Below are 49,147 nucleotides of genomic sequence, written 5' to 3' on the forward strand. Positions count from 1 at the left end.
GCGTTTCGGGCTTTTCGGGCGCCTGGCAATTCATCCTTTAGAGCCATGATCGACTATTATTGTGCGATAAAATGGAGGCATGACCCTCGATATCACTGATGCGAAAGTCAAGGCAACCTTCACCGGCATCGGTACAGCAGTCGTTGCATTTCTGGTGGCGTTGATGGAGTACGTCGCTCAGCTCCGGCCCGCTGAACGTGAGTACGCCGAAGAGCTACTGATGCCACTGTTGCGGATCTCGAAGGAGAAAGCATCCCGACTGCTGGCCAAAGCCGCTGATCTCACCGCGCGCCCCGTGGTTCTCCGGGCGCTGGCCGAAGGCCGCGTCGACGAGGGCAAAGCGTTGATGATCGTCGAACTGCTTCAGCCTCTCTCGGCGGTGCAGGCGGCGACGGCTGAGCAGGTTCTGTTGGCGCATGCGGAGAGGAACGCCTACTCCGCGACCCGTCAGTACGCGCGCCGCTACATCGACCGGCTCGACCCGAAGGCCGTCGAACGCCGCCACCAGGAGGGACGCAAGCAGCGCAGAGTGGAGAAGACCAACCTTGAGGACGGCATGGCATCACTGCGGTTGATCATGCCCGCGCTGGACACCGCCCTAGCCTTCGACCACATCGACGCCATCGCACGCGGCCTACCGAAGGACGGCCGCACCCTGGACCAGAAGCGCGTCGATGTGGCCCTGGACTTGTTGCTGGGCAAGAAAACCGGTGCCCCGCAAGGCAAGGTGACGGTCAACCTCACCATGGCCATCAGCTCACTCATCGGCATGGACGACGACCCCGCCATCCTCCAAGGCCACGGACCCCTGCCGATCAACATCGCACGCGATGTCGCAGCGAACGGGATCTGGAAGCGCATCCTCACCGACCCCGCCACCGGCATCGCCGAAGACGTCACCACCTACCGACCCACCACCAAGCAGCGAGAACTCATCGCCGCCCGCTACCCCCACTGCACCATGATCGGATGCCGCCAGCCCGTCCACCGCTGCGACTTGGACCACTGCTGCCCGTTCGACGGAACGAACACGACAGTCGACAACCTTCGGCCGAAGTGTCGGCGGCACCACCGGATGAAGCACGAAACCAGCTGGCAGTGCCAGAACCTCGAAGACGGACGGCATGTGTGGATCACGCCGGAGGGCAAGACCTACGAATCGGAAGTCGAGCCGATCGCCGAACCGGCCCCGTTCTAGGGAGCGACGGTGATCATCCAGGCGTGACCGTCCGGGTCGGCGAAAACGGCCGTGTAGCCCCAAGGCTGGTGCTCGGGCTTGGAGATCAGTTCCGCGCCCGCTTCCTGCGCGCGGCGCACCAGGTCTTGCAGGGCCTCCTCGGAAGTGGCACTGAGGCTCAGGAGGCACTCGGTACTGCCGCGCGGCGCGAGAGGTCGGCCGCCGGTCACCCAGCCGAAACCACCCTGCGGGATCAGCATCAGGCGGGCGCCCTCGGCGAGGTCGAACTGGAGCGGCTCCGGCAAACCGTCCTCGGCCAGCGGGCCCACGGGGTGGAGGCCGATGGCGCGGTAGAAACCGTGCGAGCGGGCGCGGTCCTCGATCGGGAGGCTGACGATGAACATGACCATCTCCTTAGATTGTGCGGCCGCAGACGAAAAGCAACAGGTCCTGGGCTGGCGCCGACTTCGGGGTGCCAGAACCGAGCGTCCAGTCCATGTCGGTCGCGCGGAGCTGGACGCCGTCGAGGTTGACACCGAAGTACTTCACGTTCTTCTCGGTCATCCCGTCGAGCACCATCCGCAGCCGATCGAGCGGTACGCGGCGGTCGACGCCGAGGGGCACGGTGATGTCGAGGCCGTGGATGACGTCGTGCGACAGCGCGCCCTCGTAGCCGCCGCCCGGGGGCTTCCACGGGTGGTTCACGTTGTCCCGCAACGAAACCAGCAAGTCCTCTGTGGACAGAACTGCGGCGTCGCGTTTGGCGCAGCGGTCGGACATGCGGTTGAAGTTCCCGCCGGACCTCGCCAGGTTGCCGAGGAAGCGCGGGAGCGAGTAGCGGTAGGCCATGGTGATGTGCGCGACCACCTCGCGGACCCGCCAGCCCTCGCAGAGGGAGGGCGGATCCCATTGGGGCGCGGGCAGATCCGTCAACAGCGAAGCGAGCTCGGCGCGCTCGGCGGCGATGGCGGCGCGGACGTCGGTCACCGGGAACCCCCTACTTCTTCGAGCCGCCGCGCGAGGTAGCGGCGTTCGGTGTCGGTTGTGGTCAGCTCCAGGGCTTCGCGGTAGGCGACGGCCGCCTCGGCGTGGCGGTTCAGGCGGCGGAGCAGATCCGCGCGGGTCGCGGGAAGCAGGTGGTACCCGGCGAGCTCTCCCTTGGCCTGCAACGCTTCCACCAGGCGGAGCCCGACGGCGGGACCATCGGCCATGCCGACGGCGACGGCGCGGTTGAGCTCCACCACCGCCGAAGGCGTCAGCAGGGCGAGGCGCCCGTACAGCGCGGCGATCTGCGGCCAGTCGGTGTCCCCGGCCGAAGCGGCGGTCCCGTGGCAGGCGGCGATCGCGGCCTGGACCTGGTACGGGCCGGGACTGCGGCGCCGCAGCGCGGAGTCGAGCAGCGCGACGCCTTCCCCGATCGCCGCCCGGTCCCACCGCGTGCGGTCCTGCTCCTCCAAGGTGATCAGCTCGCCGTCCGGGCCGACACGGGCATCCCGGCGGGCGTGGTGCAGCAGCATCAAAGCCAGCAGCCCCACCGCCTCCGGCTCGTCCGGCATCAGCTCGGCGAGCACCCTGGCCAGCCGGATCGCCTCGCCCGCCAGGTCGGGCCGCAGCAGGTCGGCACCCGCGCTCGCCGAATAGCCCTCGTTGAACAGCAGGTAGAGCACCGCGAGCACGGCGGGCGTGCGCTCCGGGAGCAGGTGCGCCGGTGGCACCCGGTACGGGATACCGGCATTCTTGATCTTCTGCTTCGCCCTGGTCAGGCGCTTGGACATGGCCTGCTCGCCGACCAGGAACGCCCTGGCGATCTCCGTGGTACTCAGTCCCGCCAGGGTGCGCAGCGTCAGCGCGACCCGCGCGTCCGGTGCCAGCGCCGGGTGGCAGCAGGTGAACATCAGCCGCAGCCGGTCGTCGGGGATCTCCTCGTCATCGAGCAAATCAGGCTCGTGCGCCATCGCGGCTACCTCCCGCAGTTTCAGGGCGCCGACCGCGTCGCGGCGGAGCCGGTCGGTTGCCCGGTTGCGCGCGGCCGTGGTCAGCCACGCGCCGGGTTTGCGCGGTACTCCGTCCCGCGGCCAGCGTTGCAGCGCGAGGGCGAACGCGTCCTGCGCGCACTCCTCGGCCAGGTCCCAGTCCCCCGTCACGCGGATCAGGGTCGCCACGACCTGGCCCCACTCGTCGCGGAACGCCCGCGCGAGGACAGCCGAGATCGCTGAGTTCTCCGAGTTCTCCGGGTTCGGCACGGTCACGGGAACTGGAGCAGCGGCCGGATCTCGATCGTGCCGTAGCTCGCCGCCGGGTGCTTCGAGGCGATCTCGATGGCCTCGTCCAGATCGGCGCACTCGATCAGGCAGAAGCCGCCGATCTGCTCCTTGGTCTCGGCGAACGGCCCGTCGGAGAGCAGCAGCCGCTCGTCCCGCACCCGCACGGTGGTCGCGTCGCTCGGTGGGTGCAGCCCACCACCACCCCGGATGACGTCCCTTGCCACCATCTCCTCCGACCAGCCGCCGCAGCCGTCCTGGGCGTGCTCGGCCGCCGACTCGTCCCCGCAGATCAACAACATGTAGTGCACGCGTCCTCCTCGTCACGGGTGTCCGACCTACCGACGAATGGGATCACCCAGGACGGACACCTGCTGGGGAACCGGAACCGTAGTCCGGCCGTAGCGGGCCCCGATGATCTCGCGAATGGGGCTCTGAGCAGCGAAAACAGCAACCCGAAAGAACCTTGTGTTGTCAGCGCCGTGCCAGTCGCCGCTGCCATCCTGGTCGGGCAAGTCAGTGCGAACCCCAGGAGTGAAGATGGACCGCATCGCTGTCCCGAACGCGCAGGAACTGGCGGGCGAACTCGCCCAGCGCCAGGAGGTGCGCGAGTACTCGGCCGTCACGTGGACCGTGCGGAACGAGTCCGCGGCCTCCGAGTACCTGGGTTGGTGAACACCGAGGGGCGGGCCGGTGGCGTCACCGGCCCGCTTCGCAGCACCACCGCGACCACGGGTCCGGTCGAGCAGCGGCTGCGCTCCCCAGAGCAGACGCTGGCCTGGCTCGCCCCCAGGCTGCGCACGGTCGGCATCACCCGTCTCGCCGACCTGACCTGGCTCGACGAGATCGGCATTCCCGTCTACCAGGCCGTTCGCCCGAACGCCTGGTTGTTGTCGGTCTCCCAGGGCAAGGGTCTCACCAGGGCGGCGGCCAAGGTGGGCGCGGCGATGGAGGCCATCGAGCTGTGGCACGCCGAGCGCGTCGAACCGGACCTCCCCGAGGCCGAGGCCGGGGCCGCCGCCCCCGGCCTCGGCTACCGCATGCGCGACCTGGACCGCTCCCCGCGCACCTGCCTCAACCCGGCGCTGCGGCTGCGCTGGAACCGCGCGCGGCGGCTGGACGGCTCCGGCGAGACCCGGGTGCCCACCGCCTGCCTGCGCCTGGACGGGCGGGTCCGCCCGGAGTGGACGCCACCGGTGTTCGCGGGCACCACCAACGGGTTGGCCAGTGGCAACACCCTCGACGAGGCGATCAGGCACGGGCTCACCGAGGTGATCGAGCGCGACGCCGTCGCCCGGCACCAGCGCTCCGGGCTGCGCCCGCCGCGGCTGCGACTGGACACTGTGGACGGTCCGGCGGCCGGGCTGCTGGCGCGCTTCGCCGACGCCGAGGTCGAGGTCCTCGTCGAGGTCCTGGACGGCCCGTGCGGCGTCCCGTGCTTCGGCGCCCGGATCTTCAGCGAGGCGTTCCCGGTGTACAGCCGCGGTTACGGCTGCCACCTCGACCCGCAGACCGCGCTGTGCCGCGCGCTCACCGAGGCGGCGCAGTCCCGGGTCACCTACATCGCGGGCACCCGCGACGACGTCGGCAAGCCCGCCTACCGGCAGACCGGACCCTTCGCCGTGCTGCGCGACCGGGAGTCCGCCGCCGCCGAGGCCGCCTCCGGTGATGAACGGGATTTCGGTTCTGTGAAGCCACTTCCGGTGCGCAGCCCGACCGAGGACAACGCACTGATGGTGGAGCGGGTGCTGGCCGCGACCGGGGTCTGCCCGTTCGTCGTCGACCTCACCAGGGCCGACCTGGAGGTCCCGGTCGCCAGGGTGGTCGCGCCCAGATTGCTGTTCCCCCAACACCTTTGAGCCCACATCCGATCAAGGGAGACAGCCGTGCCCGAGCGTTTCCTGTTCGTCGGCCCGACCTTGCCGGACGCCGCGAAGTTGTTGGCGGACAGCAATGTCCAGGTGCTGCCGCCGATCGCCGCGTACGACCTCCTCCGGCTCGACCCCGGTCCCGGTGACGTCATCGGCATCGTGGACGGCTACTTCCACCACTCGCGGTCGATCACCCACAAGGAGATCCTGGTGATGATCAACCGGGGTGTGCGCGTGCTGGGGGCCGCCAGCATGGGCGCGCTGCGCGCCGCGGAGCTGGACACCCTCGGCATGACCGGGATCGGCGAGATCTACGCCGACTACACGGCGGGCCTGCTGGAGGCCGACGACGAGGTGACGTTGCTGCACGGCCTGCCGGAGCACGACTACCGGCCGCTGTCGGAGCCGCTGGTGAACATGCGCGCCACCCTGGCCGCCGCCGAACGGCAGGGCTACTGCTCCCCCGCCACCCGCGAGCTGCTGATCGGCGCGATGGCCGAGCGGCCCTATGCCGCGCGCTGCTACCGGGCGATGTGGGCGGTGGGCCGCGACCTCGGCGTCAACGAGGAGGAGCTGCTCCAGCTGGCCAGCTTCGTCGACGGCGGCGCGGTGGACCAGAAGCGCGAGGACGCGTTGCTGCTGCTCGACGCGCTGCGCGAACCGGACCTGCCGCGCCAGCAGCTCCCGTCGCTGCGGCTGAGCCGGACGCTGTTCGTGCACGGGTGGGAGCTGGAGAACCGGGGCGAGGTGGAGGCCAGCACCTCGACCTGGATCAGCGACCTCGCGGCGCTGCGGGTCTGCCAGCTGCTGGCCACCGACTACCCGCTGCTGCACCGGAACCTGGTGCTGGACTGGCTGGCCGATCAGTGCCGCCAGGAATGCCGCTTGCCGCAGGCGGGTCGTTCATCGGCTGAAGTGGCGGTAGACCACGGTGAGCACTGGGGTCTCTACCGAGTCGACTCGGCGGTGCACGAGGTGTTCCTCGACGAATGGCTCACGGAGGCCGAGCGCGGGTTGACGCCGCGCCAGCAACTGGCCCTGTTCCTGGTGCGCAGCTTCCGCATCGCTCCATCGCTGACCTGGGACGAGCTGGCGTTGAACGCGCTGCGGGGCACTCCGGCGTTCGCGCGGGCCAGGAGGCTCGCCGCCTACGCCACCGCCGTCAACACGAAGCTGGCCGAGCGGGACCACTCCTTCCACGTCGACCTGATCGCGGAGAAGCGGATCACCGAGGACACCGCTCGGCGTTGGGGAGTGCCTGTGCGGCAGCTGGAGTTGGCCGCGCTGGACCGCGGGCTCGGCTCCGCCGAGAACGTGGTCGCCGCGGGCCGCTACGTGCACCTGCTGGCCAAGTACAACCCGGAAGAGGTGCGGTTCGAGGCGAGCCCGGAGCCCGCTCGCGCGTGCTGATGCCTCTACGCTGTGCGAGTGGATCGGGCTGCGCGGAGTTCGTTGGGCCCCAGGATCAGGCTCTGGAGAACACGAGCGGGATTCACGCAGACCGAGGCGGCGACCGCGGCGGGGATCAGCGTCGCCGGGCTGCGCGACCTGGAGCAGGGCCGCATCGTCCGGCCCCGGCCCGCCACGCTGCGCAGGCTCGCCGACGCGTTCGGCCTCTCCGCCGCCGAGACCGCGGAGTTGGTGCGGGACAACGGCACCGCCACCGGGATCAGCGTCGGCGTCCTCGGCCCGCTCGTGCTCCGCACCGGCGATGAGGTGATCGACCTCGGGTCCGCGCCGCAGCGGACCCTGCTCGGCGCGCTCGCGCTGAGCCCCAACGCACCCGTCTCCCGCGACGCGCTGATCGAGGCGGTCTGGGGGCACCGCCCGCCCACGAACGTCGTGGAGATCCTGCAAACGCACATCTCCCGGCTGCGGCGGCGGCTCACCCCGGAGGGCCCGCAGCTCACCGCCACCGCCACCGGCTACCAGCTCAACGCCACCGCGGATCAGCTCGACCTGCTCGCCTTCCGCGGGTTGGCCGCCGAGGCCCGCGCCGCGCGGGAGCGGGTCGACCTGGCGGACGCGGCCCAGGCGTGCCTGCGGGCGCTGGCGCTGTGGCGGGACGCGCCGCTGTCCGATCTCCCGGCCTTCCACGACCACGCGGGCGTCGCGGAGATCAGGCAGGACTGGCAGGCGCTCGTGCTGGAGTTCGCCGAGCTGGCCGCCGAACTGGGCGAGGACGAGCGCGCGCTGGCGCCGCTGCGCAGGCTGGCCGCGGCCGAGCCGCTGGACGAGGCGGTGCAGGCGCGGCTGGTGCTCACCCTCGCCGCGAGCGGGCGGCAGGCGGCGGCGCTGACCGCCTTCGACGAGGTCCGCCGCAGGTTCGCCGACGAGCTCGGCGTCGACCCCGGGCCCAAACTGGCCGACGCGCACCAGCGGGTGCTGCACAACCGGGTGAGCCTGCCGATCTCGGCGTCGGCGAGCGCGCACCGGCAGCTGCCGCCCGACATCGGCGACTTCACCGGTCGCGGCGCGGAACTGCGGTGGCTGGCCCAACTGCGGCATTCCAGGACCGCGCTGCCGATCGTGGCGATCGAGGGCATGGCCGGGCTGGGCAAGACGCGGCTGGCCGTGCACTTCGCGCACCAGCTGGTGGCGGCCGGGCGCTACGGCGACATCCAGCTCTACGTCGACCTGCGCGCGCATTCCGACCAGCCGCCCGCCGATCCGGCGGTGGTGCTCGCCTCGTTCCTGAGCCTGCTCGGTGTCCCGGGCGCGCAGGTGCCGAGGGACCTGGATTCGCGGGCCGCGCTGTACCGGGACCGGCTGCACGGCAAGCGGGCGCTGGTGATCCTGGACAACGCCGCCGACGAGCGCCAGGTGCAGCCGTTGCTCCCGGCCAGCCCCGACAACCTCGTGCTGGTCACCAGCAGGCGGCACCTCGCGCTCGACGGAGCGAACACCCTCGCGCTGGACCTGTTCGCTCCCGAGGACGCCGCGGCGCTGCTGGCCACGATCGCGGGCGGCCACCGCGTCGACGCCGCGGGCGCCGACCAGGTCACCGCGCTGTGCGGGCGGTTGCCGCTCGCCGTCGCCCTCGCCGCGCGCAGGCTCCAGAACCGTCCTTTGTGGACACTCGGCGATCTGGCCGACCGGTTGCGGACCTCCAGCGGCAGGCTCGGGGAACTGAGTTCCGGAACGCGGGGGCTGCGCGCCGTCTTCGACCTGTCCTACCGCGCGCTCGCACCGGAGGCGCAGCGGTTCTTCCGTTTGCTGGGCGTGCATCCCGGCGACGACGCGACGGCCGAGTCCGCCGCCGCGCTCACCGGGACCGATCCGGCGACCGCGCGGCGGCGGCTCGACGAGCTCGTCGACGAGCACCTGCTCACGATGGTGACCGCGCGGCGCTACCGGCTGCACGACCTGCTCCGCGAGTACGCCGCCGAGCACGCCGGGGAACAGGAGCGGCACGCGGCCGTCGAGCGGGTGCTGACCTGGTACCTCTACGCGGCGGATGCCGCGCGGGAGCGGCTTTTCCCGCACTTCGTCGACATCGAGCTGGACCCGGTGGCGCGGCCGGAGCACCTGCCAGAGCACGCCAGCGACGAGGACGCGTTCCAGTGGCTGGCCGACGAACACGCCACGCTCGTCGCGGCCGTCGGCGTGGCTCTGACGACGGAGGGCATGCACCCCCTCGCGTGGCAGTTGCCGTTGGTGCTCAAGCACTATTTCGAACGGCTGAGCAACTACAAGGACTGGATCACCACCGGCCGCGACGCGCTGAAGGCCGCGCAGCGGATCGGTGACCGGCAGGCCGAGGCGATGGTCCGCAGCCTGCTCGGCGTGGCGCACGGCCAGCTCGGCGAGATCGACGTCTGCATCGAGTACTTCACCGACTCGCTCGCGCTCCGCCGTGCCGTCGGTGACGTGACGGGAGAGGCGCGCACGCTCGGCAACCTCGGTGTCGCGCACACCAACCGCGGCGATTTCGAGGACGCGACCGGCTTCCTGAAGCAGGCGTTGGAGCTGAGCAGGCGCATGGGCAACCACCACCTGGAGATCCGCACGCTGAGCAACCTCGGCCGGGCGCAGATGAAGAGCGGCGACGTGGACGACGCGATCCTGTCGCTGGAGACGGCGCTGGTCCCGGCGCGGTCGCTCGGCGACGTGGTCGGCCTGGTCGCCGTGCTGCACAACCTCGGCGAGGCCCTGCTGCGCGTCGGCAGGCACGGCGAGGCGCGGCCGCTGCTGGTGGAGTGCCTGGAGGTCTACCGCGACAAGCACTTCCGGCTCTACGAGGCCGAGGTGCTCGAACTGCTGGCGCAGGTCCACGACGAGACCGGCGAGGCCGGGCGCGCCCAGGACCACTGGCGGGAGGCCGTGGCGATCCTGGAGGAGCTCGGCCACCCCCGCTTGGAGGAAGTCCGCCGACACATCCTCGGGTAGGGGCGTCTTCAAGTACCCCGAACCCCCGCTGAAACCGTCTCCAACCGCACCCAACCCCCCGCGCGTGGCTAGCGCAGGCGGTCGTAGGTGGTGTGCATCGAGTAGTCCTTCTTCGGGCCGCGCACGCGCATCTCGACGGTGAAGCGGTCGGGCCCCTCGAACCGGTAGCGGCCGGTGTAGAGGTCCTGGTCGCACAGGTGCTCGTCGGTGGCCTCGGCACCGTCCAGCCGCAGGACGTGCATCGTGCGGCCGAACTCCGGCGGCTCCACGAAACAGACCCGGATCTGGTTGTCCTCCAACAGGTAGTGGTACTCGCGGCTCACGTCGTGGGTCTGTCCGGTACCGAGTTCCAGTGTGCCCTCCTCGCGGTAGAGCAACAGGTCCGGCCGCAGCGGGCGGAACTCGGCGACCCCGGACACCGAGCCGGTACCGGGAATCGCCCGCGCCAAACCCCATTTCCCGGGCAGGGAAAGGAAAAGGCGGCCCTCAGCCGTGTCGGTAGCGGTACTCGACCCCGCAAGCGGATCTTGGGTCATGGCTGGCTCCCGGCGGTTCGTCGCGCCACGAATGCTATCTCGGCCGCCGCCACGTCCGGGGCGCTGCCGGGACCGCGCAGCCGGTAGTGCGCGGGCAGCAGCGGCCCGTCCGGCGGCGGATCGGGGAGGACGCCGATCTCGGCCGCGAGGCGATCGGCCATGTCGACGTAGTCGCCGTGCGGGAACTGCGGACGCGGGTCCAGCTCGCGGATCTCCCGCTGCCGCCCGAGTCCGGCGCTCATCCCGGTCGGCGTGGGCAAAGCTCCGGTCAGCACGGCCGCCGCCCACCGCGCTTGCAGCTCCAGCACGCCGAAGTACGGCCCGCGGTAGAGGCCGACGAACGCCGCGTCCGGGAAGTCCGGGTGGAAGGTGCACTCGTGCAGCAGCAGCGGCTGCAGCAGGTCCGCCGGGTCGTGGCCGAGCGCGGCGCGCTGGTCCTGGCTCAGGTAGGGCAGTTCGAGGCGGTGACCGGTGCACTCGACGACCTCGTCGCAGGGCAGGCGGACACCCGAGTCCAGGACGACCGCGCCCGGCTCGCGCCGCACGGCTCGGCCCGGCTCCATCCGGAGGGCGCCCGCACGCAGCACCTCCGGAACGAGATCGGATACCACCAGGTACGGTGGCCCATCACCGTCCGGCTCCAGGCGCAGCCGCTCGTCGAACTCCCCCGGGTTCACCGCGATGCGCGAGAAGCGGCGGTTCGACTCCACCCGGGACAGCCTCGGCCGACCGCGCCGGTAGCTGGCGAGATCCCATGGCACGCCGTCGAGATAGCGCGGCAGCAACCACATCGGCCTGCTCGCCACGGCCGTGACCGCGACCCCGGCCGCGGCGAGTTCGGCGGCGATCTCGGCACCGGAGAACGCGGCGCCCACCACCACGACACGCTTGCCCCGATAGCACTCCGGCCCGTGGTACCCAGTACCAGTTGGGCCGAAGACCCCGGACGCGAAGACCACGCCGTCGAACGGCTCGCCGTTGACGATCTTGCCTCGCACGGTGGTCACGGCCTCGCCGAGCCGCAGACGCGGCGTCAGCCCGAACCGCTCCGCGTACCGGTGCAGGTAGGCGCGCATGTCGTCGCGGCGGGGAAAGTCGGGCGCGTCGTGCGGCCACGGGAAGTCGGAGAAGCAGCAGCTGTGCTTGGACAGGTTCGTCGACATCCCGGGCCACGCCAGACCGCCCGCGCGCCAGACGCCGCCGATCTCCGCCGCGCGTTCGAAGATCACCGGCTCCGCGCCGAGGGCCAGCAGCTCCTTGGCCGCGACGAGCCCGCCGGGGCCCGCGCCGATCACCGCGTACCGCCGCACCTCAGCGCCGCCCGAGCGCCACGGAACTCAGTACCTCGCGGAACGCTGTCGCATCGTCGGCGGACTGTTTGACCTGGACCCAGACCTGCTGCCCGGACAGCTCCAGCAGCGCGTCCGCGACGAAGGCGACGCCGCACCGCCGGGTGTGCGCCGCGCGCAGGCCGGTGACGGCGGGAGGAGCCGCCGGGACGGCGACGCAGCCCGGTTTGCCGGTCCTGGCCTCGAAGTCCTTCGGTGACAGCGCCGACATCGGTGGCAGCACCCCGGCGAACACGCCTGCCCGCGGATCGGCGGGCGCGGGGAAGGCCGCCACCGACTCCGCCACGACCAGGCCAGGCCAGCGCCCGGGAGTGAGACCGAGTACCACCGGGTCCCAGCCGGCCCCGGCCAGCTCGCCCGCCCAGGCCCTCGGTACGCGCAGGCTCACCGTTCTGGTGCCGTCGCCGACCTCCACCTGTTCGGGGCGGCTGACGTACCAGGCCCCCGCCGCGATGCCCGCGAGTGCAAGCAGGGCAACGGGAATCGGCCACCGGCGCCGCTTGGGAACGAGCAGCTTCCGGAGGTCCGCGACGAACTCGGCGATGTCGCCGTACCTGTCCGCGGGTTTGGGTGCCAGTGCCCGCAGCAGTGCCGCGTCCAGCCCGGCGGGCACGTCTCGCACTCGCGGCGGCGCGTCGCGCTCCGCGATATCGGTGATCTCGTTGTTCTCGTAGGGCTGGCGGCCTGTCACCGTCCGGTAGAGCAGCGCGCCGAGTCCGTAGACGTCCGTGCGGACGCTGACCGGCTCGTCCGCGCCCGCCTGCTCCGGTGCCATGTAGGCCGGAGTTCCACCGATCATGGTCAGCGTCGAGGCTTCGCTGAGGAGCTTGCCGAGACCGAGGTCGCCCAGCAGTACCCGGTCTTTCCCGTCCGGTCCGGAGCGGAACAGCACGTTCGATGGTTTCACGTCCCGGTGCAGCACGCCGTCCGCGTGCAGCGATTGCAGGGCCAGCCCGATCTCCACGGCGATGTCGACCGCTTCGCGCCACGGCAGCGGCCCCGCCGCGATCCGCTCTTCGAGCGTGCCCCGATCCCCGTAGGTCATCACCAGGTAGGGCCGCCCGTCCGGCAGTTCGCCGATGTCGTGCACCCGGACCACCCGGTCCGACTCCGCGCGCCGCAGCATTCGCGCTTCGGCGAGGAACCGCGAGTGCACGTCGGCCGAGTCGAGCCAGTCCGCGGACAGCACCTTGATCGCCACCGTGGAGTCGAGGGCGTCGTCCTTGGCCCGCCACACCGAGGCGAACGCACCGCCTCCGATGCGCTCGACCACCTCGAATCGGCCTATCCGTCCGGGCACCGGCATGGCCCGTATCATGCCGGTTCATGGTCGGGGGCGTCTCGCGCGGAGCGGTGTTCGCCGTCTTCGCGCTGGCGTTGACCGGCTGCGGCGGCCCCGTCGAGGTCGGCGGCCCCGCGGTTCCGATGCTCCCCGCTCCCACCCCGGGCGTCACGTCCTCCCCCGCGCCCGGCTACGCCCAGCGGAACTGGGTCGCCGAGGCCACCCCGTCCACCCTCGTGATGGCCGTGCCCGCCGGGTGGCCCGAGCGGGTCGGTGGCGCGTTCTGGTCCGATTTCACCGACCCGTCGAAGCGGATCCGCCTGCGCGTCGACATCACCGGTGTCTTCGGCCGCGCCCCGCTGCTCGGCGCCCGCGCCATGGCCGACCGCCACCTGGGGCGGGTTCGCGGCAATCCGGGCTACCGCCTGCTCTCCGAGCGCCCCTTGCCGAGGAGTTCGTTCGGCGACGCCAACCTGGAGGTCGTCTACCGCTATCTCCGCGATGGTGAGGAGATCGAGGCGACCTACCACTTCACCGGCACGTCCGCTGTCACCAACCTGGAGCTGAGCGTCCACTACCCGATGTCCGACCGCGACACCGCGCTCCGGATGCTGGAGACGGCGGAGAAGTCAGCCGCCTGGTTGGGCCGCTGATTCCACCATTCGTCAACGGTCGTCATGATCTCCGGGTGGGCGGACGTATGGGTCACTCGGTGGTGTCGGAGTGCAGCGAGATCACTCCCTTACCGGTGAGGGCTTCGGCGAGGCGGTGGCTATCGCCCTTGGTGGCGAAGGTGAGCGTGGCGCAGGAGCCGATCGACCGCCGCTCGTATGCGGCATCGGCAACCCGGCAGAGAGCTTCGGCGGACTCGGCTGCGACCGGGAGCAGCCCGATATCATCGACCACGATGAGGTCGATGCCGCAGATGCGGGCGATGGTCCGGGCGATCGATCCGTCCACTTTGGATTTCATAATGGCCGCGGTGAGGTCCCGAGCGTGAGTGAGCGCAGCGTGTGAGGTCGAACGCTTCGCAAGCCAGAGCCAACCCGCCGGGCAGGGCCCTTCCCCGCATTGATCAACAAGGGCGTGTCGCGCCCAACAACCAAGTCCGTCAACCCGGAGCGCGATGTCCGCCTATCCGGATCTTCGCGCGTCCGCCGACACCATTCGTCCACAATGGACAACTTGATGAGATGTGTCGGTGCCGACCGCTAGAAGGGGACGGGGTCGGCGATGGGTTGGATCTCGGTTTCGTAGGTCCTGCCTCTGGGTGTGGTCCACATGTGTCGTCCGTCGTCCAGGTTTTCGCAGTGCCAGGTGGATTCGTGCTTCATACGGTGGTGGTGGCGGCATTTCGGCCGGAGGTTGTCGAGGATGGTGTTGGTGCCGTCGAAGGGACAGCAGTGGTCGATGTCGCAGCGGTGTGACGGCTGGTTGCAGCCGATAGCCGTGCAGGTGGGATACCTCGCCTGGAGTAGTTCGCGCATCTGTGCGGAGGGGCGGTAGGTGGTCTTGCCGATCTGTTCGGCGATGCCGGTCGCCGGGTCGGTTTTGATCCATTTCCAGATGCCGTTGGCGGCGGCGGTGCGTGCGGTTTCGGCGGGGATGGGTCCGTATCCGGCGAGTTCAGCGGGGTCGTTGGTCAAACCCAGGACGGTGGTGAGGGGCATGGCGATGTGGACCCGCACCTCACCTTGCGGTGCGCTGGTTTCCTTGCCCAGGAACAGGTCTCCGGCGACGTCCGCCCGCTTCTGATCCAGAGTACGGTCGTCTTTCGGCAACGCCCGCGCGATCCGGTCGATGCGATCGAAGGCCAACGCTGCGTCGACGGCGGACATGACCAGACGCAGACTGCACATGCCGTCATCCAGAACGAATTTCTCGACCAGTCGCTGTTTGCGTTTCTCGTGGTGGCGGCGCAACGCCGCTTCGGCGTCGAGTTTGGCGATGTAGCGTTTGGCATACCGCTGGGTGGCGGGGTGGTTGTTGACGGCGGCGTGGGCGATCAGGGCGGGTTCGGCGGTGGTGGCGTCGACTGCGGTGAGGACGCTGAGTTGGTCGACGATCATCAACGCCTTGCCCTCATCGAGGCGTCCATCGGCCAAGGCTTCCAGCACGGCCGGGCGGGCGACGAGGTCCAGGGCCCTGCCGAGCAGGCGGTTGCCTTTCACCTGCGTGATGCGCAACAGCGGCATCAGGATGTCAGCGGCGTACTGCTGATCATGTGGGCTGAGTTGGTGGAAGAAGGCGGCCACGAGTTCGTCGAATTTTGCGATCGCGGCCCCGATTCCGATGTAGGAGGTGAGGATTTGGTCTTCGATGTCGGCAGGGGGCATGTCTCTATTTTAGCTGGTCAGGATAGGTGATCATGGCTCTAAGGAGTGAATTTCCCAGGCGCACCAACGGTTTCACTGACCACAAGACAAGAAAAGCAAGCCCCAGCAAGGGTAAGTCGCGAACGAAACCGGTCGGCTTTACCTGGGGTGCGCGTGCCATACGCTCCCCCGCGAGGGCCGGGGTTTCATCCCGTGCCCCTGAAAGGCCCAAGGGCACGCGCAAGGGGCCCCAGGTCAAGCCGACCCACGCTGGTACCGGTGCGAGCTGGAAGTCCAGCCGTTCCCCCGCTGGAAGCCCCAGCCCGCGAACGCTGGAAGCCCAGCCCACACAAGCTGGAAGTTCAGCCGCCCCCCGCCGGAAGCCCACCCCCGCTGGAAGCCCCAGCCAAGCTAGAAGCCCAACCAAGCTCAACCACCAACCGCATAAGCCCGAATCACAGTCTGCACAACGGTATTCCCCTCCCCATCCCCCACCCGAGCCCGCAACGACACAAACCCACCAGCGGGATTCACCACCGACACCGCCCCATCAACGACCCGAGCAGGTTCCCACCGCCCACCATCATCGAACGACACCTCAACCGAAGGCACGGCAACCACCGAACCACCCCCATTCCGGTGCACAGAAACAGAAATCGAGACCGCCCCGGCACGCGCGACGTTGTGAACATCGACGTCAGGCGCGAACCGCACGCCCAGCAGCGGCAGGTCGCAAGAACCGTGCCCAGACCGGAACGTCCACTGTGCACTAACCCGAGGAGACGAAACCTCAAGCCGGTAAGCAGAAGGAGAAGCGGGCACCGAGAACTCGGCCCAGCCGGGATGCGGACTCGAAGCGAGCAACACATCGTCACGGAAGAGCTTCGTTGTGCCCGGAGTGTCCTCGATGAAGCCGAACTGGTGCTCGTTCTGCCCGCTGAACAAGGGAATGCGCATCTCGATCACATCGCCTTCGCGCCCGGCGTGCTGGCCGGGCTGGTCTTTCGGGAAGGCGGGGCCGAGGACGGCGGTGTTCCAGCGCTCCACGGTGGGCTTCGTGAAGACCCGGGGAACCGCCGAGATCTTCGTTGTCCCAGCTTCGAATGAACTGGTCCACGGGATACCAGGGGTGTAGAACTCGTTCAAGGTGAAGGGCAACGGAGTCTTGATGACGCCCTCGCGGACGCCGACCTGACCTGATCCTGTCGCGGCGTGCGAACCCTGGACGGCGACGAGGGAACTGTCGGTGACCCGGCGGGTCAGGTCCGAAGGGACCACGCCGTCGCGAACGATGCGCACGTTGTACAGGTAGGGGCTACCGGCGAATCCGCCCTTCCCGTCCGGTTCCGCGAGGCGTTGCTCGGCGGCGAAGGTGAACTCGCCTGGCGAGGCGGTTGTGCGGGACGGGCGGACGAATGTCCTGGCGAGGCTTTCCCCTGACACACCACCCACGACCATGTGCGAAGGCGTCACTCGCCGGACTTCGACCTGGGCCTGGAACTCCCTCGCCGTTGGTTTGTCCACTGTGGATCCGACCGGTTTGCCGTCCCTGGCGTCGAGGACGAGTTCGGTGTCCTTGTCCAGCAACAGGGTCGGCTCGGCGAAGAAGGTCGACTCGTCGCCCCACGTGGAAGCCTGGAGGAAGTACCGTCCCTTGGGCAGCCGGACGACGCCGGGTTCAGACTGGTACATGGCGACACGATCGAGCGAGTCGAGCTGAAGAGACGCGTTCGCGGCCGGTTTTCCTTGCCGGTCAAGGATACTGAGCTTCAAGTCGTAGCTCTCCGCCTCTCGTGTCACCCCGATCGGCGTCCGCACGGACACATCTCCGCCGGTCGCGGTGAGCGCTCCGCCGTATCGGCCGTCGCTCGCGGCGACCCGCGTGTCCGTTGTGAGAACAGCGCTCGCCGAGCCGCGTGCGGGCACGGTGATCTGTCCAGGGTGGACGGTGAACATGCCTGAGGGCGCCCGCACATCCGGAGTCAGATCGAGCACTACCGGCGCGGCTCCGGAGTTGTGGTAGGTCACCGTGGTCTTGACTGGCTCGTCGTCGCCGTGCGGCCACTTGGCGATGCCGTTGTGGATGCTCGCGGGCATGGCGTGCACGGTCTGCGCACTGGCCCTCGCGATGTCGAGCCGCCCGGCCCCTTGGTCGTGCACGCCGAGCGCGGGGTTCGGCCGAGCGGTGCCCATGAGCGCGGCCTTCAGCCGGTCGGCGCGCCAGTCCGGGTGCTGAGCGGCCAGGATCGCCGCCGCACCGGCCACGTGCGGCGCGGCCATCGACGTGCCGGACATGCGCGCGTGCCGGTCGCCCACCGGCTCCTCGGGCGTGCTGTTGCGCGCCTTGGCCGCGACGATCCCGACGCCGGGCGCGGTGATGTCAGGCTTCAAGCCGTCGTCGCCCGCGCGCGGACCTCGGTTGGAGAACCCGGCCAGCGCGTCGTTCGAATCCACAGCGCCGACCGCGAGCGCGGTGTCCGCGACCGCCGGACTCATCACGGCTTCGGCCTGGCCGAGGTTGCCCGTGGCGGCCACGAAAAGCGCGCCGGTGCGCTCGGTCAGCCGGTTCACCGCGAGGGACATCGGGTCCTTGCCGTCGGTCGCCGGGCCGCCGAGGCTCATGTTGACCACCTTGGCGCCCTGCCCGACGGCCCACTCCATCCCGGCGATGATCGCGGACTCGCTGCCGCCGCCTCCGTCGTCGAGCACCTTTCCGTTGAGCAGCACCGCATCCGGCGCGACACGTGCAGCGATCGACGCGACGTGCGTACCGTGCCCCTGCCGATCGTCAGTCCCGGAGCCCGTGAAGTCCTTGGCCGCGACGACACGCGGGAGGGCTGGGTGCGTGGCATCGACCCCGGTGTCGAGCACGGCGATGGTGACGCCCTTGCCCGTGTGCCCCGCTCGCCACGCGGCCGGAGCTCCCACCTGGACGGTGCTGCGGTCCAGCGCTGCCCGCACGGGCGCGTCCAGCCACACCCGCGCATGCGCCAGCCCTGACCACGTGCGCGCGGCGGTCGCCTTCGACGAGCGCACGGCGACCCCGCCGATACTGGGCAGCTCACGCTCCGCCTTCGGCAGCGCACGGGCTGCCGCCTGCTCCACGATGAGCGGGAGATCGGGCCGCGCGCGGTCGCCGAACCCCATCGCGATCAAGCGCGTCACGTTGAACAGACGCCGGTCGAGCCGTCCGGTCCGGACCGCCTCGGCCGCGTCCATCGGCACGACCACCCGGTCACCGCGCTCGTCCGTGCGGTGCAGGAACCGGATGTGCTTGCGCCCGGGAGCGGCGTGGACGGCCACCCGCCCGTGTTGGACGTCCACGCGGTCGCCGGTGACCAGGGTCACCACCGAGGCGGGGGACAGCGGCGCGGGTGAAGCGTTGGCGGGTACAACGCTGGTGGCGAGCGCCGCGACCACCAACAACACCCGATGCTGTGCTCTCACATGCGGCTTTGACGCCGAGTTCGCCGAGTTGGTTGGCGGCGCCCCACGAAGCAAGATGTCCTCATGCGGACGAAGGATCTGGTGCACGTGGCGTTGTTCGCCGCGATCGTGGTGGTGCTGGCGCTGTTCCCGGCGGTCCCGCTGCCTTTCGTGCCGGTGCCGATCACCGCGCAGTCGCTGGGCGTCATGCTCGCCGGTTCGATCCTGGGCGCGCGCAAGGGCGGGCTGGCGCTGCTGGTGTTCGTCGCGCTGGTCGCGGTGGGCCTGCCCGTCCTGTCCAGCGGCGCGGGTGGCCTCGCGGCGCTGCTGCGCCCCTCCGGCGGCTTCGTCCTGAGCTGGCCGATCGCCGCGTTCGTGATCGGCTGGCTGACCGAGCGGGTGTGGAACCGCTACAACCTCGCGTGGGCGCTGCTGTGCAACGCGGCGGGCGGGATCGTGGTGTCCTACCTGATCGGCGTGCCGTTCCTCGCGGTCGCGGGCGGGCTCGACCTGGGGACCGCGCTGACCGGCTCGCTGGCCTTCGTCCCCGGTGACGCGGTCAAGGTGGTGCTCGCCTCGATCGCCGGAGTGACCATGCGCCGCGCCTACCCGTTGGTCAAGGCGCCCTGATGTTCCTGTTCGAGGACGTCGAGCACGGCTACGACGAGCGGCGGGTGCTGCACGGGATCTCGGTGGAGCTGACCGAGCGGCGGATCGCGGTGATCGGCGCGAACGGCTCCGGCAAGAGCACTTTCGCGCGCCTGCTCAACGGGCTCCAGGTGCCGACCGCGGGGCGGGTGCTCGTCGACGGCCTTGACACGCGCACCGAGGGCAGGGCCGTGCGCCGCAAGGTCGGCTTCGTCTTCCAGGACCCGGACGTGCAGATCGTCATGCCCACCGTGGCCGAGGATGTCGCGTTCGGCCTCAAGCACCGTGGTCTGTCCAAAAAGGACATCGCGGCGCGGGTGGCCGGGGTGCTGGCCGAGCACGGGCTCACCGAGCTGCGCGACCGGCCCGCGCACCTGCTCAGCGGCGGCGAGAAGCAGCGCCTGGCGATCGCGGCGGTGCTGGCGCTGGAACCGGAGTGCGTAGTCTTCGACGAGCCGACCACGATGCTGGACCTGCGCAACAAGCGGCGCACCACCAAGGTGATCGCGGAACTGCCGCACCAAGTGGTCGTCGTCTCTCACGACCTGGACCTGCTGTCGGACTTCGACCGCGTGCTGGTCTTCGACGGGGGCCGGATCGTCGAGGACTCCGCGCCCGCGCGGGCGATCCCGGCCTACCTCGACCTGATGGCGCCATGCTGAGCCTGTACCGCCCGGGAACGTCGGCGCTGCACCGCCTTCCGGTCGGGGCGAAGCTGATCGTGTTGCTGCTGAGCGGAATCGGGCTGTTCTTCGTCACCAACCCGTTCGTGCTGGGCGGAACCCTGCTCGTCGTGGTCGGACTGTGGTGCCTCGCGGGCATTCCGCTGCTGGAGCTGCTCCGGCAGCTGCGCCCGCTCCTGCTCGTGCTGACCCTGCTCGGCGTCGCCCAGGTGCTGCTGCTGGGCTGGGCTTCGGCGTTCGCCGTGCTGCTGCGGCTGATCACGCTGATCCTGCTGGCCACGCTGGTGACGATGACCAGCCGCACCGAGGACATGATCAGCGCGCTGGAACGCGCGGCGAGTCCGTTGCGGGTCTTCGGTCTGCGCCCGCACCGCATCGCGTTCGTGCTGTCGCTGACCCTGCGCTTCATCCCGCTGATCAAGGAGAAGGCCGACGAGATCCGGGCGGCCCAGCGCGCCCGCGGCGTGGAGCGCTCCTCGCTCGCGCTGTTGTTGCCGCTGCTGGTGAAGGTGCTGCGGATGGCCGACCACATCGCGGAGGCGCTCGACGCCCGCGGCCTCGACGACGCTAGGGATCGATGACCCTAGGATCGATGACACTGCGGAGCACCGCGTCCAGCACCTCGGCCCCGCTCACGTGGCCGATCTCCGCCGGGATGTTCTCCTCCATGCGCCGGAACGCCGCGTAGTAGTTGCGGTCGAACTCCTCGATGAGCCGGGTCACCCAGCGCTCGGCGACGAAGTTCTCCTCGATGACCTCCAGCTGCACGCACGCGGCCAGGTCCCGTCTGCCGTCCGCGGCGAGCAGGCTGACCAGGTCCTCCAGCGCATCGTCGGCGTGCTCGATCAGCCTTCGCACGGCCAAAAGGTAGGCGCGCGCCTCACGAACGGTCTGCAGGATCTCGGCCAGTTTGAGTGCGATCTCCGCGCGCAGCGCCGCGTGATCCGTCCCCTCCGGACAGATCGGCACCTCGTACGCAGGGTCGCAGGCCATGCCCCCGAGTACCTCGCCGGGCCGGTTCCCAAGCAAGGGCAACCCGAAACGCCTAATCGTCCAGTGGTCGAAAACCAACCCTGACCGTACGGTTCATCGTATGTACCTGGTGAGCCATCTGGCGCAGCGTCTGCTCCGGCTACCCCGTCCGATCACGCGGAAAGTCAAGGTCACCAGGGACATACCGATCACCATGCCGGACGGCGGGGTGCTGCTCGCCGACCACTGGCGGCCTTCCGGCGCGGCGCTGCCGACGATGCTGATCCGCACCCCGTACGGGCGCGGGAACTGGGGCGGTGTGCTCGCCCGGATCTACGCCGAGCGCGGCTTCCAGGTCGTGAACACCAGTGTGCGCGGCACTTTCGGCTCGCACGGCGACTTCAGGGCGATGCGCCACGAACGCGAGGACGGTCTCGCGACGATTGAGTGGGTCACCCGGCAGCCGTGGTTCGACGGCACGCTCGCGTTGGCCGGGCCGAGCTACCTCGGCTACACGCAGTGGGCCGTCGCCGCCGACGCGCCGCCGGAGGTGAAGGCGATGGTGCCGCACGTGTCATCGTCGCGGCTGGCGCTGGCTTTCCTGCCGCGCGGCGGTTTCGGCCTCGACACGTCACTGCGCTGGTCGGTGCAGACGGCGAGGCAGGAGCGGCGGTTCAAGGGCTATCGGGAAAACGCCGTGCGCCAGGCGATGAACAGCCTGCCGATGGCCGATGCCGATCTGCGCGTGCTCGGTGAGCGGTGGCCGTTCTACCAGGACTGCGTGCACCACGACAACGAGGACAGCTTCTGGAAGGACTGGGACCACAGCACTTCCGTCTCCGCGATCACCGTGCCGACGAGCCTCGTCGCGGGCTGGGAGGACATCTTCCTCAGCGACCAGATCGCCGATTTCACCGCGCTGCAACGAGCGGGCAGGCGACCGCGCTTGATCATCGGCCCCTGGCAGCACGCGTCATTGGCCGGATTCGGGGTAGCGGTAAGGGAAACCGTGGAGTGGGCGGGCGCGCACTGCCGTGGCGAGGAGCCACCGCGTCGCGCTCCGGTCCGCCTTTTCGTTGTGGGAGCCGGGGAATGGCGCCACTACGAGACCTGGCCGCCCGAGGGCTACGCGCCGCGGGACTGGCACTTGCACGGCGACGGCGGTCTGCGCACGGCTGTTCCTGCCGCGAGCGAGCCTTCGCGGTACCGCTACGACCCCGCCGATCCGACGCCGTCCGTGGGCGGTCCGCTGCTCACCCCGCGCGGCGCTGGGCGCAAGGACAACCGCGCCCTCGAAGCGCGCTCGGACGTGTTGACCTTCACCTGTTCGCCGCTGACCGCGGACCTGGAGATCATCGGCGAGGTCGGCGCGCGGATCTGGCTGCGGTCGAGCCGTCCGGACACCGGCGTGTTCGTGCGACTGTGCGATGTGGACTCACGCGGGCGATCGGTGAACGTCTGCGACGGGCTCGTCAACGTGAAGCCGGACGGCGTGACCCAGGTGTCGGTCCCGCTGTCCCCGATCGCCTATCGCTTCGCGCGCGGTCATCGGGTGCGGGTGCAGGTGTCCAGCGGTGCTCATCCCCGCTTCGCCCGCAATACCGGCAGCGGCGAGCACCACGCCGTCGCGCGGACCCTGTTCCCCGCCGACCAAGAAGTGTTCCACTCGCCCGAACACCCGTCGGCGATCACACTTCCGACGCGATGATTCGGCGGCACCCGAAAATATGCGAGCTGGAGGCCAGGGTCACCTGCGAACGAAACGGTTCGGCGCAGAAAGAGCACAGTTACGCCTGCAAGCTCACGAAATACAACAAGAAGTACGACATGGGCATGTCCACCTGGGAGCCCGGCTATGCCGGGTACGAGAATCCCTCGGCCCCGGCAAGCCCTACACCGTCTACGTCCTGAACGTGAAGGCAGGCAAGAAGCTGCGCTTCTCCTCCAAGATCGGCACGGCGAACCCCGACGGCAGCTTCAGCATCAGGGCGAGCGGCCCGGAACGGACCCTCTGACCCGTCAGCCGCGGCGCAGCAGCGGGATGATCAGGCCGTCGACCATGCGGTCCACCAGGACGTCGTCCACCTCGTCGTTGGTGGTCATCAGGCGGAGCAGGAAGATCGCCGCGGGGAGGTCGGCGAGCAGGCCCACGTCGACCCCCTCCGGCACCTCGCCGCGCTGCACCGCGCGGGCCAGGATGATGTGCAGCATGGGTTCCTGCTGCTGGGCGATGCGCTCGGCGTACATCCGGGCCATCTCCTCGTCCCGGCGCCCGCCCTCCATCAGCCCGAGCAGGATGCCCCGCGTGTACGGGGTCTGCGCGCTCACCCAGGACCGCAGCAGCGCCCGGATGTCCTGCACCAGCGACCCGGTGTCCGGGTCGACGTGCGGCACCTCGTTGACCTTGAGCGCGTCCAGGATCAGCGCCGCCTTGACCGGCCAGTACTGGTACAGCGTCGCCTTGCTGGCGCGGACCCGCTTGGCGATCAGGTCCATGTTGAAGCGCTCGTAGCCGACCTCGGCGAGCACCGCCAGCGTCGCGCCGAAGATCTCCCGCTGCCGATCGGGGTCGCTCAGCGGGACCTTCCTCGGCCGTGGCACGACGGGTTCCGGCACGCGCGTTCCCTCCCCAGGGGCCTGCGATGGTCGGAGCAGGGTACCCGCCGCCTGCTCGGCGAGGAGCTCCGCCCACTCGGCGCGGCCGTCCGGCGCGCGCAGCGGGCGGTCGGACGCGTGTTCCCGCACTCGACGCCCAGGATCACGGACACCCCAGCGCGCCAAACCGCCGCGCCGCGAACGGCTCGTTCGGGGCGTTGGATTCCCTGAACGGGTCGTTCGGGGCCCTCAGTGCCCTGAACGACTCGTTCAGGGCACTGGCGTTGGCGGGTGCGTGGGGGTTGGGGGTGGTTAAAGACCGCTGGGGTGGGGGTTGGTGGTACTTGAAGACTGGCGAACCCTGGGCGTCACGATGCCCTGAATGAGTCATTGGGGGCGCTGAAGTACCCCAATGACTCATTTGGGGCGTTGGGGGCCCTGAACGGGTCGTTCGGGGCGTTGGGAGCCCTCAACGACCCGTTCAGGGCACAACGTGGGGGTTCACCGGTTTGGGGGCTTCGCGGGGGTGGGTCGTGCGCGTCCGCCGGGCAAAGCGGGGCGGCTGGGCAGAATGCCGCCGTGTCTTTCCCCCGACCCCGGCCCGACCGGCGCACGCTGTTGCTCGGCGCGGGCGCGGGTGCCCTGGGAGCGCTGGCCGCCTGCTCCGCTCCTCAGCGCCCCCCGGCCCCCACCACCGCGACCGAGCCGCTGGACGCGGTCCGCGCCGACGGCCCCCGCCAGGCGGGCATCGCCGATCCGCCCATCGCCCAACGCCACTGCGATCTGTCCATATGGGACACCCAAGGAGACGCACGGCAACTGCTCAAGCGCTGGAGCGAGCTGATCGCCGCGCTGGCGACGGGTGCGGCCCCCGCGCTGGCCGGGCTCGCCCCGAGCGCGCTGACCGTCACGGTCGGCATCGGTCCCCGCCTGGTCGCGGCGGTCGACCCGAAGCTGCCGGGAGCGCAGGACCTGCCGACCTTCGCCAACGAACGGCTGAAGCACCGCGGCGGCGACCTGATGCTCCAGGTCTGCGGGAGCGACCCGCTCGTGGTGTCGCTCGCGGTCGGCGAGCTGAGCAGGGTCGGGGCACTGCGTCCGCGCTGGCGGCAGACGGCTTTCCGCGGCGCGTCGCGGCCGGACGGGGCGGCCCGCAACATGCTCGGCTTCATGGACGGGATCGTGGTCCCGCGCGGTGACCGGGAGCTGGACCGCGAGGTCTGGCTTGACGGTCCGGAAAGAGTTCGCGGGGGCACGATCGCGGTGGTGCGGCGGATGCGGCTGGACGCGAACGCCTTCCTCGCCCTCCCGGTCGCCGAGCAGGAGCGGGTCTTCGGCCGCCGCCGCGATTCGGCGGAGCCGCTCTCCGGCGGTGGCCCGGACGCCGAGGTGGACCTGGGCGCGAAGACCGCGGACGGCCAGTACCGGGTTCCCGCCGACTCGCACGTGCGCCGGGCGCACCCGCTCACCAGCGGCTCGGGGGTCATGCTGCGCCGCTCCTACAGCTTCGACGACGGCCCGGACGACCGCGGCCTGCTCTTCATCTCGTTCCAGCGCGAGCTGCGCACCTTCGTGGCGACGCAGCACCGCCTGGACGAAGGCGACCGACTGATGAGCTTCTCCACCACCACGGCCTCCGGCACCTTCCTGGTGCTGCCCGGTCTCCCCCTCGACCGCTTCTTCTCATAAAAAGAACCGGGGGCGCGATTCGCGCCCCCGGTCCTGGAAAAGCTAGCTAGCTCTCCCGCCTGCACCTCCTAGCGAAGAGCAGCAGCAGACCGCCACCGGCCAGCGAGAGCAGGCCGAGGACCAGCAGCCAGCCCGTGTCCACACCGGTGTCGGCGAGCTTGCCGGTCTTCACCGGCGTGCTCCCCGAACCCGACGGGGAAGTGCCGGGCGGCGGGGTGAGGCCCGCGTCCACCGTCAGCACCTCGCGGTTGGCCGGGCCGACCGCCACCGGCTTGGAGCAGCCCGTGGACTGGTCCGCGTCGGAGTCGGTCGCCGGGTCGCCGACCCAGGGCTTGGTGAACTTGTGCCCGGTCAGCGCCGCGGGCAGCGTGCCCGCCGCGAAGCACACCGTGTAGCTGCCGTCGCGCACCCCGTCGAAGAGGTACTTGCCGTCAGCGTCCGTGGTGACCTTCGCGATCTCCTTGCCTCCTGCGTCCTTCAGCGCCACGGGCACGTCAGGCGCACCGGGCTCGCCCGAGTCCTGAACGCCGTTGCGGTTGCGGTCGACCCACACGGTGTCGCCGATCCGGTTGCCCGGCTCAACGATGCCGATGTCGATGTTCAGGTTCTCCCGCTTGCCCGGCCCCACGGTGACCGGGGCGCACCCGGTCGCGGGGTCGGCGTCGGAGTCCTTCGCCTCGTCACCGGTCGACGGCTTGGTCAGCATGTAGCCGGAGTACTTGGTGGGCAACGACTTCAGGTCGACGCACACCTCGTACTCGCCGTCCGGCACGTCCGTGAAGACGTACTTGCCGTCCGGCCCGGTCTTCACCGTGACCTCCTTGCCGTTCGGGTCGCGCAGCACCACCGGCACGTCCGGGACACCGGGCTCGCCCGGGTCCTGAACGCCGTTGCGGTTGGTGTCGACCCAGACGAAGTCACCGATCTTGTTCGGCGGGGCGACCAGACCGGCGTCCACCGTCAGGTTCTCCCGCTTGCCCGGCCCCACGGTGACCGGCGCACTGCACCCGGTCGCGGAGTCGGCGTCGGAGTCCTTCGCGGTGTCCCCGGCCTTGGACTTGGTCAGGACCATGTCCGCGGAGGTGCCGAAGCAGACCGTGTACGAGCCGTCCGGCACTCCCTCGACGAGGTACTTGCCATCGGGTCCCGTCGTGGTCTTCGCGACCTCGGCGCCCTTGTCGTCCTTCACCGTCACGGTCACTCCGGGAACGCCGGGCTCGCCGTCGTCCTGGAGGCCGTTCTTGTTGGTGTCGTTCCACACCAGGTCACCGATGCGGTTCACCGGAGGCGCGAGACCGGCGTCGACGGTCAGGTCCTCCCGCTTGTCGCCGCCGAGCTTGACCGGCTTGGAGCACCCGGTCGCCGGGTCGGCGTCGGAGTCCGTCGCGGCGTCGCCCGCGGTCGGCTTGGTGAACTGGAGGTCACCGGTGGCGGTGAAGCAGACCGTGAACGTGCCGTCCGGCAACTTGTCGAACGAGTACTTGCCGTCCGGACCCGTAGTGGTCTTGCCGACCTCGGTTCCCTTGTCGTCCTTCACGACCACGGTGACGTTCGGGACGCCGGGCTCGCCCGGGTCCTGGACACCGTTGCGGTTGGTGTCGTTCCACACCAGGTCACCCAGCTTGTTCGGCGGAGTGACCAGACCGGCGTCCAGCGTCAGGTCCTGGCGCTTGCCCGGACCCACGGTGACCGGCGTGGTGCACCCGGTCGCCGAGTCGGCGTCGGAGTCGGTCCCCGCGGCACCCGCCTTGGACTTGGTGAACGCCAAGCCCGCGGTAGCCGTGAAGCAGACCTTGTAGGAGCCGTCCGGCATGCCCTCGAAGAGGTACTTGCCGTTCTTGTCGGTCGTGGTCTTGGCGACCTCGGTGCCGTCCTCCTTTTGCAGCGACACGGAAACACCGGCCACGCCGGGCTCCTCGTCGTTCTGGAGACCGTCCTTGTTCGTGTCGATCCACACCAGGTCACCGATGCGGTTCACCGGAGGCGCGAAGCCCGCGTCGACCGTCAGGTCCTCCCGCTTGCCGGGGCCGAGGGTGACCGGCTCGGTGCACCCGGTCGCCGGGTCGGCGTCCGAGTCCTTGCCCGCGTCGCCCGCGTTGGCCTTCGTCAGCTGGAGATCACCCGTGGCCGCGAAGCAGACCGTGAACGTGCCGTCCGGCAACTTGTCGAACAAGTACTTGCCGTCCGGACCCGTCGTGGTCTTGCCGACCTCGGTTCCCTTGTCGTCCTTCACCGTGACGGTCACACCGGGAACACCCGGCTCGCCCGGATCCTGGACGCCATTGCGGTTGGTGTCGTTCCACACCAGGTCACCCAGCTTGTTGGGCGGGCTCACGATGCCCGCGTCAACAGTCAGGTTCTCCCGCGCACCCGGGCCGACCGTGATCGGCGTGGTGCACCCGGTCACCGGGTCCGCGTCGGAGTCACGGCCGTCGTCACCCGCGTTGGGCGTCGTCGCCGTGGAGCCCGCGTAGTCGGCCGGGAGCGCCTTCAGGTCGAAGCAGACCTTGTAGGAACCGTCCGGCATGCCCTCGAAGAGGTACTTGCCGTCCGAACCCGTGACGTCCCTGCCGACAGCCGTGCCGTCCGGCTTCTGGAGCGTCACGACGATCCCGGGGACACCCGGCTCGCCGTCGTCCTGAAGGCCGTTCTTGTTGGTGTCGCTCCACACCAGGTCACCGATGCGGTTGACCGGCGGGACCAGGCCCGCGTCGACGGTGAGGTTCTCCCGCTTGCCCGGGCCGAGCGTGACCGGCGTCGAGCACCCGGTCGCCGGGTCGGCGTCGGAGTTCATCCCGGCGTCGCCCGCGTTCGGCTTGGTGAACTGGAGATCGCCGGTGACCGCGAAGCACACGGTGAACGTGCCGTCCGGCAGGTTGTCCACGACGTACTTGCCGTCCGGGCCGGTCGTGGTCTTGCCGACCTCGGTTCCCTTGTCGTCCTTGACCGTCACCGGAACGTTCGGCACACCCGGCTCACCCGGGTCCTGCAAACCGTTCCTGTTGGTGTCGTTCCAGACGAGGTCACCGAGCTTGTTCGGCGGACTCACGATGCCCGCGTCCACGGTCAAGTTCTCCCGCGCACCCGGACCGACCGTCACCGGAGTCGTGCACCCCGTCGCCGGATCGGCGTCGGAGTCCTTCGCTTCGTCACCCGCGTTGGCCTTGGTGGCCTGGTAACCCGCGTAGTCACCGGTGAGCGACTTCAGCGCGAAGCAGACCTTGTACGAACCGTCCGGCACGCCCTCGACGAGGTACTTGCCGTCGGGTCCCGTCGTGGCCTTGCCGACCTCGGTCCCGTCCTCCTTCTGCACGGACACCGGCACCCCGGGCACGCCCGGCTCACCGTCGTCCTGGAGGCCGTTCTTGTTGCGGTCCAACCACACCAGGTCACCGACCCGGTTCACCGGAGGCGCGAAACCGGCGTCGACCGTGAGGTCTTCCCGCTTGCCCGCGCCCAGCGGCACGGCCGGAGAGCATCCGGTCGCCGGGTCGATGTTGGAGTCCTTCGCCGCATCACCCGCGTTCGGCTTGGTGACCTGGAGATCACCCGGCGCCGCGAAGCACACCGTGAAGGTGCCGTCCGGCAACTTGTCGAACAGGTACTTGCCGTTGGCGTCCGTGGTCGTCTTGCCGACCTCGGTGCCCTTGTCGTCCTTCACCGTCACGGTCACACCGGGGATGCCGGGCTCGCCCGGGTCCTGGAGGCCGTTCTTGTTGGTGTCGTTCCAGACGAGGTCACCGAGCTTGTTCGGTGGGCTCACGATGCCCGCGTCCACGGTCAGGTTCGACCGCGCGCCCGGACCGACCGTCACCGGCGCGGAGCACCCGGTCGCCGGGTCGGCGTCGGAGTCCTTCGCGTCGTCACCGGCGTTCGCGGTGGTCGGCGTGTATCCGGCGTAGTCGGCCGGAAGCGCGCTCAGCGCGAAGCAGACCTTGTAGGAACCGTCCGGCATACCTTCGAAGAGGTACTTGCCTCCTCCGTCCGTCGTGGTCTTGGAGACCTCCGCACCGTCCGCCTTCTGCAGCGTCACGGAAACGCCCGGAACGCCCTTCTCACCCTCGTCCTGAAGGCCGTTCTTGTTGGTGTCAGCCCACACCAGGTCACCAATGCGGTTCACCGGCGGGGAAAGACCCGCGTCGACGGTCAGGTCCTCGGGCTTGTCGGCGTTGAGCGTCACCGGCGTGGAACACCCAGTGCCCGGATCGGCATTGGAGTCCATCCCCGCGTCACCCGCGGCGGGCTTGGTGAACTGGAGATCACCAGGCGCCGTGAAGCAGACCGTGAACGTGCCGTCCGGCAACTTGTCGAACAGGTACTTGCCGTTGGCGTCCGTGGTCGTCTTGCCGACCTCGGTGCCCTTGTCGTCCTTCACCGTCACCGGAACGTTCGGCACACCCGGCTCACCCGGGTCCTGCAAACCGTTCTTGTTGGTGTCGTTCCAGACGAAGTCACCGAGCCTGTTCGGCGGACGCAGACCCGCGTCCAGTGTCAGGTCCTCACGCTTGTCCGGTCCCAAAGTCGTTGGGGCAGAACACTTCGTCGCAGGATCGGCGTCGGAGTCCTTGCCGTCGTCGCCCGCGTTGGCCTTCGTCAGCTGGTACCCCGCGTACTGTCCGGCGAGCGCGCTGAGGTCGAAGCAGACCTTCACCGGGCCGTCGGGCAGTGGCGTGATGCGGTACTTGCCGTCCGGTCCGGTCGTGGCCGGAGTCCCGAGCGGCGTGCCGTCCGGGCGCTGCGCGGTGACCTTCACCCCGGGCACACCGGGCTCGCCCTCGTCCTGGACGCCGTTGCGGTTGGTGTCGGCCCACACCAGGTCACCGACCGAGTTCGGCGGACTGCCGACCACACCGGCGTCGACGGTGTTGACGACCGAGCCCGCCTTGCCCAGCTCGACCTTGGCGGTACCGGCCGGGTCGACGTCCGAGTCGACGCTGCGGCTCGGCCCGGCCTCCTTCGCGGTCCACGCCAACGAGGAGACGGGTGGTTTGCCCGGCAGGCTGCCGGTGTTCACGCCGGAGTAGTCGAACTTCAGCGTGTAGCAGGTGTTGGGCTTCACCCCGTCCGCTGCGTTGAAGTAGTACTCGCCCTTGGCGTTCGTGGTCTTCGTGGCCAGCGCCGCGCCACCCGCGCAAGGCACCAGCTGCACCTTCACGCCGGGGAGCGCGGGCTCGCCGCCCTCCTGGACGCCGTCGCTGTCGGTGTCGAACCAGACGCGGTTGCCGATCTGCACCGGAGCCAGGTCGCACAGCGCTTCCAGGTCGGCGAGGCCGTTGGACTTGCCGAAGCCCTCGGAGTCGTTGTTGCCGATCTCGTAGCCGTTGCTGTGGTTCGGGTAGTTCTCCATCGTGCCGTTGGTCCGGTCGAACCAGCCGATGCCGCCAGTGTTCACCCGCAGCGGGTCCATCACGACCACGGGCATGCGCTGGTTCTGCAGCAGCAGCGCGGTCGCGCCCTGCGAGGTCTCGCTGTGCGAGACGCGGTTCTCGTTGAGCCGGAAGTACTCACCCGGGTAGTACTCGACCACCGAGGTCGGCTCGTTGCCGCTGACCGCGCCACCGGAGTTGTTGTTCTTGCAGCCGGTGCCGCCCTCCCAGACGTAACCGTTGCCGCTCTTGCAAGCGCGGTTGAGGTCACCACCCGACATGCCGTTGAACAGCTTCGTCGGCTTGGTCGAACCGTCGGGCGCGGACGCCTCGGTTCCCGTCTGGTCACCCCAGCGGTCGCGGAAGGCCAGCACCAGGTCGCCGTCTGCCTCGATGTCGATGTCGGTCAACATCGGCGACGGGTTCGTGGTGTTCGAGACCCCGTCCGCGGCGGCGTTGGTGATGAAGCCGTCGCGCGGCGCCCAGCTGCCCATCCACGGGTACCACTTGTTGCTGCCCGGGTGGCTGGTGTAGGCGGTGCCGCGTTCGAAGGTCAGCGCCTTGGTCAGCACCGTGGCGAACGTGCCGCCCTTGAACGTCTGCACGACGGCCTTCAGGTCGGCCTGCTTGTTGGACGACTGTCCGCTGCAGACACCACCGACGTACACAACGCCGTCGCGCACACCGAGGCCGAACGGCCGCCAGTCTCCGGCAGCCGCACAGCCGGGGTTCGGGATCGCGTAGGACCCCTTGGGGGCGCTCGCAGTCGCTTGGGTGGCGTCGTAGACGTAGAGCTTGCGGTCGCTCAGGTTGACCACGTACAGCTCGGTGTCGTCCTCGGACAGTTCAAGCCCACCAAGGCTCTGTTTGCCCACGACGTCGAAGAACGGGCCGTCGTGATTGGAGTTCATCGCGTGTGTGGTGGAGCCCGCGCTCGGCACCGTGGCGAAGGTCTTGGTCGCCCCGGTCGCCGAGTCGGTCACGTAGATACCACCGGCGCCCGCCGGGCCGTAGGGCGTGAGCCGCTTGGCCATGGCGCTGGAGAACACGCGCTTGGTGTCGCGCTGGTAGGCCAGGCCGAAGACCGTTCCCGTCGTGCCCTGGGTGGACAGCTTCTTCGGGTCGGTCTTGTCGCCGCGCGCGGTCGCCGGGAAGGTGATCAGCGACCTGGCCGCCGCGTCGTTGGCGACGGACCGGATGTTGCGCTGGCAGGCGGTGACCATCGTGGGGTTGGCCTGGCAGTAGTCCGCCGGGTTCCACACACCCATGGTCAGCGAGACGTTCTTGCCGCCGGAGACGTCGACGAACTCCGTCAGGCTGGACAGGTTCCCGCCCGCGGGCGCGGGCTGGAGGTAGGACATGGCGGCGGGGATCTCCGCCTCGACCCGGTACTTGCCGCCGGAGACCGCGCCGAGGTTGACCGCGACGGTGCCGTTGGCCGCCGTGGTGCCCTTGGCCGTGGTGCCGTTCGGGGCGGTGACGGTGACCGGGATCCCGGCGACGCCGACTTCGAGCGCGGCCTCGTAGGAACCATTCCCGTTCACGTCGCGGACGACTCGGACGTTGAGCGTTCCGTCCCCGGCCCCGGCTTGACCCGGTGGCGCGTTCACCAGCCCCACGGCACTACTCGCGACTATGGCGAATACCAGGGCTATCAGTGTCGACCGTTTCACGCGCATCTCCCGGCCTGCTTATCCCGGATACGACAGTCCTTAATGGACGCCACGATTATGCATAGTGAGATCGGTTTCCGCCGGACGTGAAACCACACCTTCAGGCGATTCATTCCCGGCGTTTTCGACACGGAATTGCGAGCGGTTCACCCGGGTTCGCCACCCGGGTCCGCCGCGCGGTTCGGGTGAGCCGGACACGGAGCGTGAAGGGCTCAGGGGGCGCCGGGCGGGACCGTTCCCGAACGGGACGCCGTGCTCGGCATGGAGCCCCTGACGGGTGAGGACGAGGGGGTGGGCGACGTGGTCGGGGGAATCGGGGTGGTGGTGCGCGACGGCAGCGGCGGGCGCCGGATCGGCCCGGTCGAGGTGGTCGGCGAAGGGCTCGGCGACGGGGTCGTGGTGGAGGTGACCGGGGTGCACGGAGCGGATGTCGTGGTCGGCGCGGGGGTGGTGGTGGACGTCGGCGTGGTGGTCGTCGGCCGCCGTGGACCGCTGGTCGCCGGGACGGGACACGGCGGCAGCGGCGCCGGGGGCGCGCTGGTGGTCGTCGGGGCGGGCGCCGGCGCGGGAGCCGCGGGCCGGACGCGCTGCACCAGCGGCGGCAGGTCGGGCAGCGGGGCGATGCCCAGCGAGTACCCCACGGCCAGGCCGAGCACCTTGCTGACGTAGGCGTTGGAGTGGTTGTAGCGGAACACCGCGGTCACGAGCTGATCGGGTTCGCGCAGGTCAAGGCCACCAGAACAGAGGTAGCGGCCCGCGGAGAGCGCGGCGTCGTAGATGTTGTGCGGATCGACGACCCCGTCGGAGTTGCCGTCGACGCCGTAGCGGGCCCAGGTGCCGGGGATGAACTGCATCGGCCCGACCGCGCGGTCCCACACCGGGTCGCCGTCGAGCCTGCCGCCGTCGGTGTCGGCGATCGCCGCCATGCCGGGCCCCCCGGCCAGCACCGGGCCGAGGATCGGGGTCGGGGTGGTGCCGTGCGCGTCGACGCGGCCCCGCGCGTGGTTGGACTCGACCTTGCCGATGCCCGCCAGGTAGGACCAGTGCAGCCCACATTTGGGCATGGTCTTGGCGAGCGCGCGGTCGGCGCGGAGGTAGGCGTCGAGCACCGGGCCGGGGATGCCGTACCCGATGTCCCTGGCCGGGTCGTAGGGCGCGTCCTCCCAGAGCGCGGTGGCGGTCGCGGTCTCGGTCAGGTCGGGGCCGGTCCGCAGCGCGTCGACGAGCTGCTGGCTGACATCGTCCGAGTCCGGCGTGCTGAGGTCACGGAGCGTGCCGAGCAACGCGTACGCCTCGGAAACCGGGCGCGACGGCTCGGGGGCCTGGTGCGACCGCGCGGAACCGAATGCCAATGGCACGAGGAGCGCGGTAATCGTCACCGAGAGCGCGACGCGAACCCTCTTTCGGCCAGTCCTGTCCAGATGGAGTGCACACAGAGCCACAGCCACCCTTTCGCTAGACCCAACCACGCCAGCATTCATGGCGGCGATGTATTTGTCGCGGCGAATCCCCGAAAAGGGGAATCAGGGAAAGAGGGCTAGCCGCTCAGCGGCGGAAGGACGATGATCGGCGCCCCGCCCGGCACCAGGTCGACGACCGCGGGTTCCTGGCCCTCGCCCATCCGCGCCTGCACCCGGTGCAGCCTGCCGTCACCGTCCACCCAGTACTTCAGCCGCGACTCGCCGCCCGACGTCCTCGGCCCCTCGAAGACGTCCACCCGCTTGCCGCGGACGTCCTCCGAGCCCGTCCAGCGCGCCGTGCTCTGCTGGAGCAGCTGGGCGTTCTCCGGCCGGTCGGAGCCGAGGTTGAGCAGCAGCCGCAGCACACCGTCGAGTTCGGACCCGCTGGTCTGCATCGGCCGCAGCTGCCAGCCTTCGAGCGGGGGCGGGTCGATGGGCGCGGCGGAGCGCTTGCCGTTGAACGCCACCTTGCCCAGGCTCCACTGGAGCAGCCCGGCGGAGGCGTCGTCATCGCGGCCCTCGGTGCGCAGCGTGGCGTAGCCGACGTGCTCGGCGACGTCCACCCGCCCGTCCAGCACCAGGGCACCGCCGGGCGTCGGCACCCGGGCCCGCAGGCCGAGGACCTTCGACTCGTAGGCGGTGTAGCGGATCATCGCCAGCCGCTCGGCCTCCACAGTGGACAGTGGGCGGGGCTCGGCGGCGCACCCCGCGAGGAGCGCCGCGGCCACGACGAGAACCAGGGCGCCGCGCCTCATGGCCGCACCCCCGCGCGGTCGAGGAACAGGTTCAGCGGGGGAACGCCGTAGCTCGCGAGGTCGCCCGGACCGGCCCTCAGCACGGGCGGGTCGGCCATGTTGGGCTGGCTCAGTGGCCGGGCCACGGCGCGGAAGGCCATCCCGCGCGGCGCCGACATGCGCGGCATCGGCGCCCCGGCACCTTCGAAGCACTCGGCGGGCTCCGGGCGGATCGTGGTCAGCGTGTTCTCCCGCACGCAGTTGCCCCGCCCCTTCGCCCGCTCGGTCGCGGCGTAGACGAAGTCGAAACCGTTGTCCTCCATGACGTTCCCGGTGACCGTGTTGTCGATCGGCGGCAGGTCCTCCGACGAGGAGAGCACGATCCCGGCGGCAGGGTTGCCGACGACGCGGTTGTGCGCGACGCGGTTGCGGGTGCCGCCTGCGATGCCGATGCCCAGCCCGAACCCGCCGTCCGCCTGCGCCGGGCTCGCCGACTCCGCGTTGTAGCCGACCAGGTTGCCCATGATCACGGCGTCCTCTTGCGGCACAAGGGCTTCCAGGTAGTCCGAATTGGACGTCAGTCCGACCCGGTTGCCGACGAAGCGGTTGCCCAGCACGTACATCCCGCCGGAGGCGTTGGTGCCCTCGTAGCCGACAGCGTTGCGCTCGGCCACGTTCTCGCGCACCACGATGTCGCAGGGCTTGCACTGCCCCACGTAGATCCCGGAGTCCGCGCTGCCGGAGGCGTAACTCTGCTCGATCACTCCCGCGCGCGAGTTGAACGCGTAGATCCCGTACAGTGCGTTGTTGCTCGCGGTGACGTGCGAGATGTGGAAACCGTTGAGCGGCGGGAACTTCGCGGTGTCCAGGCGGGTGTAACCGGTGCTGCCGCGCGCCACCCCGCCCGCCTCGTCCGACATGCCGGTGACCAGCACGCCGTTGAGGGTGTGGTCCCGCACGGTGAGGTTCTGCACGGTCACCCCGGGCGCGGTCACCACCACGCCGTTGGCCCTGCGCACCTCGCCGTCGATGACCACCTCGTTGCGGTCGGTGCCGCGCAGGGTGACCCTCGGCGTGCGGATCAGCACGCTCTCCCGGTAGATCCCCGGGGAGACGAGCACCAGGCCGCCCTCGCGCACGGCGGTGACGGCCTGGGAGATCGTGGGAGCGTCGGCGGGGACCCGCACGAGGGCGGCGGTGGCGGAGGGCGCGCTGGACGCGGTGGCACATCCGGTGGCCACCAGCATCAGCGCGGCCCCCACCAGGGCTCGCAGGGAGGGAGCAGGCTGCACAGCGTCGGGAGCTTAGGCGCACTCCCCGCCCCCCACCTCCCGGAACACCGCTTCGAGCACACCCCCCACTCGTTCGAGCGACCCCACCGCCGTTATGCCCTGAACGGGTCGTTCAGGGAATCTAACGCCCCAAACGCGGCATTGGTGAGGGGGCGACGTGGAGGGTCAGGCGGAGGGCACGGAGTTGGTGCGGACGATGTCGGCGAACAGGCGTGCGGAGTCCTTGAGGGTGCGCTTCTGCGTCTCGAAGTCCACGTGCACCAGGCCGAAGCGCTGGCGGTAGCCGAAGGCCCACTCGAAGTTGTCCAGCAACGACCACGCCAGGTAGCCCCGCACGTTCGCACCCGCGGCCACGGCCGAGTGCACGGCGCGCAGGTGCTCGACGAGGTACGTGCGGCGGCCGGTGTCGTGGACGCGCCCCTCCGACGTCACCACGTCGTCGAAGGCCGAGCCGTTCTCGGTCACCAGCAGCGGCAGTCCCGGAGCCTGTTCGCTCAGCCACACCAACAGGTCCCGCAACGCGGCGGGCTCCTGCTCCCACCCGATCCCGGTCAGCGCCCCCCGGGGCGGCAGCATCTCGACGCCGCGCAGCCCGGGCAGGTGGCTCTCCGGAACGTACTCCGGCGACGCCGGAGCCACGCGCGTCGGGCTGTAGTAGTTCACGCCCAGCCAGTCCAGCGGCGCGGAGATGGCCTCCAGGTCGCCCTTCTGGATCACCGCGTCCAGTGCGCCGAGGTGCGCGATGTCGGCGAGCACGTCCGCCGGGTACTCGCCGCGCACCACCGGATCGAGGAAGATCCGGTTCTGCAGGCCGTCAGCCTTGCGCTGCGCCTCGCGGTGGGCTTCGTCGTCGTGGTCGATGCGCACCGGGGAGAAGTTGAGCACCAAGGAGAACTTGTGGTCGGCGGGCGCCTGCGCGCGCATCGCCTGGGTCGCGAGCCCGTGCCCGAGCAGCAGGTGGTGCAGTGCTCGCAGCGCCTGGACCGGGTCTGTCTCGCCCGGCGCGTGCACACCGCTGAAGTAGCCGAGGTAGGCGGAGCAGAACGGCTCGTTCAGCGTGGTCCATTCGGCGACGCGATCACCGAGGTGGGAGTGCACAACCGCCGCGTAGTCGGCGAATCGCGAAGCCGTGTCGCGGACCGTCCAACCACCGTTGTCCTGCAAGGCTTGTGGCAGGTCCCAGTGGTAGAGCGTGGGTAGCGGCTGGATGCCTGCCTCGAGCAGCGCGTCCACGAGCCGGTCGTAGAAGGCGAGCCCCGCGCGGTTGATCGCGCTGGAGCCGGTGGGCTGCACCCGCGGCCACGCGATGGAGAACCGGTACGCGGGCAGGCCGAGCTCGCGCATCAGCGCGATGTCCTCGGGGTAGCGGTGGTAGTGGTCGCACGCGACGTCGCCGGTGTCCCCGCCGAGCACCTTCCCCGGAGTCGCCGCGAAGGTGTCCCAGATGGACGGTCCCCGACCGTCCACTGTGGACGCGCCTTCGATCTGGTAGGACGAGGTCGCGCTCCCCCAGAGGAAACCGGTGGGGAAACGCAGTTCCGACGTCTCCACCCGGACCGGATCGGTCGTGGTCATGGTGATCCCCTCATCCCTTTACCGCACCCTGCATGATCCCGCCGACCACCTGCCGCGCGAGCAGGAGGAACAGTGCGATGACCGGCAGCACCCCGATCGAGGTGCCCGCCAGCATCAGCGCGTAGTCGGTGAAGTGGCCGCTGGCCAACGTGGACACCGCGACCTGGACGGTCGGGCTGTCGTTGGGGTCCAGCACGATCAGCGGCCAGAAGAAGTCGTTCCACGCGGTCATGAACGTCAGCATCGCCAGCACCGCGGCCTGTGGCCGGATCGCTGGCAGGCCGACGTGCCAGAACGTGCTGAGCACCGAGCAGCCGTCCATCCGGGCCGCCTCGACCAGCTCCGGCGGCACGGCCTCCTCGCACGCCTGGCGCATCAGGAAGACCCCGAGCGCGCTGACCAGTGCCGGGAAGATCACCGCCTGGAGCTGCCCGTACCAGTCGAGCTCGGCCATCATCAGGTACAGCGGGATGACCCCGAGCTGCGTCGGAACCATCGCCGTGCCAACGACAACGAGGAAGAGCGTGTTGCGACCGCGAAAACGCAGACGCGCGAAAGCGAAGCCCGCCAACGAGGAGAGCAGCACGTTGGACACCGTCACCGAGCCCGCCACGATCAACGAGTTCTGCACCGCCGCCCAGAAGTCCACCGTGTCGAAGACCCTGGCGATGTTGGCGAACAGGTTGCCGCCGGGCACCAGCGGCGGCGTGGCCTCGCCGAGCGCCGAGTTGTCCTTGCTGGCGACGACGAAGGACCAGTAGAGCGGGAACACCGAGGCGAGCAGGATCGCGGCGAGCCCGCCGTAGACGAACACCCCGGGGCGCCTCACGAGTCACGCACCGAACGCCGGGTGACCATGAAGTTGGCCAGCGCGAACACCAGCACGACCACGAACAGCATCCACGCGATGGCCGAGGCGTATCCGGCGTCGAACACCCGGAAACCCTTCTCGTACAAGTACATCGTCAACGTCTGGTACTGCCGGTCGCTGCCGCCGACGCCAGCAGTCCCCTTCGGGTCGAACAACGCGGGCTCGACGAACAGCTGGAGCCCGGCGATGGTGGAGACGACCACGGTGTAGAGGATCGTCGGCCGGATGCTCGGCACGGTGATCGACCAGAACGCCCGCCAGCGCGAGGCCCCGTCCAGCTCCGCCGCCTCGTACTGCTCACGCGGGACCGACTGCATGGCCGCGAGGTAGAGCAGCGCGTTGTAGCCGGTCCACCGCCACATCACCATGGCGCTCACCGCGACGTGCGAGGAGAAAACCCCGGCCTGCCAGTCGATCCGGTCGACGCCGACGAGCCCGAGCAGCCAGTTCACCATGCCGAAGTCGCGGTCGAAGATCTGGGTGAACACCAGCGCGACCGCGACCACGGACACCACGTTCGGCAGGAGAATTCCCGCGCGCCACAAGGTCTTCGCCTTCAGGCTCCGGTCCAGCAGCGCCGCCAGGCCGAGCGCCGCGAGCAGCTGCGGCACCGTTGAGATCAGGAACAGGCTGACGGTGTTGAACAACGCGTTGTAGAACAACGGGTCCGCCAACAGCGCCGCGTAGTTGTCGAACCCGACGAAGCCCTGGTTGCCGTCCGCGAGCTGCCAGTCGTGCAGCGACACCCACGCGGTGTAGAGCAACGGGAACAACCCGAACACGCCGAACACCAGGAAGAACGGTGCGATCAGCAGGTACGGCGTGATTCGGATGTCCCAGCGGGAAAACATCACTTCAACTCAGCGCGGGACTGGGTCAGCGCCTGGGTGAGCGCGTCCTGCGGTTGCTGCTTGCCCTGCTCGACGCGGAGCAGGGCCTCCTGGAACTTGGGCCGCACCAAGGAGTCCTGGGTGCCGCGGTAGTTCGGCTTCAGGCTCTCGGCGGAGGCGGCGAAGATCTGGCCGACCGGCGCGCCGGAGAAGTACTCGTTGGTCTTGCCCTGCACGGCGGGGTCCCGCAGCACCGACGGCTGGCTGGGCAGGTTGCCGGTCTTGTCGAAGATCTTCTTCTGCTGCTCGGGCGCGGTGAGCCACTTGGCGACCTCGGCCGCTTCCTTGATGTTCTTGCCCTGCTTGGGAACCATCAGGAACGAGCCGCCCCAGTTGCCGCCGTCGCCGGGCACCGAGGCCACGTCCCACTTGCCCTTGGCGCCCTCGCCCGCGCCCTCGGCGATCTGCGCGAGCGCCCACGCCGGGCACACCTCGGTGGCGAAGCCGCCCTGCTTGAGCCCGACGGTCCACTGTTGGCTGAACGGCTTCACACCGGAGGTCCGGCCCTTGGCGGCCAGGCCCGCCGAGAGGTCGAAGGCCGCGCGCACCTTGGGATTGGTGTCGGCGACGAACGAGTCGTCGGCCTTGGCGAAGAAACCCTCACCGGCCTGGTTGATCATGGCGAGGAAGATCTGCTCGGCGGCGCTGACGAACTTGACGTCCGGCTTCTTCTCGGCGAAGCGATCCGCGGTCCTGGCGTAGTCCTCCCAAGTCGGCCAGAGCTTGCTCACCTCGGCGCGCTCGGTCGGCAGCCCGGCCTGCTGGAAGAGGTCCTTGCGGTAGCAGACCGCGAGGCTGCCCACGTCGGTGCCGACACCGAGCACGTAGGAACCGTTGTCGGTGACGCCCTGGTTCCACTTCCAGTCCAGCCACTGCCCGGCGAGGTCCTTCGCGCCGTGCTCGGCCAGGTTGACGAACTTGTCCTTGGAGGTGCGGAACTTCGGCAGCCAGCCCTCCTCGACCGCGACCACGTCCGCGGCGCCCTTGCCCCCGGCGAGCTGCGTCGCCAGCTGCGAGTGGTGCGCGTCGAACTCCAGCTTGCGGTTCTCCAGCTTGACCCCGGGATGCGCCTTCTCGTACTCGGCGAAGAGGTCCTCGTAGCCGAAGTCGGCGAAGGTGGCGATGGTGATCCTCGTCTGCCCCGAACCGGATCCCCCGCCGCACGCGGCGAGCCCCGTGCCCACCAGCGCCGCCGCGCACGCGGCCACCGCCACCCTTACCGTCCTGTTGCGCATCCCGTCCTCCTCGACGTGCTCCGCGATCTCGGTCGCCGCCCACTGACACCGGTGCGAGAGCGCTCTCACGATGCAGTGGTCCGCGTCACCCGTCAAGAGGCAACAGCAACTGAATCCGTTTCGCTACCCGCGGCGCATCCGGAAGTCGTAGCGCGCGGGCACCGGCTCCCCCGGACACGCCCGCGCCCACAGCCGATCCAGGCTGACCTCGCCTTCTCGCAGGTCAGGCACCTCGATCCCGGCTTTCAGCAGCGAAGCGGCCTCCTCGCCAGCCACAGGCGTCCGCGCTCGCGATGCCCACGCGGTCCGCCGGAGTTCGAGGGATCGCTCGTAGCGCTGTCGTGCTTCGGTCGTGGATCCCGCCCGCCTCGCCCAGTGGTGTCACCAGGAGTTCCAACCGCCCGCGCCGCAGCACTACTTCACCGCGCCAACGGTCAGCCCTTCGATGATGCGTCTGCCCAGCCACACGTAGACCGCGAGCATCGGCAGCACGAGAATGCACACGCCCGCGAGCAGGGCACCGTAGTCGGAGCCGGAGTACTGCTGCGTCTGGAGGAAACCGAGCAGTGACAACGACAACGTCTGCTTCTCGCTGTCCTGGATGAACACCAGTGCGATGAACGTCTCGTTCCACAGGCCGATCAGGTTGAGCAGCAATGCCGTCACCAAACCGTTGCGCGCCAACGGCAGCACGATCTGGACGAAGGTTCTGATGGGTCCGGCGCCGTCGATCTCCGCCGCTTCCTCGACCTCCTCCGGCAGCGATCCGAAGAACCCGGTCAGCAGGAACACGGTGAACGGCAACGACAACGCGACGTAGAGGACGAACAACCCGGACAGGCTGTTCACCAACCCGGCGTCCTGCATGAGCACGAACAGCGGGATCACGATGACCTGCACCGGAATCCCGATGCCCAACGCGAAGAACACCGCCATGGCACCGGAAAGCCTCGTACGACTCTTCGCCAACGCGTACGCCGCAGGCGCCGACACCACCACGACGACAACCGAAGCAGCCACGACAAGCACCACGGTGTTCAGCGCCGCGCGCCCGAAGTTGCTCTCCGACCACGCGCGCACGAAGTTCTCGATCTGCCCGAACGTCTCCAGTCCCCAGGGCGTGTCGAAGATCGCCGTGTGCTCGCGCAACGCGGACACACCCATCCACCCGAGCACCCCGAGGTTGAACACCACGAGCGCCCACACCGCGCCGATCCCGAACCGCCGCATCAGAAGGCCACCGCCTCGCGACGGAGGAGCCTGCGCAGGAGCACCACGAGCACGGTGATCACCGCGAGGGTGACCACGGCCGAGGCGGACGCGTAGCCGAACTGGTACTGCGGCGTCCGCCCGCCGAAGGTCGCCCCGTACACGAACAGCGCGCTGTTCCACACGGTCACCGTCGGCATGTCGTTGGTGTTGCCGCCGAACGCGTAGATGAACTCGAAGATCTTCAGCGAGGAGATCGTCCAGATCACCGCCGCCGTGGCCACCACGTCCCACGACAGCGGCAACGTGACGTGCCGGAACCGTTGCCACGCAGTGGCTCCCGCCAGCGCGCAGTCCTCGTAGAGGTCCGGCGGAATGCGATCGACACCCGCCATGATCACCGTGGTGTAGAAGCCGGTGTTCACCCAGATCAACCCGATCATGATCACGCCGAACAGGTGGTCGCCGAGCCAGTTCACCCCGGTGCCACCGGTCAGCGCGGCCCACGCGGAGTTCACCAGGCCCTCCGGCGTGCGGAACAGGAAGCCCCACAGCACCGACAGCACCAGCGGCGAGATGATGTACGGGAAGAACAGCACCGCCCGCACGAACCGCTTGCCGCGCATGTCCCGCAGCACCATCGTCAGCCCGAAGCTCACCGCGAACGTGGCCGCGCCGACGACCACGAGGATCAGCAGGGTGTTCCCGAACGCCGCGAGGAACGTGTCGTCGCTGAACAGGATCTCGTAGTTCTGCAGGCCCCGGGGCTCCATCTCGCCGACGCCGTCCCACTTGTGGAAGCTGATCCACAGCGACGCGAGCGCCGGGCCGATGAAGAACGCCAGGTAGATCACGAGCGCGGGCAACAGGAACGGCCAGAACGTCCTGCGGCGCCGCCGGGCCAGCGCGCCGCCGCCCGCCACGGCCTTGCGGGGCCGGACGACCGGGATCGCCGTGACGGCCACTAGCGGTGCTTCTTCCAGTAGTTGGCCTGCCGCTCGGCCAGCTGCGCCAGGAAACCGTCCACTTCGGACTTCCCCTTCACCAGCAGGTCGTTGGCGGGGTAGAACACCTCGTCGACGTAGCCGGGGTAGTCCGCCTCGAGCCCGTCCAGCGGGCGCGAGATCGGCAGCTCCGCGGTGGCCTTGGCCAGCCCGGCCAGCTCCGGCGGCGCGGGCAGGGCCGGGTTCGGCGTGAGGTTCTTCGCCTCGGTCGCGATCCGGCCGAGGTGCTGGTCCTTCATGAAGTACGCGATGAACCGCTCGGCGGCCCCGGGGTTCTTGGCGCGCTTGGGAATGGTGAACCCGAGCGAGCCGACCGGGACGCTCTGCCGAGCGCCGGGCAGCGGCAGGAACTGGTAGCTGATGCCCGACTTGGCCTTGGCCCCGGTCTCACTCGGCGCCCAGCTGCCCATCAGCAGGAAGTCGGCCTGCCCCTGCGCCCACTTCTCTTGCACCGCAGGCCATTTGCTGCCGTCGAAGCCCGGGGCGAAGTAGCCCTGTCGTGACAGGTCACGCACCGACGCGAGCACCGCGCGCACCTCGGGGGTGTCCCACGCCTTGCCCGTCGGGTCCTTCGCCAGCTCGGAAACCCGGCCCGGACCGAGCGCGTTCTGCAACGCTCCGATCGTCCAATAGGCGTTGTAGTAAGGGATATCGCCGTCCAGCGCGATCGGGCTGCGGCCCTCGGACTTGCTCTTCGCCAGCAAGGCGGTGAAGTCCTGCCACGTCTTCGGCGGGCTCGCCGCGACCCCCGCGTGCGCCGCGCTGTCGAACCACAGGCCGTGGCCGATCACCTCGTACGGCACCAGGAACGGCTTGCCGTCCTTCTTGAGCGTGCCGAGGTACTTGTCCGAGACGACCTGCGAGACCAACTTGGCGCTGCCCGGAACCTCGGCCGCGAAAACGCCGCTGAGGTCGCGGAACGCGTCGGCCTGGACGAGCGTGGCGCGGATCGGGTTCTCCTCCTGGTCCACCAGATCCGGCACGTCACCGCCGCGCAGCGCCGGGGTGACCTTCTTCAGCACCTCGCGGCCCTGCCACTGCACGCTGACCTTGACGCCGGTCTCGGCCTCGAAGGCGCGCACCGCGTCGGCCAGCACCTTGGCCTGCGGCTCGCTCTCCTTCCACATCGACCAGTACGTGAGGCCCCCACCTCCTGAGGAACCGCCGCCGCACCCGGCGACGGTCAGCGCCAGCGCGCTGGTCACCAGGGCCGCGAGAAGGCGGCGCGGGGATGTCGAAGCACGCAGGGCCATCGTCGCTCCCGGAGGTTGACTGCGCGGAAGGCTGCGCAATTTCGCTCATATTCGCGGCGAACCACGCACTAGTCAACACCCTTCGAGGCCACTTCGAGCAGCTTCGATCACTCAGACGCGGATGACCTCGATGCCCCGCTCCTCGAACCGCCGCACGTCCTCCATGGCCGCGCCCACGTCGGTGACCAGCACGTTCAGTTCCTCCACCGCGCAGATCCTGGCGAAGGCGCGCGCCCCGATCTTCGAGGAGTCGGCCACCACCACGACCTTGCGCGCCCGCTCCGCGAGCAACCTGTTGATGCTGGCCTCGCCCTCGTGGTGGGCGGCGGCGCCGGACACCGGGTCGATCCCGTCCACGCCGAGGAAGGTCACGTCGACGGTCAGCTCGTCGAGGATCAACGTGGCGAGCGGGCCGATCAGCTCGTAGGACTGCGGCCGCGCCACCCCGCCGGTCACCACGAGCTTGACCTGCGGTCGCACGGCCAGCTCGTTGGCGATGTTGAGCGCGTTGGTGACCACGGTCAGCGCCGTCTCGGAGCCCGTCTCGTGCAGATCGGGGCGCGTGGCGAGCGCGCGGGCCACCTCGGTCGCGGTCGTGCCGCCGTTGAGCCCGACCACCGAGCCGCGCGTGGCCAGCCCCGCCGCGCGCGCACCGATGCGCTGCTTCTCGTCGGCGTGCCGCACGGACTTGTAGCGCAGCGGCAGGTCGTAGGACACCGCGTGCGCGACGGCACCACCCCGCGTCCTGGTCAGTAGCTGCTGTCCGGCCAGGTGGTCCAGGTCGCGGCGGATGGTGGCGGCGGAGGCGGACAGCTCCTCCGCGATCTCATCGACCTCGATCCGCCCGCGCTCGGCGAGGAGTTCGAGCAGGGCGTTCAGCCGCTCATACCGGTTCACGCGGGACATGATCGCGCATTCCGCTCTCGACGGTAGTCGCCCGGTCGTGCACTATGGTGCTTGAATAGACCGACTTTCGCGCACTAATGCGCATACCGCCCGGAGGCCGCACGTGGTGGAGCAGCCCTTCGTCGTGTCCGAGATCGCCAGCCAGCCCGACTGCTGGCGCCGCGCCGCCCAGCTGTTCACCGGGGACCTGCCCGCGCGCACCGAGCGGGTCGCGGTCGTGGGCTGCGGCACCTCGTGGTTCATCGCCCAGGCGTACGCGGTCCTGCGCGAGACGGCCGGGCACGGGCTCACCGACGCGTTCGCGGCTTCGGAGTTCCCGGCCGGCCGCGACTACGACCGCGTCGTGGCGATCACCAGGTCCGGCACCACCACCGAGGTGCTCGACCTGCTCGCCCGCGTGACGACCCCGACGGTGGCGATCACCGCGGACCCGGCGACCCCGGTGATGAAACTGGCCGATTCCGTTGTGGTGCTGGACTTCGCCGACGAGCGCTCGGTGGTGCAGACCCGGTTCGCCACCACGGCGCTGGCCCTGTTGCGCGCCAGCCTTGGCGAGTCGCTGGAGTCCGCCGTCGTCGATGCCGAACGCGCGCTGGAGTTCCCGCTGCCCGCGGAGCTGGTGCAGGCGGAGCAGTTCACCTTCCTCGGCCGCGGCTGGACCTGCGGCCTCGCCCAGGAGGCCGGGCTGAAGATGCGCGAGGCCGCGTGCGCGTGGACCGAGGCGTACCCGGCGATGGAGTACCGGCACGGCCCGATCAGCATCACCGGGCCGAAGCGCGTCGCGTGGATGCTCGGCGAACCACCCGCCGGGCTGGCCGACGACGTCGCCGCGACGGGCGGGCTGTTCCTGACCTCCGACGGCGACCCGATGGCCGAGCTGATCAAGATCCAGCGGCTGGCCGTCGCGCTCGCCCAGGCCCAGGGGCTGGACCCGGACAACCCGCGCCACCTGACCCGCTCGGTCATCCTGGGCCAGAAGGCGGCGAGCTGAGATGCCGCTCTCGCCGACCGGTCCCATCGTCGAGCCCGCGGCCCGCGCCGGACGCGGAGTCGGCGCGTTCAACGTCATCCAGCTCGAACACGCCGAGGCGCTGATCACCGGCGCCGAACGCGCCCGCGCTCCGGTGATCCTCCAGATCAGCCAGAACTGCGTGCGCTACCACGGCGCGCTGGAGCCCATCGGTGCGGCGACGCTCGCCCTGGCGCGACGGGCGAGCGTGCCGGTCGCGGTGCACCTGGACCACGCCGAGGAGCTGGCGCTGGTGCGGGAGGCGGTCGCGCTCGGTTTCTCCAGCGTCATGTTCGACGCCTCCGCGCTCGACTACCGGGACAACGTGGCCGCGACCGCCGAGGTGGCGAGTTTCTGCCACGAGCACGGCGTGTTCGTGGAGGCCGAGCTGGGTGAGGTCGGCGGCAAGGACGGCGTGCACGCCCCCGGCGCGCGCACCGATCCCGACGAAGCGCGCTCGTTCGTCGAGGCGACCGGCGTGGACGCGCTCGCCGTCGCGGTCGGCAGCTCGCACGCGATGCTCACCAGGGACGCGGCGCTGGACTTCGAGCTGATCTCGCGATTACGCGACGCCGTTCCCGTTCCCCTTGTGCTGCACGGGTCTTCCGGCGTTCCGGAGAAGGACCTCACCACGGCGGTCGAGCACGGCATGACGAAGGTCAACATCGCCACCCACCTGAACAAGGCGTTCACCGCGGCGGTCCGGGCCCACCTGTCGGCCAATCCCTCCACTGTGGACACACGGAAGTACTTCGCCGCGGGCCGGGAAGCTGTCGCCGCAGAGACGGAGAAGCTGCTGGGCGTGCTCGGCGCGGCTCCGTGATCCTCACGGTCACTCTCAACGCGGCGCTGGACATCACCTACACCGTCCCGTCGCTGGTCCCCGGCGCTGCTCACCGGGTGCTCGGTGTCTCGCAGCGCGCGGGCGGCAAGGGGATCAACGTCGCCAGGGTGCTGCACGCACTCGGCCATCCAGTGCTGGCAACGGGTTTGGCCGGTGGCGCGGTGCTCGACGGCCTCGCGGTCCCGCACTCCTTCAGCCCGATCAGCAACGAGTCGCGGCGTACCGTCACGGTGGTGGGCGACGGCGAGGCGACCCTGTTCAACGAACCAGGTCCGGAGGTGAGCGCGGCGGAGTGGCAGGCGTTCGTCGACCACTTCCGCTCCCTTGCCCGCGAGGCAACCGTGGTCGTCCTCTCGGGAAGCATGCCTCCGGGTGTTCCTCCGGACGGCTACGCCCATCTCGTGTCCATTGTGGACTGCAAGACGATCGTGGACACGTCGGGCGTAGCGCTGGAGCACGCCATCGCCGCTCGGCCCGACGTGGTCAAGCCGAACGCGGACGAACTCCGCGAGGCGACAGGGCACAGTTCACCTCAGGCTGGCGCCTCCGCACTGCTGCGCGGCGGTGCGCGAGCCGTGGTCGCCTCGCTCGGCCCTGAGGGACTTCTGGCCGTGACGGAGCACGAGTCGTGGCGACTCGCCCCACCCGGCGCGCTTGCCGGAAACCCAACGGGTGCAGGTGATGCGTGCGTCGCCGGGATCGCCGCCGGGCTGCACACCGCAGCGGCTTGGCCCGCGATCCTGCGGGAGGCTGTCGCCCTTTCGGCCGCCGCTGTGCTCCATCCGGTGGCGGGCGGCTTTGACGTCAATGCCTACGAGCAGCTTCGCGCAAGCCTGCCTCTCGCGAGGAAAGCGCTGTAGCAGCCGAAAATATTTACCGATTCCGCCCAACAGCCCCTGGCGATCACGGCAGCACGTGTGCAAATCTGCTCGAAAGACGCTCATTCCGCTCATCTTCACTCAGGAGTTGCGATGGAACAGCACGGGGTGTCCAGGCGGTCGATGCTCGGCGGGACCGCCGCGGGGCTCGGCCTGGCAGCCTTGGGAACCGCGGAGGCCACGGCAGACTCGTGGCCGAAACCGCAGGGGCGCAGCATGATCGGCGTTCCGTTCGAGCCGAGGCAGACCGTGCGGATCGGCATCATCGGCCTGGGCAACCGCGGCGCGGGCATGCTCCCGCTGTTCCTCGCGGTACCCGGCGTCAAGATCACCGCTGTCTGCGACACTCGCCCCGAGACCGTCGAGAGCGCCGTCAAGGTCGTGCGCGCCGCCGGTCAGCCCGACCCCGCGCGCTACGGCAAGTCCGACCGCGACTACGAGAACCTGTTGCGCCGCGATGACGTCGACTTCGTCTACGTGGCCACGCCGTGGGAGTGGCACGTGCCCATGGCCATCTCGTCGATGCGCAACGGCAAGCACGTAGGTGTCGAATGTCCGCTCGCCGTCACGATTTCCGAGCTGTGGGAGCTCGTCGATACCTCCGAACGGACGCGGATGCACTGCATCCAGCTGGAGAACTGCTGCTACGGCCAGAACGAGCTGCGCGTGCTGCGGATGGCCAACGCGGGTTTGTTCGGCGAGCTGCTGCACGGCGCTGGCGCCTACATCCACGATCTGCGCGATCTCCTGTTCTCCGACACCTACTACGCCAACGAGTGGCGGCGTGCCTGGCACACCAAGCTGAACGCCGACCACTACCCCACGCACGGCCTCGGCCCGATCGCCGCCTACATGGGCATCAACCGCGGCGACCGGATGGTGCGGATCACTTCGATGGCGACGGCGGCCCTGGGTCTCGCCGACTACCGCAAGTCCCACGAGGACCCCGCCGACCCGTCGTGGCGCGAGCGCTACGTCAAGGGCGACACCACGATGAGCATGATCCAGACCGAGAAGGGCAGGCTCATCCGCCTTCAGCACAACGTGTCCAACCCGTACCCCTACAGCCGCCTCAACCAGCTCGCCGGTACCAAGGGCGTCTTCGAGGACTATCCCGCGCGCGTCTACCTGGAGCCCAAGTCCAGCGGCCACAAGTGGGGTTCCTTCAACGACTACAAGTCCTATGACCACTGGCTGTGGAAGGACATCGGCCCGGGTCCCGGTGGGCACGGCGGCATGGACTACCTGATGCTGTACCGCACCATCCAGACCATCCGCCTCGGTCTGGTCCCCGACGTCGACGTCTACGACTCGGCCGCGTGGAGCGCCCCCGTAGCGTTGAGCGGGGAGTCCTTGAAGCGCAACGGAATGCCCATGCCGTTCCCCGACTTCACGCGCGGCCGCTGGCGCGAGCCCCGACCGGGCCTGGACTCCCCCAAGCCCTGATGTCCTGCGTGGGGTCGGCTTGACCTGAGGCCCCTCGCGCGTGCCGAGGGCCTGCCGGGCGGGCACGGGAGGAACCCGGCCCTCGCACGCGAGCGTATGGCACGCGCACCCCAGATAAAGCCTCCGATCCGTTGCGCCCTTACCTTCCAGCCCATACCGGGACGTCCGTCCACTGTGGACGTCCCGGGTTATAACATCAGTGGGCAATCCACCCTGATGTTCCGCAACGGCACCTGATCAGGATCGATCCATTTCGGCGGGATGAAGCTCGGTATCCCGTGCTCGAAGATGATCACCCACTCCTGTGCG

Annotated in this window: 40 protein-coding genes; 15 read left to right on the plus strand and 25 right to left on the minus strand. The window is 69.6% G+C overall.

What is annotated here, in order from left to right; all coding sequences use genetic code 11:
• Positions 1–79: 79 nt before the first annotated feature.
• The gene (locus NLX83_RS38650) at positions 80–1,198 is read left to right on the plus strand and encodes an HNH endonuclease signature motif containing protein (protein WP_254240255.1); all 1,119 of its coding nucleotides are present in this window, start codon (positions 80–82) and stop codon (positions 1,196–1,198) included.
• Here NLX83_RS38650 and NLX83_RS38655 read toward each other — a convergent pair.
• From NLX83_RS38655 to NLX83_RS38670, 4 genes are read right to left on the minus strand one after another with little or no spacing between them, the layout of a single operon-like run.
• A complete protein-coding gene (locus NLX83_RS38655; RefSeq protein ID WP_254240256.1) occupies positions 1,195–1,581 on the minus strand; it encodes a VOC family protein in 387 nt (128 codons plus the stop codon). The two genes, NLX83_RS38650 and NLX83_RS38655, sit on opposite strands and share 4 nt — an antisense overlap.
• A 10-nt stretch (positions 1,582–1,591) precedes the next feature.
• Positions 1,592–2,164: a maleylpyruvate isomerase family mycothiol-dependent enzyme gene (locus NLX83_RS38660; RefSeq protein WP_254240257.1), complete on the minus strand. Its 573-nt coding sequence runs from the start codon at positions 2,162–2,164 to the stop codon at positions 1,592–1,594.
• Entirely contained in the window at positions 2,161–3,426 is a 1,266-nt protein-coding gene (locus NLX83_RS38665) for an RNA polymerase sigma factor (protein ID WP_254240258.1), read from the minus strand. Before NLX83_RS38665 ends, NLX83_RS38660 begins: the two co-directional genes overlap by 4 nt.
• The gene (locus NLX83_RS38670) at positions 3,423–3,749 is read right to left on the minus strand and encodes a YciI family protein (RefSeq protein WP_254240259.1); all 327 of its coding nucleotides are present in this window, start codon (positions 3,747–3,749) and stop codon (positions 3,423–3,425) included. The genes NLX83_RS38665 and NLX83_RS38670 overlap by 4 nt, the downstream gene beginning before the upstream one ends.
• 229 nt (positions 3,750–3,978) lie before the next feature.
• Between NLX83_RS38670 and NLX83_RS41525 the strand changes: the two genes are divergently transcribed.
• The 4 genes from NLX83_RS41525 to NLX83_RS38685 are packed head-to-tail and all read left to right on the plus strand — an operon-like array spanning position 3,979 to position 9,698.
• Positions 3,979–4,113, plus strand: coding sequence for a hypothetical protein (locus tag NLX83_RS41525; RefSeq protein ID WP_256565104.1), 135 nt, complete (start codon positions 3,979–3,981; stop codon positions 4,111–4,113).
• Entirely contained in the window at positions 4,110–5,297 is a 1,188-nt protein-coding gene (locus NLX83_RS38675) for a YcaO-like family protein (protein WP_254240260.1), read from the plus strand. The genes NLX83_RS41525 and NLX83_RS38675 overlap by 4 nt, the downstream gene beginning before the upstream one ends.
• 27 nt (positions 5,298–5,324) lie before the next feature.
• Positions 5,325–6,719 carry a TfuA-like protein gene (locus NLX83_RS38680; RefSeq protein WP_254240261.1) on the plus strand — a complete coding sequence of 465 codons (1,395 nt, stop codon included), beginning with the start codon at positions 5,325–5,327 and terminating at the stop codon, positions 6,717–6,719.
• A gap of 18 nt (positions 6,720–6,737) precedes the next feature.
• Entirely contained in the window at positions 6,738–9,698 is a 2,961-nt protein-coding gene (locus NLX83_RS38685) for a BTAD domain-containing putative transcriptional regulator (protein ID WP_254240262.1), read from the plus strand.
• 68 nt (positions 9,699–9,766) lie between these two features.
• Here NLX83_RS38685 and NLX83_RS38690 read toward each other — a convergent pair whose 3' ends face one another.
• The 3 genes from NLX83_RS38690 to NLX83_RS38700 are packed head-to-tail and all read right to left on the minus strand — an operon-like array spanning position 9,767 to position 12,889.
• Entirely contained in the window at positions 9,767–10,234 is a 468-nt protein-coding gene (locus tag NLX83_RS38690; RefSeq protein ID WP_254240263.1) for a DUF6314 family protein, read from the minus strand.
• Entirely contained in the window at positions 10,231–11,544 is a 1,314-nt protein-coding gene (locus NLX83_RS38695) for a flavin-containing monooxygenase (protein WP_254240264.1), read from the minus strand. The genes NLX83_RS38690 and NLX83_RS38695 overlap by 4 nt, the downstream gene beginning before the upstream one ends.
• Before the next feature lies 1 nt (position 11,545).
• Complete coding sequence (locus NLX83_RS38700) at positions 11,546–12,889, minus strand: serine/threonine-protein kinase (protein WP_254240265.1); 1,344 nt, start codon at positions 12,887–12,889, stop codon at positions 11,546–11,548.
• 20 nt (positions 12,890–12,909) lie between these two features.
• Here NLX83_RS38700 and NLX83_RS38705 point away from each other — a divergent pair, with 20 nt between their 5' ends.
• Positions 12,910–13,518 (plus strand): hypothetical protein, encoded by a 609-nt coding sequence (locus NLX83_RS38705; protein WP_254240266.1) that lies wholly within the window; start codon positions 12,910–12,912, stop codon positions 13,516–13,518.
• 52 nt (positions 13,519–13,570) lie between these two features.
• Here the strand turns inward: NLX83_RS38705 and NLX83_RS38710 are convergent, their stop codons facing one another.
• The 3 genes from NLX83_RS38710 to NLX83_RS38720 form a co-directional block, all read right to left on the minus strand.
• Positions 13,571–13,993 carry an ATP-binding protein gene (locus NLX83_RS38710; RefSeq protein WP_308209471.1) on the minus strand — a complete coding sequence of 141 codons (423 nt, stop codon included), beginning with the start codon at positions 13,991–13,993 and terminating at the stop codon, positions 13,571–13,573.
• Positions 13,994–14,076: 83 nt separating this feature from the next.
• Positions 14,077–15,201, minus strand: coding sequence for an HNH endonuclease signature motif containing protein (locus tag NLX83_RS38715; RefSeq protein WP_254240268.1), 1,125 nt, complete (start codon positions 15,199–15,201; stop codon positions 14,077–14,079).
• Positions 15,202–15,609: 408 nt separating this feature from the next.
• Positions 15,610–18,609, minus strand: a complete 3,000-nt coding sequence (locus tag NLX83_RS38720) for a S8 family peptidase (protein WP_254240269.1) — start codon at positions 18,607–18,609, stop codon at positions 15,610–15,612.
• 81 nt (positions 18,610–18,690) lie between these two features.
• Between NLX83_RS38720 and NLX83_RS38725 the strand changes: the two genes are divergently transcribed.
• Genes NLX83_RS38725 through NLX83_RS38735 form a run of 3 tightly spaced genes read left to right on the plus strand, consistent with a single transcriptional unit; the run spans position 18,691 to position 20,518 of the window.
• Positions 18,691–19,236: a biotin transporter BioY gene (locus NLX83_RS38725; protein WP_254240270.1), complete on the plus strand. Its 546-nt coding sequence runs from the start codon at positions 18,691–18,693 to the stop codon at positions 19,234–19,236.
• On the plus strand, positions 19,236–19,916 hold the full coding sequence (locus tag NLX83_RS38730; protein WP_254240271.1) for an energy-coupling factor ABC transporter ATP-binding protein: 681 nt from the start codon (positions 19,236–19,238) through the stop codon (positions 19,914–19,916). Before NLX83_RS38725 ends, NLX83_RS38730 begins: the two co-directional genes overlap by 1 nt.
• Positions 19,910–20,518, plus strand: coding sequence for an energy-coupling factor transporter transmembrane component T family protein (locus tag NLX83_RS38735; protein WP_254240272.1), 609 nt, complete (start codon positions 19,910–19,912; stop codon positions 20,516–20,518). The genes NLX83_RS38730 and NLX83_RS38735 overlap by 7 nt, the downstream gene beginning before the upstream one ends.
• Here the strand turns inward: NLX83_RS38735 and NLX83_RS38740 are convergent.
• Entirely contained in the window at positions 20,505–20,930 is a 426-nt protein-coding gene (locus NLX83_RS38740) for a hypothetical protein (protein ID WP_254240273.1), read from the minus strand. The two genes, NLX83_RS38735 and NLX83_RS38740, sit on opposite strands and share 14 nt — an antisense overlap.
• 100 nt (positions 20,931–21,030) lie before the next feature.
• On the opposite strand from NLX83_RS38740, the gene NLX83_RS38745 reads away from it, so the two are divergent.
• Positions 21,031–22,617, plus strand: a complete 1,587-nt coding sequence (locus NLX83_RS38745) for a CocE/NonD family hydrolase (RefSeq protein WP_254240274.1) — start codon at positions 21,031–21,033, stop codon at positions 22,615–22,617.
• A gap of 311 nt (positions 22,618–22,928) precedes the next feature.
• Here NLX83_RS38745 and NLX83_RS38750 read toward each other — a convergent pair whose 3' ends face one another.
• A complete protein-coding gene (locus tag NLX83_RS38750; protein ID WP_254240275.1) occupies positions 22,929–23,654 on the minus strand; it encodes a TetR/AcrR family transcriptional regulator in 726 nt (241 codons plus the stop codon).
• Positions 23,655–24,083: 429 nt separating this feature from the next.
• Between NLX83_RS38750 and NLX83_RS38755 the strand changes: the two genes are divergently transcribed.
• On the plus strand, positions 24,084–25,193 hold the full coding sequence (locus tag NLX83_RS38755; protein ID WP_254240276.1) for a Dyp-type peroxidase: 1,110 nt from the start codon (positions 24,084–24,086) through the stop codon (positions 25,191–25,193).
• Between the two features lie 46 nt (positions 25,194–25,239).
• Here NLX83_RS38755 and NLX83_RS38760 read toward each other — a convergent pair whose 3' ends face one another.
• The 13 genes from NLX83_RS38760 to NLX83_RS38820 all read right to left on the minus strand — a co-directional run bounded on the left by NLX83_RS38760 (position 25,240) and on the right by NLX83_RS38820 (position 44,652).
• Positions 25,240–32,169 (minus strand): SdrD B-like domain-containing protein, encoded by a 6,930-nt coding sequence (locus NLX83_RS38760; protein ID WP_254240277.1) that lies wholly within the window; start codon positions 32,167–32,169, stop codon positions 25,240–25,242.
• A 275-nt stretch (positions 32,170–32,444) separates the two neighbouring features.
• Positions 32,445–33,590 carry a lytic transglycosylase domain-containing protein gene (locus tag NLX83_RS38765; RefSeq protein WP_254240278.1) on the minus strand — a complete coding sequence of 382 codons (1,146 nt, stop codon included), beginning with the start codon at positions 33,588–33,590 and terminating at the stop codon, positions 32,445–32,447.
• A gap of 179 nt (positions 33,591–33,769) precedes the next feature.
• Complete coding sequence (locus NLX83_RS38770) at positions 33,770–34,447, minus strand: hypothetical protein (protein ID WP_254240279.1); 678 nt, start codon at positions 34,445–34,447, stop codon at positions 33,770–33,772.
• Positions 34,444–35,718, minus strand: a complete 1,275-nt coding sequence (locus NLX83_RS38775; protein ID WP_254240280.1) for a right-handed parallel beta-helix repeat-containing protein — start codon at positions 35,716–35,718, stop codon at positions 34,444–34,446. Before NLX83_RS38775 ends, NLX83_RS38770 begins: the two co-directional genes overlap by 4 nt.
• Before the next feature lie 165 nt (positions 35,719–35,883).
• Positions 35,884–37,293, minus strand: a complete 1,410-nt coding sequence (locus NLX83_RS38780; RefSeq protein WP_254240281.1) for a GH1 family beta-glucosidase — start codon at positions 37,291–37,293, stop codon at positions 35,884–35,886.
• A 10-nt stretch (positions 37,294–37,303) separates the two neighbouring features.
• Positions 37,304–38,122 carry a carbohydrate ABC transporter permease gene (locus NLX83_RS38785; protein ID WP_254240282.1) on the minus strand — a complete coding sequence of 273 codons (819 nt, stop codon included), beginning with the start codon at positions 38,120–38,122 and terminating at the stop codon, positions 37,304–37,306.
• Positions 38,119–39,015: a carbohydrate ABC transporter permease gene (locus NLX83_RS38790; RefSeq protein ID WP_254240283.1), complete on the minus strand. Its 897-nt coding sequence runs from the start codon at positions 39,013–39,015 to the stop codon at positions 38,119–38,121. The genes NLX83_RS38785 and NLX83_RS38790 overlap by 4 nt, the downstream gene beginning before the upstream one ends.
• Positions 39,015–40,289, minus strand: a complete 1,275-nt coding sequence (locus NLX83_RS38795) for an extracellular solute-binding protein (protein WP_254240292.1) — start codon at positions 40,287–40,289, stop codon at positions 39,015–39,017. The genes NLX83_RS38790 and NLX83_RS38795 overlap by 1 nt, the downstream gene beginning before the upstream one ends.
• Positions 40,290–40,412: 123 nt before the next feature.
• Complete coding sequence (locus NLX83_RS38800) at positions 40,413–40,565, minus strand: hypothetical protein (RefSeq protein ID WP_254240284.1); 153 nt, start codon at positions 40,563–40,565, stop codon at positions 40,413–40,415.
• Positions 40,566–40,703: 138 nt separating this feature from the next.
• The gene (locus tag NLX83_RS38805; protein WP_254240285.1) at positions 40,704–41,519 is read right to left on the minus strand and encodes a carbohydrate ABC transporter permease; all 816 of its coding nucleotides are present in this window, start codon (positions 41,517–41,519) and stop codon (positions 40,704–40,706) included.
• Positions 41,519–42,463: a carbohydrate ABC transporter permease gene (locus NLX83_RS38810; RefSeq protein ID WP_254240286.1), complete on the minus strand. Its 945-nt coding sequence runs from the start codon at positions 42,461–42,463 to the stop codon at positions 41,519–41,521. The genes NLX83_RS38805 and NLX83_RS38810 overlap by 1 nt, the downstream gene beginning before the upstream one ends.
• Positions 42,463–43,755, minus strand: coding sequence for an ABC transporter substrate-binding protein (locus tag NLX83_RS38815; protein WP_254240287.1), 1,293 nt, complete (start codon positions 43,753–43,755; stop codon positions 42,463–42,465). Before NLX83_RS38815 ends, NLX83_RS38810 begins: the two co-directional genes overlap by 1 nt.
• Before the next feature lie 111 nt (positions 43,756–43,866).
• The gene (locus NLX83_RS38820) at positions 43,867–44,652 is read right to left on the minus strand and encodes a DeoR/GlpR family DNA-binding transcription regulator (RefSeq protein WP_254240288.1); all 786 of its coding nucleotides are present in this window, start codon (positions 44,650–44,652) and stop codon (positions 43,867–43,869) included.
• 115 nt (positions 44,653–44,767) lie between these two features.
• On the opposite strand from NLX83_RS38820, the gene NLX83_RS38825 reads away from it, so the two are divergent.
• The 4 genes from NLX83_RS38825 to NLX83_RS38840 all read left to right on the plus strand — a co-directional run bounded on the left by NLX83_RS38825 (position 44,768) and on the right by NLX83_RS38840 (position 48,838).
• A complete protein-coding gene (locus tag NLX83_RS38825; RefSeq protein ID WP_254240293.1) occupies positions 44,768–45,652 on the plus strand; it encodes an SIS domain-containing protein in 885 nt (294 codons plus the stop codon).
• A 1-nt stretch (position 45,653) separates the two neighbouring features.
• A complete protein-coding gene (locus NLX83_RS38830) occupies positions 45,654–46,493 on the plus strand; it encodes a class II fructose-bisphosphate aldolase (protein ID WP_254240289.1) in 840 nt (279 codons plus the stop codon).
• Positions 46,490–47,374, plus strand: a complete 885-nt coding sequence (locus tag NLX83_RS38835; RefSeq protein ID WP_254240290.1) for a 1-phosphofructokinase family hexose kinase — start codon at positions 46,490–46,492, stop codon at positions 47,372–47,374. The genes NLX83_RS38830 and NLX83_RS38835 overlap by 4 nt, the downstream gene beginning before the upstream one ends.
• Positions 47,375–47,485: 111 nt before the next feature.
• The gene (locus tag NLX83_RS38840; RefSeq protein WP_254240291.1) at positions 47,486–48,838 is read left to right on the plus strand and encodes a Gfo/Idh/MocA family protein; all 1,353 of its coding nucleotides are present in this window, start codon (positions 47,486–47,488) and stop codon (positions 48,836–48,838) included.
• Positions 48,839–49,147 lie beyond the last annotated feature (309 nt).

This window comes from Allokutzneria sp. A3M-2-11 16, assembly GCF_024213555.1.
In the GTDB taxonomy this organism is placed as follows: Bacteria; Actinomycetota; Actinomycetes; order Mycobacteriales; family Pseudonocardiaceae; genus Allokutzneria.

Coding starts and splice junctions, on each gene's coding strand:
- NLX83_RS38655 (WP_254240256.1), bottom strand. CDS start 1,581: ATGTTCATCGTCAGCCTCCCGATCGAGGACCGCGCCCGCTCGCACGGT.
- NLX83_RS38815 (WP_254240287.1), bottom strand. CDS start 43,755: ATGGCCCTGCGTGCTTCGACATCCCCGCGCCGCCTTCTCGCGGCCCTG.
- NLX83_RS38715 (WP_254240268.1), bottom strand. CDS start 15,201: ATGCCCCCTGCCGACATCGAAGACCAAATCCTCACCTCCTACATCGGA.
- NLX83_RS38700 (WP_254240265.1), bottom strand. CDS start 12,889: ATGCCGGTGCCCGGACGGATAGGCCGATTCGAGGTGGTCGAGCGCATC.
- NLX83_RS38795 (WP_254240292.1), bottom strand. CDS start 40,289: ATGCGCAACAGGACGGTAAGGGTGGCGGTGGCCGCGTGCGCGGCGGCG.
- NLX83_RS38725 (WP_254240270.1), top strand. CDS start 18,691: ATGCGGACGAAGGATCTGGTGCACGTGGCGTTGTTCGCCGCGATCGTG.
- NLX83_RS38830 (WP_254240289.1), top strand. CDS start 45,654: ATGCCGCTCTCGCCGACCGGTCCCATCGTCGAGCCCGCGGCCCGCGCC.
- NLX83_RS38770 (WP_254240279.1), bottom strand. CDS start 34,447: ATGAGGCGCGGCGCCCTGGTTCTCGTCGTGGCCGCGGCGCTCCTCGCG.
- NLX83_RS38740 (WP_254240273.1), bottom strand. CDS start 20,930: ATGGCCTGCGACCCTGCGTACGAGGTGCCGATCTGTCCGGAGGGGACG.
- NLX83_RS41525 (WP_256565104.1), top strand. CDS start 3,979: ATGGACCGCATCGCTGTCCCGAACGCGCAGGAACTGGCGGGCGAACTC.
- NLX83_RS38730 (WP_254240271.1), top strand. CDS start 19,236: ATGTTCCTGTTCGAGGACGTCGAGCACGGCTACGACGAGCGGCGGGTG.
- NLX83_RS38735 (WP_254240272.1), top strand. CDS start 19,910: ATGCTGAGCCTGTACCGCCCGGGAACGTCGGCGCTGCACCGCCTTCCG.
- NLX83_RS38690 (WP_254240263.1), bottom strand. CDS start 10,234: ATGACCCAAGATCCGCTTGCGGGGTCGAGTACCGCTACCGACACGGCT.
- NLX83_RS38805 (WP_254240285.1), bottom strand. CDS start 41,519: ATGCGGCGGTTCGGGATCGGCGCGGTGTGGGCGCTCGTGGTGTTCAAC.
- NLX83_RS38780 (WP_254240281.1), bottom strand. CDS start 37,293: ATGACCACGACCGATCCGGTCCGGGTGGAGACGTCGGAACTGCGTTTC.
- NLX83_RS38705 (WP_254240266.1), top strand. CDS start 12,910: ATGGTCGGGGGCGTCTCGCGCGGAGCGGTGTTCGCCGTCTTCGCGCTG.
- NLX83_RS38790 (WP_254240283.1), bottom strand. CDS start 39,015: ATGTTTTCCCGCTGGGACATCCGAATCACGCCGTACCTGCTGATCGCA.
- NLX83_RS38650 (WP_254240255.1), top strand. CDS start 80: ATGACCCTCGATATCACTGATGCGAAAGTCAAGGCAACCTTCACCGGC.
- NLX83_RS38840 (WP_254240291.1), top strand. CDS start 47,486: ATGGAACAGCACGGGGTGTCCAGGCGGTCGATGCTCGGCGGGACCGCC.
- NLX83_RS38745 (WP_254240274.1), top strand. CDS start 21,031: ATGTACCTGGTGAGCCATCTGGCGCAGCGTCTGCTCCGGCTACCCCGT.